The organism is Leclercia sp. EC_58 (assembly GCF_019584355.1).
GTDB lineage: Bacteria > Pseudomonadota > Gammaproteobacteria > Enterobacterales > Enterobacteriaceae > Enterobacter.
The window spans coordinates 3,197,358-3,254,816 of the sequence record NZ_VDAM01000001.1; the positions used below are offsets into that span (position 1 = coordinate 3,197,358).

The 57,459-nt window shown below is 56.1% G+C and carries 51 protein-coding genes and 5 pseudogenes (2 of these 56 running past the window's edge); 19 read left to right on the top strand and 37 right to left on the bottom strand.

Annotated features, from left to right (window positions below; all coding sequences use genetic code 11):
• Positions 1-645 carry the 5' portion of a mannose-6-phosphate isomerase gene (gene manA / locus FHC51_RS15755; protein WP_220435990.1) on the bottom strand. 531 nt of this gene lie to the left of the window's left edge, so the window shows 645 of its 1,176 coding nt (coding positions 1-645); its start codon is at positions 643-645; its stop codon lies beyond the left edge, outside the window.
• Between the two features lie 199 nt (positions 646-844).
• Between manA and fumA the strand changes: the two genes are divergently transcribed.
• Both fumA and fumC read left to right on the top strand, forming a co-directional pair.
• Positions 845-2,491: a class I fumarate hydratase FumA gene (fumA, locus tag FHC51_RS15760; RefSeq protein ID WP_103824540.1), complete on the top strand. Its 1,647-nt coding sequence runs from the start codon at positions 845-847 to the stop codon at positions 2,489-2,491.
• Between the two features lie 193 nt (positions 2,492-2,684).
• A complete protein-coding gene (fumC, locus tag FHC51_RS15765; protein WP_220435991.1) occupies positions 2,685-4,079 on the top strand; it encodes a class II fumarate hydratase in 1,395 nt (464 codons plus the stop codon).
• Here fumC and tus read toward each other — a convergent pair whose 3' ends face one another.
• The 6 genes and pseudogenes from tus to rstA all read right to left on the bottom strand — a co-directional run bounded on the left by tus (position 4,080) and on the right by rstA (position 10,111).
• Positions 4,080-5,009 carry a DNA replication terminus site-binding protein gene (tus, locus tag FHC51_RS15770; RefSeq protein ID WP_220435992.1) on the bottom strand — a complete coding sequence of 310 codons (930 nt, stop codon included), beginning with the start codon at positions 5,007-5,009 and terminating at the stop codon, positions 4,080-4,082. It lies immediately after the preceding gene.
• Between the two features lie 73 nt (positions 5,010-5,082).
• Positions 5,083-6,381, bottom strand: coding sequence for a two-component system sensor histidine kinase RstB (rstB, locus tag FHC51_RS15775; protein WP_220435993.1), 1,299 nt, complete (start codon positions 6,379-6,381; stop codon positions 5,083-5,085).
• Positions 6,382-6,460: 79 nt separating this feature from the next.
• Complete coding sequence (locus FHC51_RS15780) at positions 6,461-7,231, bottom strand: ABC transporter ATP-binding protein (RefSeq protein WP_220435994.1); 771 nt, start codon at positions 7,229-7,231, stop codon at positions 6,461-6,463.
• Positions 7,146-8,279 carry an iron ABC transporter permease gene (locus FHC51_RS15785; RefSeq protein ID WP_255584889.1) on the bottom strand — a complete coding sequence of 378 codons (1,134 nt, stop codon included), beginning with the start codon at positions 8,277-8,279 and terminating at the stop codon, positions 7,146-7,148. Before FHC51_RS15785 ends, FHC51_RS15780 begins: the two co-directional genes overlap by 86 nt.
• Positions 8,276-9,306 (bottom strand): annotated as a pseudogene (locus FHC51_RS15790) (ABC transporter substrate-binding protein). Before FHC51_RS15790 ends, FHC51_RS15785 begins: the two are co-directional and overlap by 4 nt.
• Before the next feature lie 88 nt (positions 9,307-9,394).
• On the bottom strand, positions 9,395-10,111 hold the full coding sequence (rstA, locus tag FHC51_RS15795) for a two-component system response regulator RstA (RefSeq protein ID WP_220435996.1): 717 nt from the start codon (positions 10,109-10,111) through the stop codon (positions 9,395-9,397).
• Between the two features lie 128 nt (positions 10,112-10,239).
• Here rstA and FHC51_RS15800 point away from each other — a divergent pair, with 128 nt between their 5' ends.
• Positions 10,240-10,575, top strand: a complete 336-nt coding sequence (locus FHC51_RS15800) for a GlpM family protein (protein WP_103179408.1) — start codon at positions 10,240-10,242, stop codon at positions 10,573-10,575.
• Here the strand turns inward: FHC51_RS15800 and folM are convergent.
• The 3 genes from folM to ydgH all read right to left on the bottom strand — a co-directional run bounded on the left by folM (position 10,572) and on the right by ydgH (position 13,858).
• Entirely contained in the window at positions 10,572-11,294 is a 723-nt protein-coding gene (gene folM / locus FHC51_RS15805) for a dihydromonapterin reductase (protein WP_103179409.1), read from the bottom strand. The genes FHC51_RS15800 and folM overlap by 4 nt on opposite strands.
• A 39-nt stretch (positions 11,295-11,333) precedes the next feature.
• A complete protein-coding gene (locus FHC51_RS15810) occupies positions 11,334-12,716 on the bottom strand; it encodes an amino acid permease (RefSeq protein ID WP_114315151.1) in 1,383 nt (460 codons plus the stop codon).
• 188 nt (positions 12,717-12,904) lie between these two features.
• Positions 12,905-13,858 carry a DUF1471 family protein YdgH gene (gene ydgH / locus FHC51_RS15815; RefSeq protein ID WP_114315150.1) on the bottom strand — a complete coding sequence of 318 codons (954 nt, stop codon included), beginning with the start codon at positions 13,856-13,858 and terminating at the stop codon, positions 12,905-12,907.
• Between the two features lie 536 nt (positions 13,859-14,394).
• Between ydgH and pntA the strand changes: the two genes are divergently transcribed.
• The 3 genes from pntA (at position 14,395) to FHC51_RS15830 (ending at position 18,553) form a co-directional block, all read left to right on the top strand.
• The gene (gene pntA, locus FHC51_RS15820) at positions 14,395-15,924 is read left to right on the top strand and encodes a Re/Si-specific NAD(P)(+) transhydrogenase subunit alpha (RefSeq protein ID WP_220435997.1); all 1,530 of its coding nucleotides are present in this window, start codon (positions 14,395-14,397) and stop codon (positions 15,922-15,924) included.
• 10 nt (positions 15,925-15,934) lie between these two features.
• Positions 15,935-17,323, top strand: a complete 1,389-nt coding sequence (pntB, locus tag FHC51_RS15825; protein ID WP_114315149.1) for a Re/Si-specific NAD(P)(+) transhydrogenase subunit beta — start codon at positions 15,935-15,937, stop codon at positions 17,321-17,323.
• 114 nt (positions 17,324-17,437) lie between these two features.
• Positions 17,438-18,553 carry a mechanosensitive ion channel family protein gene (locus FHC51_RS15830; RefSeq protein WP_103824529.1) on the top strand — a complete coding sequence of 372 codons (1,116 nt, stop codon included), beginning with the start codon at positions 17,438-17,440 and terminating at the stop codon, positions 18,551-18,553.
• A 35-nt stretch (positions 18,554-18,588) separates the two neighbouring features.
• Here FHC51_RS15830 and uspE read toward each other — a convergent pair whose 3' ends face one another.
• The 6 genes from uspE to FHC51_RS15860 all read right to left on the bottom strand — a co-directional run bounded on the left by uspE (position 18,589) and on the right by FHC51_RS15860 (position 25,459).
• The gene (gene uspE, locus FHC51_RS15835) at positions 18,589-19,539 is read right to left on the bottom strand and encodes a universal stress protein UspE (RefSeq protein WP_103179416.1); all 951 of its coding nucleotides are present in this window, start codon (positions 19,537-19,539) and stop codon (positions 18,589-18,591) included.
• Positions 19,540-19,676: 137 nt separating this feature from the next.
• A complete protein-coding gene (gene fnr, locus FHC51_RS15840; RefSeq protein WP_032617879.1) occupies positions 19,677-20,429 on the bottom strand; it encodes a fumarate/nitrate reduction transcriptional regulator Fnr in 753 nt (250 codons plus the stop codon).
• 183 nt (positions 20,430-20,612) lie between these two features.
• Entirely contained in the window at positions 20,613-21,128 is a 516-nt protein-coding gene (gene ogt / locus FHC51_RS15845) for a methylated-DNA--[protein]-cysteine S-methyltransferase (RefSeq protein WP_103824528.1), read from the bottom strand.
• A 12-nt stretch (positions 21,129-21,140) separates the two neighbouring features.
• Positions 21,141-22,667, bottom strand: a complete 1,527-nt coding sequence (gene abgT, locus FHC51_RS15850; protein ID WP_220435998.1) for a p-aminobenzoyl-glutamate transporter — start codon at positions 22,665-22,667, stop codon at positions 21,141-21,143.
• Positions 22,668-22,703: 36 nt separating this feature from the next.
• Positions 22,704-24,149 carry a M20 family metallopeptidase gene (locus tag FHC51_RS15855; RefSeq protein WP_220435999.1) on the bottom strand — a complete coding sequence of 482 codons (1,446 nt, stop codon included), beginning with the start codon at positions 24,147-24,149 and terminating at the stop codon, positions 22,704-22,706.
• A complete protein-coding gene (locus FHC51_RS15860) occupies positions 24,149-25,459 on the bottom strand; it encodes a M20 family metallo-hydrolase (protein WP_220436000.1) in 1,311 nt (436 codons plus the stop codon). Before FHC51_RS15860 ends, FHC51_RS15855 begins: the two co-directional genes overlap by 1 nt.
• A gap of 174 nt (positions 25,460-25,633) precedes the next feature.
• Here FHC51_RS15860 and FHC51_RS15865 point away from each other — a divergent pair, with 174 nt between their 5' ends.
• The 3 genes from FHC51_RS15865 to FHC51_RS15875 all read left to right on the top strand — a co-directional run bounded on the left by FHC51_RS15865 (position 25,634) and on the right by FHC51_RS15875 (position 28,411).
• Complete coding sequence (locus FHC51_RS15865) at positions 25,634-26,542, top strand: LysR family transcriptional regulator (RefSeq protein WP_114315143.1); 909 nt, start codon at positions 25,634-25,636, stop codon at positions 26,540-26,542.
• Positions 26,543-26,899: 357 nt separating this feature from the next.
• Complete coding sequence (gene smrA / locus FHC51_RS15870) at positions 26,900-27,463, top strand: DNA endonuclease SmrA (RefSeq protein ID WP_114315142.1); 564 nt, start codon at positions 26,900-26,902, stop codon at positions 27,461-27,463.
• Between the two features lie 3 nt (positions 27,464-27,466).
• Complete coding sequence (locus FHC51_RS15875) at positions 27,467-28,411, top strand: zinc-dependent alcohol dehydrogenase family protein (RefSeq protein ID WP_220436001.1); 945 nt, start codon at positions 27,467-27,469, stop codon at positions 28,409-28,411.
• Positions 28,412-28,414: 3 nt separating this feature from the next.
• On the opposite strand, the gene FHC51_RS15880 is transcribed toward FHC51_RS15875, so the two are convergent.
• The gene (locus tag FHC51_RS15880) at positions 28,415-29,452 is read right to left on the bottom strand and encodes an AI-2E family transporter (protein ID WP_220436002.1); all 1,038 of its coding nucleotides are present in this window, start codon (positions 29,450-29,452) and stop codon (positions 28,415-28,417) included.
• Positions 29,453-29,871: 419 nt separating this feature from the next.
• Between FHC51_RS15880 and mdtJ the strand changes: the two genes are divergently transcribed.
• The 3 genes from mdtJ (at position 29,872) to FHC51_RS15895 (ending at position 32,799) form a co-directional block, all read left to right on the top strand.
• Positions 29,872-30,234, top strand: coding sequence for a multidrug/spermidine efflux SMR transporter subunit MdtJ (mdtJ, locus tag FHC51_RS15885; protein WP_220436003.1), 363 nt, complete (start codon positions 29,872-29,874; stop codon positions 30,232-30,234).
• Positions 30,221-30,550, top strand: coding sequence for a multidrug/spermidine efflux SMR transporter subunit MdtI (mdtI, locus tag FHC51_RS15890; protein ID WP_103824519.1), 330 nt, complete (start codon positions 30,221-30,223; stop codon positions 30,548-30,550). Before mdtJ ends, mdtI begins: the two co-directional genes overlap by 14 nt.
• An 86-nt stretch (positions 30,551-30,636) precedes the next feature.
• Positions 30,637-32,799 carry an EAL domain-containing protein gene (locus tag FHC51_RS15895; protein ID WP_220436004.1) on the top strand — a complete coding sequence of 721 codons (2,163 nt, stop codon included), beginning with the start codon at positions 30,637-30,639 and terminating at the stop codon, positions 32,797-32,799.
• 1 nt (position 32,800) lies between these two features.
• On the opposite strand, the gene FHC51_RS15900 is transcribed toward FHC51_RS15895, so the two are convergent.
• The 4 genes from FHC51_RS15900 to FHC51_RS15915 form a co-directional block, all read right to left on the bottom strand.
• Positions 32,801-33,622 carry a serine protease gene (locus FHC51_RS15900; protein WP_156238617.1) on the bottom strand — a complete coding sequence of 274 codons (822 nt, stop codon included), beginning with the start codon at positions 33,620-33,622 and terminating at the stop codon, positions 32,801-32,803.
• Between the two features lie 279 nt (positions 33,623-33,901).
• Complete coding sequence (asr, locus tag FHC51_RS15905) at positions 33,902-34,216, bottom strand: acid resistance repetitive basic protein Asr (RefSeq protein ID WP_103824516.1); 315 nt, start codon at positions 34,214-34,216, stop codon at positions 33,902-33,904.
• 150 nt (positions 34,217-34,366) lie between these two features.
• The gene (locus tag FHC51_RS15910; protein ID WP_220436005.1) at positions 34,367-35,851 is read right to left on the bottom strand and encodes a carboxypeptidase M32; all 1,485 of its coding nucleotides are present in this window, start codon (positions 35,849-35,851) and stop codon (positions 34,367-34,369) included.
• Between the two features lie 73 nt (positions 35,852-35,924).
• Positions 35,925-37,178, bottom strand: a complete 1,254-nt coding sequence (locus tag FHC51_RS15915; protein WP_220436006.1) for an MFS transporter — start codon at positions 37,176-37,178, stop codon at positions 35,925-35,927.
• Between the two features lie 122 nt (positions 37,179-37,300).
• Between FHC51_RS15915 and FHC51_RS15920 the strand changes: the two genes are divergently transcribed.
• The 3 genes from FHC51_RS15920 (at position 37,301) to bioD (ending at position 40,370) form a co-directional block, all read left to right on the top strand.
• Positions 37,301-38,200, top strand: coding sequence for a LysR family transcriptional regulator (locus tag FHC51_RS15920; protein ID WP_220436007.1), 900 nt, complete (start codon positions 37,301-37,303; stop codon positions 38,198-38,200).
• Between the two features lie 127 nt (positions 38,201-38,327).
• The gene (mlc, locus tag FHC51_RS15925; RefSeq protein ID WP_114317096.1) at positions 38,328-39,548 is read left to right on the top strand and encodes a sugar metabolism global transcriptional regulator Mlc; all 1,221 of its coding nucleotides are present in this window, start codon (positions 38,328-38,330) and stop codon (positions 39,546-39,548) included.
• A 126-nt stretch (positions 39,549-39,674) separates the two neighbouring features.
• Positions 39,675-40,370, top strand: a complete 696-nt coding sequence (gene bioD / locus FHC51_RS15930) for a dethiobiotin synthase (protein WP_114315131.1) — start codon at positions 39,675-39,677, stop codon at positions 40,368-40,370.
• Here the strand turns inward: bioD and clcB are convergent.
• From clcB to FHC51_RS15970, 8 genes are all read right to left on the bottom strand, one after another.
• The gene (gene clcB / locus FHC51_RS15935) at positions 40,305-41,615 is read right to left on the bottom strand and encodes a voltage-gated ClC-type chloride channel ClcB (RefSeq protein WP_220436008.1); all 1,311 of its coding nucleotides are present in this window, start codon (positions 41,613-41,615) and stop codon (positions 40,305-40,307) included. The two genes, bioD and clcB, sit on opposite strands and share 66 nt — an antisense overlap.
• 91 nt (positions 41,616-41,706) lie before the next feature.
• The gene (osmV, locus tag FHC51_RS15940) at positions 41,707-42,855 is read right to left on the bottom strand and encodes an osmoprotectant ABC transporter ATP-binding protein OsmV (protein ID WP_220436009.1); all 1,149 of its coding nucleotides are present in this window, start codon (positions 42,853-42,855) and stop codon (positions 41,707-41,709) included.
• Positions 42,855-43,502: an osmoprotectant ABC transporter permease OsmW gene (gene osmW / locus FHC51_RS15945; protein ID WP_220436010.1), complete on the bottom strand. Its 648-nt coding sequence runs from the start codon at positions 43,500-43,502 to the stop codon at positions 42,855-42,857. The genes osmV and osmW overlap by 1 nt, the downstream gene beginning before the upstream one ends.
• A gap of 9 nt (positions 43,503-43,511) precedes the next feature.
• Complete coding sequence (osmX, locus tag FHC51_RS15950) at positions 43,512-44,411, bottom strand: osmoprotectant ABC transporter substrate-binding protein OsmX (protein ID WP_103824509.1); 900 nt, start codon at positions 44,409-44,411, stop codon at positions 43,512-43,514.
• Between the two features lie 18 nt (positions 44,412-44,429).
• The gene (gene osmY / locus FHC51_RS15955) at positions 44,430-45,140 is read right to left on the bottom strand and encodes an osmoprotectant ABC transporter permease OsmY (RefSeq protein WP_220436011.1); all 711 of its coding nucleotides are present in this window, start codon (positions 45,138-45,140) and stop codon (positions 44,430-44,432) included.
• Between the two features lie 258 nt (positions 45,141-45,398).
• Positions 45,399-46,142 carry a YoaK family protein gene (locus FHC51_RS15960; RefSeq protein ID WP_220436012.1) on the bottom strand — a complete coding sequence of 248 codons (744 nt, stop codon included), beginning with the start codon at positions 46,140-46,142 and terminating at the stop codon, positions 45,399-45,401.
• A 168-nt stretch (positions 46,143-46,310) separates the two neighbouring features.
• Positions 46,311-46,934, bottom strand: coding sequence for a glutathione S-transferase family protein (locus FHC51_RS15965; RefSeq protein ID WP_220436013.1), 624 nt, complete (start codon positions 46,932-46,934; stop codon positions 46,311-46,313).
• Between the two features lie 44 nt (positions 46,935-46,978).
• Complete coding sequence (locus tag FHC51_RS15970) at positions 46,979-47,980, bottom strand: GlxA family transcriptional regulator (RefSeq protein WP_220436014.1); 1,002 nt, start codon at positions 47,978-47,980, stop codon at positions 46,979-46,981.
• A gap of 119 nt (positions 47,981-48,099) precedes the next feature.
• Between FHC51_RS15970 and FHC51_RS15975 the strand changes: the two genes are divergently transcribed.
• Positions 48,100-48,741, top strand: coding sequence for an HD domain-containing protein (locus FHC51_RS15975; protein ID WP_220436015.1), 642 nt, complete (start codon positions 48,100-48,102; stop codon positions 48,739-48,741).
• 266 nt (positions 48,742-49,007) lie between these two features.
• On the opposite strand, the gene FHC51_RS15980 is transcribed toward FHC51_RS15975, so the two are convergent.
• Both FHC51_RS15980 and FHC51_RS15985 read right to left on the bottom strand, forming a co-directional pair.
• The gene (locus tag FHC51_RS15980; protein ID WP_156238625.1) at positions 49,008-49,919 is read right to left on the bottom strand and encodes a LysR family transcriptional regulator; all 912 of its coding nucleotides are present in this window, start codon (positions 49,917-49,919) and stop codon (positions 49,008-49,010) included.
• A 31-nt stretch (positions 49,920-49,950) separates the two neighbouring features.
• Positions 49,951-50,853 carry a LysR family transcriptional regulator gene (locus FHC51_RS15985; RefSeq protein WP_220436016.1) on the bottom strand — a complete coding sequence of 301 codons (903 nt, stop codon included), beginning with the start codon at positions 50,851-50,853 and terminating at the stop codon, positions 49,951-49,953.
• 437 nt (positions 50,854-51,290) lie between these two features.
• On the opposite strand from FHC51_RS15985, the pseudogene FHC51_RS15990 reads away from it, so the two are divergent.
• Positions 51,291-52,097 (top strand): annotated as a pseudogene (locus FHC51_RS15990) (alpha/beta hydrolase); the annotation flags it as partial.
• Positions 52,098-52,124: 27 nt separating this feature from the next.
• On the opposite strand, the pseudogene FHC51_RS22975 reads toward FHC51_RS15990, so the two are convergent.
• Positions 52,125-52,220: pseudogene (locus FHC51_RS22975) on the bottom strand (IS1 family transposase); the annotation flags it as partial.
• Positions 52,221-52,277, bottom strand: a pseudogene (locus FHC51_RS23275) (IS1 family transposase); the annotation flags it as partial. It lies immediately after the preceding pseudogene.
• Between the two features lie 204 nt (positions 52,278-52,481).
• Between FHC51_RS23275 and FHC51_RS16000 the strand changes: the two are divergent.
• Positions 52,482-52,632, top strand: a pseudogene (locus FHC51_RS16000) (type II toxin-antitoxin system RelB/DinJ family antitoxin); the annotation flags it as partial.
• A gap of 1,182 nt (positions 52,633-53,814) precedes the next feature.
• Here the strand turns inward: FHC51_RS16000 and FHC51_RS16010 are convergent.
• From FHC51_RS16010 to FHC51_RS16025, 4 genes are all read right to left on the bottom strand, one after another.
• Positions 53,815-54,456 carry a DNA-binding protein gene (locus tag FHC51_RS16010; protein ID WP_220436019.1) on the bottom strand — a complete coding sequence of 214 codons (642 nt, stop codon included), beginning with the start codon at positions 54,454-54,456 and terminating at the stop codon, positions 53,815-53,817.
• Positions 54,457-54,735: 279 nt separating this feature from the next.
• Positions 54,736-55,161, bottom strand: coding sequence for a glutaredoxin-dependent arsenate reductase (gene arsC, locus FHC51_RS16015; RefSeq protein ID WP_023316432.1), 426 nt, complete (start codon positions 55,159-55,161; stop codon positions 54,736-54,738).
• A 12-nt stretch (positions 55,162-55,173) separates the two neighbouring features.
• The gene (locus FHC51_RS16020) at positions 55,174-56,463 is read right to left on the bottom strand and encodes an arsenic transporter (RefSeq protein ID WP_220436020.1); all 1,290 of its coding nucleotides are present in this window, start codon (positions 56,461-56,463) and stop codon (positions 55,174-55,176) included.
• 44 nt (positions 56,464-56,507) lie between these two features.
• On the bottom strand, positions 56,508-56,828 hold the full coding sequence (locus tag FHC51_RS16025; RefSeq protein ID WP_004206577.1) for a transcriptional regulator: 321 nt from the start codon (positions 56,826-56,828) through the stop codon (positions 56,508-56,510).
• Between the two features lie 85 nt (positions 56,829-56,913).
• Here FHC51_RS16025 and arsH point away from each other — a divergent pair, with 85 nt between their 5' ends.
• Positions 56,914-57,459: the 5' portion of an arsenical resistance protein ArsH gene (gene arsH / locus FHC51_RS16030; RefSeq protein WP_220436021.1), read on the top strand. Its footprint extends 153 nt past the window's final position; the window shows 546 of its 699 coding nt (coding positions 1-546); the start codon lies at positions 56,914-56,916; its stop codon lies off the right edge, out of view.

A 57,459-nucleotide genomic window follows, 5' to 3' on the forward strand; every position in this document is an offset into this window, starting at 1 on the left:
GGTCTGCCAGGGTGCGCCTTTCTGGCTGTTCAGGGCCGCTTTCAGTACCGCCAGCGCACGGGATTTTTCGTCCCCCTGCATATTAAGCAGGCTGGCGAAGAGGTGGCTCAGGCGATCGGCGTCCGGTTTTTCGAGGAAGTGGGCAATGGCGCTGTGCGCTCCGGCAACCGGCTGCAGCAGCGAAACGATCTCAGAAAACTCGCGGAAGGCGTTCATCGCCAGGAACGGCGTCAGGGCAAAGACCAGTTCCGGTTTGTGGTTCGGATCTTTATAGTTACGCTCGGCGGCGTCCAGCGGAATACCGGCTGCGTTCTCTTTAGCAAAACCTTCTTCGGAGGCCTGCTTGTTCGGGTGAACCTGAATAGAGAGCGGCTGATCGGCGCACAGCACCTTGAAGAGGAAAGGCAGTTCGCCAAAGCGTTCGGCGACCTTAGCGCCCAGCAGCGTGCTCTTATCCGCTTCGATGACCTCGCGCAGGGAACGCACCCCGCGGGCATCTTCAATTTTTGAGCTGCTCTTCGGGTGCGCCCCCATCCACAACTCTGCCATCGGCAGGTTGTCCGGGTTGGCGATACCGTAGAGATCCGTTAACGCAGTTTTACTTCCCCAGGCGTAGTGCTGCACTGAGTTGATGAGTTTTTGCATTATCAAGCCCTGTTTCATATGTGGAATTATCTGCCCGTATTAAAGCAATAAACCGTGCGGATGTAACCTGCGCGCGGAAAAAGTCGTACTAGTCTCAGTTTTTGTTAAAAAATTGTGTAGGATAGGCTGACTCGCTTTTAAGCAGGGCAGCGGAACATCTGCTCTAAATAAACAGACCGAAGCAGTAAGTGAGAGATCAATGTCGAATAAACCCTTCCATTACCAGGATCCTTTCCCGCTGGCCAAGGATCAGACCGAATATTACCTGTTAACCCGCGACCACGTTTCTGTCTCTGAATTTGAAGGACAGGAGATCCTGAAAGTTGACCCGCAGGCCCTGACCTTACTGGCGCAACAGGCGTTTCACGATGCCTCGTTCATGCTTCGCCCGGCGCATCAGCAGCAGGTGGCCGACATTCTCAGCGACCCGCAGGCCAGCGAAAACGACAAGTACGTCGCCCTGCAGTTCCTGCGTAACTCCGATATCGCGGCAAAAGGCATTCTGCCAACCTGTCAGGACACCGGTACCGCCATCATCATGGGTAAAAAAGGCCAGCGTGTCTGGACCGGTGGCGGTGACGAAGCGGCCCTGGCGCACGGCGTGTATAACACCTATATCGAAGACAACCTGCGCTATTCACAAAACGCCCCGCTGGATATGTATAAAGAGGTGAATACCGGCACCAACCTGCCAGCGCAAATTGACCTCTACAGCGTGGATGGCGACGAGTACAAATTCCTCTGCATCGCCAAAGGTGGCGGTTCAGCGAACAAAACGTATCTCTATCAGGAGACCAAAGCGCTGCTCACGCCGGGCAAGCTGAAAAACTACCTGGTGGAGAAGATGCGTACTCTCGGCACCGCGGCCTGTCCGCCGTACCACATCGCCTTTGTGATCGGTGGCACCTCGGCGGAAAGCACCCTCAAAACCGTCAAGCTGGCCTCGACCAAATACTACGACAATCTGCCGACCGAAGGTAACGAGCACGGCCAGGCGTTCCGCGACGTTCAGCTTGAGCAGGAACTGCTGGTGGAAGCCCAGAACCTCGGCCTCGGCGCCCAGTTTGGCGGCAAATATTTCGCCCACGATATCCGCGTGATCCGCCTGCCGCGCCACGGCGCATCCTGCCCGGTGGGCATGGGCGTCTCCTGCTCGGCGGACCGCAACATTAAAGCGAAGATTAACCGCGACGGGATCTGGATCGAGAAACTGGAGAACAACCCAGGTAAATACATTCCGGAAGCGCTGCGCAAAGCGGGCGAGGGCGAGGCGGTACGCGTCGACCTGAACCGTCCGATGAGTGAGATCCTGGCCCAGCTCTCTCAGTACCCGGTCTCCACCCGTCTGTCCCTGAACGGCACCATTATCGTGGGCCGCGATATCGCCCACGCGAAGCTGAAAGAGCGTCTGGATAATGGCGAAGGGCTGCCGCAGTACATTAAAGATCACCCGATCTATTACGCGGGCCCGGCAAAAACCCCGAACGGCTATGCCTCCGGCTCCTTAGGGCCAACCACCGCCGGGCGTATGGACTCCTACGTGGATCAGCTCCAGGCCAACGGCGGCAGCATGATCATGCTGGCGAAGGGCAACCGCAGCCAGCAGGTGACGGACGCCTGCCACAAGCACGGCGGCTTCTACCTCGGCAGCATCGGCGGCCCGGCCGCGGTGCTGGCGCAGGGCAGCATTAAGAGCCTCGAGTGCGTGGAGTATCCGGAGCTGGGGATGGAAGCGATCTGGAAAATCGAAGTGGAAGACTTCCCGGCGTTTATCCTCGTGGATGACAAAGGCAACGACTTCTTCAAACAGATCCAGTCCTCCCAGTGTTCGGCCTGTGTGAAGTAGTTTGAAAACCCTGCCGGGTGGCGGCTACGCCTTACCCGGCCTACCAAACATGTAGGCCGGGTAAGCGCAGCGCCACCCGGCACAGCCGGGCAACAAAAAGAGCGCACAAAGCGCCATACCCTTTTTCTTATCTCATCAATACTTGTTTCTTTGAGCTGTGAGCAATCCACTTCAGTGTTATCAAGGAGAAAGTATGACCACCTCACGCAGTGAGAAAGATTCGATGGGTGCCATCGACGTCCCGCAGGACAAACTCTGGGGCGCGCAAACCCAGCGTTCACTGGAACATTTCCGTATCTCCACTGAAAAGATGCCGGTCTCGTTGATCCAGGCCCTGGCGCTGACCAAACGCGCCGCGGCGAAGGTCAACCAGGATTTAGGCCTGCTCTCCGGGGAGAAAGCTAATGCGATCATCACCGCCGCCGATGAAGTGCTGGCGGGTAAACATTCTGATGAGTTCCCCCTCGCCATCTGGCAGACCGGCTCCGGTACCCAGAGCAATATGAACATGAATGAGGTGCTGGCGAACCGCGGCAGCGAGCTGCTCGGCGGCGTGCGCGGCATGGAGCGCAAGATCCACCCCAACGACGACGTCAACAAAAGCCAAAGCTCCAACGATGTCTTCCCCACGGCGATGCATGTGGCGGCGCTCATCGCCCTGCGCGAACAGCTTATCCCGCAGCTGAACGTTCTGAAGCAGACCCTCAATGACAAAGCCCAGGCTTTCGCCGATATCGTCAAAGTTGGCCGTACCCACCTGCAGGATGCCACGCCCCTGACCCTGGGCCAGGAGATCTCCGGCTGGGTGGCGATGCTCGATCACAATCTGCGCCATATCGACCACAGCCTGCCGCACCTGGCGGAGCTGGCGCTGGGCGGCACCGCAGTGGGCACTGGGCTCAATACCCATCCGGAATATGCGGTACGGGTGGCTGAAGAGCTGGCAAATATCACCGGGCAGCCGTTTGTCACGGCGCCGAACAAGTTCGAGGCGCTGGCGACCTGTGATGCGCTGGTGCATGCCCACGGGGCGCTGAAAGGGCTGGCGGCCTCGCTGATGAAAATCGCCAACGACGTGCGCTGGCTGGCTTCCGGGCCGCGCTGCGGCATCGGTGAAATCAGCATCCCGGAGAACGAGCCGGGCAGCTCCATCATGCCGGGTAAAGTCAACCCGACCCAGTGCGAAGCCATGACCATGCTCTGCTGTCAGGTGATGGGCAATGACGTGGCGGTGAACATGGGCGGGGCTTCGGGCAACTTTGAGCTGAACGTCTACCGTCCGATGGTGATCCACAACTTCCTCCAGTCGGTGCGTCTGCTGGCGGACGGGATGGAGAGCTTTAACGAGCACTGCGCGGTGGGCATCGAGCCGAATCGCGAGCGCATCAGCCAGCTGCTCAACGAGTCGTTAATGCTGGTGACGGCGCTCAATACCCATATCGGCTATGACAAGGCGGCGGAAATCGCCAAAAAAGCGCACAAGGAGGGGCTGACCCTGAAAGCCTCCGCCCTGGCGCTGGGGTATCTCACCGAGGCCGAGTTCGACAGCTGGGTCCGCCCGGAAGAGATGGTCGGCAGCCTGAAATAGTTACTCCGCCACGTAGAGGTGCAGCCGCGGGATAATCAAGCGCAGCGGCTGTGCCTGCGGCTTATAACGGTGCTGAACGTTGTCCGCATCGTAATTGAGCAGTTCACCAATATCGGGGATCACCGCCCCTTGATCGGCATCGTAAAGGGCGATCAGCGGCGTCGGGCAGGCGTATTGCACCTGCTTTTGCTGCCCGGCATACCAGACGCGGGCGATTGGCTGCACTTTTACTGGCCGCTTGATCTTCAGCCGCGCCTCCGCAGGCAGAGAGTGAATGGCCGTATATTCTGCCTCCAGCCGCTCCACCCACTGATCCCGTGACCAGGGCGCTACGGCGCGCGGCGACTTGAGGCTTTTCTCCAGCATCGCCAGCACCTCATCGCGGGTGAAATTTTTGATGATGTGCTTATTGGCCCAGCCGAAGCGCAGGGTGGCAGGATGGTTGATCACCGTTAACGTGCGATAGGCGTTGAGGGTGATCAAACCTGGCAGTTGGTGATGCACCCACTCAAAACGGGCGGCGGGGGCAAGACCTGACTCCTCGGTGACGATTTTTTCAAATTCCGCTTTTAAGGCATTAATAGTCGCAATGCGGGCGGTGAGTTGTTCCCGATGCGCGGCGTCGCTCTGCAGGCAGATCACCCCCGGCAGGCGCACGGCGGCCTTGCTACTGCGATTCTCGGATTGCTGCTGGATAAAGAGATGACGATAGTGTTGCAGCGCCATCGTCAGCGCCTCCTGGCCGAGGTGCTGCTTCACCGTAATGGCGTTGAGCGGATCGTGCTCGGCGCCTTTGGCGACGTCCGGCAGGGAGAAGACGCGTCCGGCTAGCAGGCGACAGGCCTGTAGCTCAGGGGTTAACTGCGCCAGCTCGTGCTCCATCTGGCGAAAGGTTGAGTTTAAGCGTTCGATAAGATCGTAAGTTGCCATAGCGCACCACATTAGTTACAACATACTTAGGTTATAGCACAGCACGCCGGGTCAGGCCAGCGTGCGGTTTAGGTCAGTCAGGGATGGGCAGGGCGATATGATGCCAGACGGGCCAGTTGAAGCAGAAACGGGCCCCGCCGAGGTCGCTGGCTTCGCAGCTGACGTCGCCCCCCAGCGCCTGGGCGATAGAGTGGACGATCGCCAGCCCCAGGCCGCAGCCGCCGGTGGCGCGGTCCCGGCTCGGGTCGAGTCGGACAAAAGGCTCAAACACTCGCTGGCGGGCCTCTGGCGCAATGCCCGGACCGTCGTCTTCCACCGACAAACTGGCGCGGCTGCCGTTCAGCGTCAATGCGATCCGCAGTTGGTTATCGCTGTAGCGCAGGGCGTTGTTCACCAGGTTATCCAGCACCCGCTCCATCAAACGCATATCCAGCGCGCCGTAATCGCCGTCCATGCTGCTGATCAGCAATGTGCGTTGCGGGTTGACGCTCTGCACATCCTCCACGTAGCTGCGCAGCCATGCAGGCAGATCCGGGGTGGTAAGCTTAAGTTCATTCTGCGGCCTGTCGAGGCGGGCGTAGGTCAGCAGCTCCTCAATCAGCGCCTCGAGCTGGCTGATATCGCGATTCAGCGCCTGCGACTCTGTTTCGGTCAGGTTTTCACTCATCTCCAGCCGGTAGCGCAACCGTACCAGGGGGGTGCGCAGCTCATGGGCGATACCGTCGATCAGCTGTTTTTTGCTGGCGATCAGGGCGTTGATATTGTCAGCCATCTGGTTAAAGGCCACCCCCAGCCGCTCAAAGCTCGAGCCGCTGTCGAAGTGGATCCGTTCGGTCAGATGCCCGTCGCCAAAACGCTGGGCGGCGGCCTCGAGGCGCAGCATGTCCTGCCAGTGGGGGCGCATCCAGATAAACACCGGGAAGGCCAGCGAAATGGCGATAAAGGCCAGCAGGGCGATATCCAGCAGGCGCATCTGATGCAGGAAGTAGAGATACGGCACCGGGCCGACGGCCAGGACGTAATGGCTGCGCGGAATACGCTGAATAAAGGTGTACTGATCGTCCAGCGCCACGATATCGCCTTCGCGCAGCCGCTGCATGGTCGGGGCATCCAGGGTGTATTTCTTCAGCGGCTCGATGCGCAGTTTGAATGACAGGTTCAGATCCAGCTCTTTGATGGTGCGCGCCCAGTCGTGAGGGGGGATCTCACGAAGTTCACTGCGCATCAGATAGAGCGAGCTTTTCATCAAATCATCCAGCGACTGTCTGCCCGCCCGTTCGGCGGTGAACTTATAGACCAGCCCAACCAGCATGGTCATCACCAGGAAGCAGACGAACAACAGAAGGTAAAACTGCACAAACAGTTTTTTCATGAAATATCATCCAGCTACAACGCGTTAAAGAGGCTGCCCGAACGTAAGATTGACTCGCTAAGAGCGGGCATCGCCTACTTTACGCAATGGGCTGCCGCATGGCATAGCGAATGTTGAAGGTTTTGCCTTGTTTCATGACGTCCGCTTGCACATGCCAGGCGTCTTCTATCAGAGCAGGGGTCAATACCGCATCAGGCGGGCCGCTGGCTATCACGCTGCCGGATTTCAGCAGGACCAGCCGGTGGCAGTAGTTGGCGGCGAGATTCAAATCGTGCAGGGCCACCACCACCGTAATGGGCAGCTGCGTAATCAGCGTCATCAGCTCCAGTTGATACTCGATATCCAGATGGTTGGTCGGCTCATCGAGGATCAGCAGCCGTGGCTGCTGGGCCAGGGCGCGGGCGATCTGGCAGCGCTGTCGCTCTCCGCCGGAAAGCTGCCGCCACAGCCGGTGACGCAGCCCGGCAAGTTTCATCAGGCGGATAGCGTGCTCAACCGCCTGGTCGTCCTTTTCACTCCAGCCAAAAAGCCCCCTGCGGTGCGGCGTGCGCCCCAGCCGGACAATCTGCTCCACGCAGAGATCGCCATCCACTCCGGCATGCTGGGGAACAAAGGCCAGCTGTTTGGCCCGATCTCTCACGGAGATTTTATTGAGCGGGGTGCCGTTCAGCTGAATATGGTGCGCATGACGCGGGAGTAACCCGGCCAGACAGCGCAGCAGCGTCGATTTTCCCGAGCCATTTGGCCCTAACAGGCCGACGATTTCACCCGCCTCCAGTTGCAGATTGATGTTGTTCAACACGTTGCGGGACTGGAAGGTGACCTGCAATCCGCTTAATGAAAGGTTCATACGTTTTCTCCCGGCTGCGATAGAGCAGAACCACAAAGGCAGGCGCGCCGACTAACGCGGTGACCACACCAATGGGCAGGACCTGATGGGTGATGAGCGTGCGGGAAACCACATCGGCGAGGATCATGAAATGACTCCCGATCAGGAAGGTCAGGGGAATTGAGCGGCGATGCCCGGGGCCGCACAGCATCCGGGTAACGAGCGGGATCACCAGCCCGATAAACCCCACCGCGCCAATGATACTGACCATTACCGCCGTCACCAGCGCGCAGGTGAGCAGCAGGATAATGCGCACCAGGGTGACCGGCACGCCGAGGGTGGTGGAGACTTCATCGCCAAAGGTGAAGGTATCCAGCGCTCGCGAAAAGGCGAAGATCACCATAAATCCGGCCAGCACGACCGCCAGAGCCAGAATAGCGTCCGGCCAGCGAACCCCGCTCAGGCTGCCCAGCAGCCAGAACATCACGCTGCGCGACTGCTCGGCATTGGCGGAGGTGCTGACAATGTAGGCGGTCAGGGCGTTAAAGAGCTGCGTCCCGGCGATGCCCGCCAGCAATATCCGTGGCGGGCTGTCGGTCATGCCGTGGGTGATAAGCATGATAAGCCCGAACGCGCAGCAGGCGCCGATAAAGGCACCACCGCTGATGCCCAGCGTGCTGCCGCCAATACCCAGCAACATCACACAGACGGCCCCCAGCGATGCGCCGGAGGAGATCCCCAGCAGATAGGGCTCCGCCAGCGGGTTACGCAGAATGGCCTGCATCACCAGGCCGCAAAGCGCCAGCCCCCCTCCGCTGCAGGCGGCCATCAGGGCCCGGCTCATGCGGTACTGCCAGACAATGCCCTCCTCAACCTGGGGCAGCACATAGCTACCCAGACCCAGACCATTGAGAATGGCTTTACCTGCGTTCGTATACGACACCGGCATATCCCCGACGGCGGCAGCGAAAACCAGCATCAACGGCAGCGTCACTATCCCGACGGCCATCAGGCTATGCTGCCGCCAGCGCGGCAGGGTAAAGGGGGCGCGGAGAATCATGATACTCATTGTTCAGCCTGGAACGTTGCCAGTTTTTCGCCGATCGCCTCAACGGCATCGACATTACGCAGGGAGGGGTTAAGTGACATTGCGGGTACCACCACGATTTGCCCCTTTTTCACGGCGGGGATGTTTCGGGTCACTGGATCGTCGTTTAAAAAGGCCTTTTTAACCGCCACATCATCCGCAGGGTAGAGACGACGGGACATCTCAGCGATGACGATCACGTCAGGCTGCGCCTGGGCGATATGCTCCCAGGTCACGGCAGGCCATTCGTCATGGGAATCAATGATATTTTTCAGCCCAAGCGTGTGGCTGATCCACCCCGGCGCACCGTAATCGCCGGCCACCCAGGGATCGCCTTTCAGACGGCTGCTGGAGAACCAGAACACCACTTTCAGGGGACGAGTCTGTTGCGCGGCAGCACGGGCCTGTGCCTGCTGAATACGCTGTTTCAGCGCCTCGTTAAGCGCATTACCCTGCGGCTGAACGTCGAAAATGGTTGCCAGTTCATCGATTTCGCGTTCGATTTCGGCGATGGAAAACGGTGTGCTCCGCGCCCCGTCACCATTTGAGCTGTCGGTGACGCTTTTGCCGATGCAGTCGGCAGGGGAGATCCACGTCGGGATCCCTAGTGCAGCGAACTGTTCCCGGGTGCCCGTTTCCCCCTGCGGCCCGATATGCCAGTGATACTGGGCCAGCACCAGATCAGGACGCTCCGCGGTGACTGCTTCAAAGGAAGGGGCGTTATCCGCCAGCTTTTTCAGTCCGTTACCCTGTTTTGCCAGCGCATCGGGCAGGGGGCCAAACCAGACTGAGGTTGCGCTGATCTTCTTTTCGAGCCCCAGCGCCAGCAGTAATTCCGTCTCGTGTTGCCCCACCGTCACCACCCGTTGCGGGGCTTGAGTAAAGGTCTCCTTAACGCCGCAGTTCTCTACCGTCAGCGGATAAACCGTCGCGGCGACTACCGGCTGCACGAACAAAGTAAGGACAAAAGCCAGCGCCCTGTTTTGATTAAACACGTTCCCACCCTCATAAATGTTATGTTATAACATAATACATATTATGCGGGCAGGCGCAAAAGGTTAATCATCAGGAGTAAAAATGGGCGGCTGTCGCCTCTGCTATACGTCCCAGGCGTGGGGCGCGAAAAGGTAGCCTTTGTTACGCACGGTTTTAATGCGGAACGGCTCGGTAGCGTTATCCAGCAGCTTCTTGCGCAGGCGGGAGATGGCGACGTCCACGCTGCGGTCCAGGCCATCGTAGCTGACGCCGCGCAAGTTTTTCAGTAGCGCGTCCCGATCCATAATCTGTCCGGCATGGGTTGCCAGCTCCCACAGCAGATCGAAATCTGCCGTCGACAGCGCCACCTGCTCGCCGGAAAGCAGCACCTGGCGATTAACCGGATCGATGGAGAGTGTGCCAAAACGCAGCGCCTTGTGCGGGGTGAGCTGCGGGGCCGGGGATTCGCTGGAGGCGGCAACGTGCTGGCGCAGATGCAGGCGCACGCGCGCCAGGAGTACAGCTGGAGGGGTGGTTTTGAGGATGTAGTCGTTAGCCCCCATCTCCAGGGACAAAATGTGGTTCATGTCGCTGTCGAGGGAAGTAAGCAGCACAATCGGCCCGTTCCAGCGGGCGCGCAGATCCCGGCACAGGGTCATGCCATCTTTACCGGGTAGCATAATATCCAGCAGCACCAGATCGGGTTTTTCCCGCGCCACCACCTCTTCTGCGTGGTCGCCGCGCGGTTCGACGATGACCTCAATATCATGTTTACCCAGATAAGCGGCGATCAACTGACCGACTTCGGGTTCATCCTCAACGTATACGATCTTGTTCATAGCAAGGCTGTGTCTGCGGAAAACGCAAACATACACCGCGCAACCTTAACCTTCCATTAATCATTCGCAAAATGTTGCCGTTCCGTTATGCTGCCCGACATTGTTATTGTCTTGTTAAGGGGAGAAGGATGGGACTGGTGATAAAAGCGGCGTTGGGTGCGCTGGTGGTGTTACTGATTGGGGTACTGGCGAAAAGCAAAAATTATTACATTGCCGGGTTGATTCCGCTGTTTCCCACCTTTGCCCTCATTGCCCACTATATCGTCGCTTCGGAGCGCGGGATCGAGGCGCTGCGGGCGACCATCGTGTTTGGCATGTGGTCGATTATTCCCTATTTTCTCTATCTGCTTTCGCTCTGGTACTTCACCGGCATGATGCGTTTGCCCCTGGCGCTGGGCGGGGCGGTACTCTGCTGGAGCCTCAGCGCCTGGGTGTTAATTTTCTGCTGGAGCCGCTTTCACTAACGTAAAGGACGCCCGCCATCCACACCAAAGGATCGGCCCGTGACGTAGCAGCTGGTCAGAATATAGTCGATTAAATCAATCACCTCTTTTTCTCCCGGGGCGATTTTCATCAGGGACTTATTCAGCGCCTTCTGGCGATAGTCGGCATCGTCATGTTCATTAAACATGATCAGCGACGGCGCGATGGCGTTAACTTTCACCTCCGGGGCCAGCTTGCGGGCAAACGAGCGGGTCATGTTATCCAGCGCGGCTTTGCTGGCGGCGTAAGCAATGTGCTTATCGCTGCCGCGCTCAACCACGTAGTCGGTAAAGTGGATGATGTCGCTGGCTGCATGACCGTGGCCGCGCAACAGCCCCTGCAGGGCGTGGTTGAGCAGGTAAGGGGCATGGACGTGGATCTGCAACATACAGGAGAGCGTGTCGCTGAGCGAGTGCTCCGGGGATTCCGCCATCCATGCGCTGGCATTATGAATAATGGCGCGTAACCCGGTGGTTTCCGCTTTTACCTGGTCGGCAAAGGCCAGAATGCCCTCGTCAGAGGAAAAATCTGCCTGAATACAGGTTGCACCCGCCTCGCACAGGGTCTCAATCGCCGGGTATTTTGTGCGATAGCTGACAATGACAGGCTGGTGAAGATTCAAGAAATGGTGGGCAAGCGCGAGGCCGATACGACGACCTCCGCCAGTAATCAGGATCGGGAGCGGTTTTGCCTGTCCCATCGTGTTCTCCTTATCCGTTCGACGATGGGACGCGGTTGCTTATCCCATCAACATCCACGTTGCCGGTAGTGCGGCAACCAGTAATAAGCCAATCAGCACGATTTCACGGCGCTTCAGCGCGTGCTGGAGCTGGTGCGTGCGACGGGCATAAATAAACACCAGCAGTCCCGGCGCATAGAGCACGACGGAGAGCAGCAGATGCATCGGTCCGGAGGCATACAGCAGCCATAAGCCGTAAATACAGGCGCCCATCCCCACGACGGTATGCATCGGTCGGGTAGCTATTTTTAACAAATATGCGCCCACCAGGAAATAGGGTACCAGAATCATCTCGGAGGCGATGGTTAACAACGTGTTATAGTCTGAACCTGTTAGCCAGATCAGCACCAGACAGATCTGCACGCTGATGTTGGTCAACCACAGCGACGCGGACGGCGCATTGTTTTTGTTCTGTTGCGCGAACAGACGCGGGAAGGCTTTATGGGTTGCGGCCAGGAACGGCACCTCTGCCGCCATAATGGTCCAGCTCAGATAGGCGCCGCATACGGAGACGATCAGACCGGCGGCAATCACCACCTCGCCCCAGGAACCCATCATTTTCACCATCAGGCCCGCCATCGAGGGGTTACGCATCTCCGCCAGCTCCGGACGCGCCACCACGCCCAGGGAGAGCAGGGTGACCAGCAGATAGACCCCTAATGCGGCCAGTACGGCCAGCAGCGTGGCGCGACCAACATCGTGCTTATTGCGCGCCCTGGCCGAGACAACCACCGCGCCTTCCACCCCGATAAAGACCCACAGGGTGATCAGCATGGTGTTTTTCACCTGCTCCCAGACCGGGACACCCAGCGCCACGCCGGAAAAGTCCATGCTGAAGAGATCGAGACGAAACGCAATAAACGCCAGCACGATAAAGAGCCCCAGCGGCACCAGCTTCGCAAGCGTTGCGACCAGGTTGATACTGGCCGCGGTCTGGACGCCGCGCAGTACCAGGAAATGCACGACCCACAGCAGCACCGAGGAGCCGACAATGGATTGCCAGGTATTGCCATCGCCAAACAGGCGCAGTTCAGGGGAGTCGGTAAAGAAACTGAGCGCAGAGAAGACGATCACCAGATAAGAGACGTTGGCGATCACCGCGCACAGCCAATAGCCCCAGGCGGAACAGAAACCCACCAGCTCACCAAAGCCTTCACGGGCGTAGGTAAAAATACCGCCGTCGAGGTCGGGACGAATGCGCGTCAGCAGCAGCATGGCAAAGGCCAGCAGCAGGATCCCGATGCCGGTGATCCCCCAGCCGATAAGCAGCGCAGACGGGCTGGCGACGGCCGCCATATTCTGCGGCAGACTGAATACACCTGCACCGAGCATGGAGCTTAAAACAAGCGCAGTCAAAGCGCTCAGGCCAAGTTTCTTTTCCATTGGCATCCTGTTTAAAAAGGGGTCGGTTCCAGAATAATTATTTCGTCGAAGCGCATAAAAATGGTGAATAACGCTAAGGCGCGGGATTTTACGGAGTGTTACGAGCGCATGCAATGAGGAAGGGCTGAATTGTGGCGGTAAAGCGAAAAAAAAAGGCGGCATAACGCCGCCTGAGTGAACCCGGGTACTTATTTGTACAGGTCAGCGCTGATGGTCATGTTATTACCGCGCTCCTGCCACTGGCGGGTGATGTGGTAATACTTGGCCCCTTTCTTCGCCGCACGCTTCGCCACCTGGTAAGAAATTTCGGTCATGTTGCCGTAGTTACCGGTGAACTTGATGCTGTCGAACGGAATCATTTGCGCGGCAGTGGCGTTGTTCAGCTCTTCAATTTTGGTGCCGTCATTGAGCGTAACGCTGTAGCGACCACCTTTGGTGGTCTGGGTTTCGAAGAAACGGCCCACACCGGCAACGGAAGCGCCTGGTGCAGCGCTGGTTGCCACGCCCGGGATTTCCACTTTCTTCGCTTCTTCGCCGCCTTTGGCAATGGCTGCGCGGCCAGCATCAGAGTCAGCCGGGATGGCATCCGGACTCTGCAGGACACGTTTTTTCGCGTCTTTTTTATAGATGTAAGCAGTGATGCGCTGGTTGCCGCCCTGGTTAGCATCGATCTGGCGAACGATGTAGTAGGCGTCAGCCCCTTTCGCTTTTGCGGCTTTGGTGATGGCGTCGTTCACTTCCGGCTGGCTGCGGTAGAAGCCCTGAATGGTGACAGTATCATAAGGCTCAAGCAGAACGGCCTGATCTTTCGGCAGCTCCATCACGCCGTTAATCACACGGTTTTTCACCTCATCCGCTTTCGGGGCATCGGCTTTATAGAGTGCAACGGTGACGCGCTGGTTGCCGCTGCTGCCGTATTCGGAGTTATCCACGACGTAGAATGCGGCGGCGCCCTCTTTATCGGCACGTTTGGAGGCGGCATTAACTGCATCGCCAATTGCGTTAAAACGACCTACGATCGTAACGTGATCGTAAGGTTTCGTTGCAGCCGCTTGCTCCGGCGTTAACTCTGTCGCGGCATTGGCAGACAGAGCGGTCGCAGCAAGGAGTGCGGACGCCAGGAGAGTGTTCTTAAGCTTCATAAAAATAATCCTTCGCCTTACGCAAACCAGGTACTGGTGTAGTTGTTAATTTGAAAACGTTGACGATTATTGCATTTAACACCCTCTGCTGTCTGCGCCATTTTTTACAGCGCGCAGCAGGGGGGCGATCAATTTCCATAACCTTTAGAGATATGTTGAAAAAATACCCGTTTGACCACTAAAACTAATAAAGCATATAACTTTCACAAGTTGATTTAATGTTAATAAGTTGTTTCTAGCTGGCGCTATATCGTGTTTTTACCGCTTCGACTGAGCTAAACATCGGCCCTGGCGACGAAATAAAGGTAGATATGCCTGTCAGAGATGCAGATCACTTATTTTTGACAGTTAAAGGCATAAAAAGTGTTTTCTTGCTGTGGATCACAGGCGGTATTTTCAGTAGGTTATAGAAAGTTTGTTACTGTTTTATTTTCTGCGGATAGTCGTGAGCGGCAGGTTAACGCCTGTTGCTGTCGTTATATATCCGTGATGAATATTCGACAAACCATCATCAAAAACCGATGGAAGGGATTACTATGCGTATTGGGGTACCAAGAGAACGGTTTGCCAATGAAACCCGTGTAGCAGCGACACCAAAAACGGTGGAACAGCTCCTAAAACTGGGTTTTACCGTCGCGGTTGAAAGCGGCGCAGGCAAGCTGGCAAGTTTCGATGACGAGGCGTTTGTTCAGGCGGGCGCAGAGATTGTAGACGGCGCTAACGTCTGGCATTCGGATGTCATTCTGAAGGTCAATGCACCAGAAGAGGATGAAATCGCGCTGCTCAATCCGGGCACCACGCTGGTGAGCTTCGTCTGGCCGGCACAAAACCCGGAGCTGATGGAGAAACTGGCGGCGCGCGGCGTTACCGCGATGGCGATGGACTCCGTGCCGCGTATCTCGCGTGCGCAGTCGCTGGATGCCCTGAGCTCAATGGCGAATATCGCCGGTTATCGCGCCATCGTCGAAGCCGCGCACGAATTTGGTCGCTTCTTTACCGGGCAGATCACTGCTGCGGGTAAAGTCCCACCCGCGAAGGTCATGGTGATTGGCGCAGGCGTTGCCGGTCTGGCCGCCATTGGCGCGGCGAACAGTCTCGGCGCGATCGTCCGTGCTTTTGATACCCGTCCGGAAGTAAAAGAACAGGTGCAGAGTATGGGCGCCGAGTTCCTGGAGCTGGACTTCAAAGAAGAGGCGGGCAGCGGCGACGGCTACGCCAAAGTGATGTCCGAAGCCTTTATTAAAGCCGAGATGGCGCTGTTCGCCGCCCAGGCGAAAGAGGTGGACATTATCGTCACCACCGCGCTCATTCCGGGCAAACCGGCACCGAAGCTGATCACCCGCGAAATGGTCGACTCCATGAAGGCCGGCAGCGTGATCGTCGATCTGGCGTCGCAAAACGGTGGCAACTGCGAATACACCGTCCCGGGCGAGATCACGACTACCGCTAACGGCGTGAAGGTGATCGGCTATACCGATCTGCCGGGCCGCCTGCCAACCCAGTCCTCCCAGCTCTACGGCACCAACCTGGTGAACCTGCTGAAGCTGCTCTGCAAAGAGAAAGACGGCACGATCACCGTTGATTTCGAGGACGTTGTCGTGCGTGGCGTCACCGTGGTCCGTGAGGGTGAAATCACCTGGCCAGCACCGCCGATTCAGGTTTCCGCGCAGCCGCAGACCGCCGCCAAAGCCGCTCCTGCACCAAAAGAGCCTGAAAAACCCGCTTCGCCGTGGCGTAAGTACGCCTTGATGGCGCTGGCCATTATCCTCTTTGGCTGGCTGGCAGACGTGGCACCGAAAGAGTTCCTCGGCCACTTCACCGTCTTTGCGCTCTCCTGCGTGGTGGGTTACTACGTGGTGTGGAACGTTTCCCATGCGCTGCATACGCCGCTGATGTCGGTTACCAACGCTATCTCCGGGATCATCGTGGTCGGAGCATTATTGCAGATTGGTCACGGCGGCTGGGTCAGTTTCCTGAGCTTTATCGCGGTACTGATCGCCAGTATCAATATTTTCGGTGGTTTCACCGTGACTCAGCGCATGCTGAAAATGTTTCGTAAGGGATAAGGGGTAACCTATGTCTGGAGGATTAGTTACCGCTGCATACATTGTTGCCGCGGTCCTGTTTATTTTCAGCCTCGCGGGGCTTTCAAAACATGAAACGTCGCAGCAGGGTAACAACTTTGGTATCGCCGGGATGGCGATTGCGCTGATTGCCACGATTTTTGGACCGGACACCGGCAACGTCGCGTGGATCCTGGTGGCGATGATCATCGGCGGTGCGATTGGTATTCGTCTTGCCAAACGCGTGGAAATGACCGAGATGCCGGAGCTGGTGGCGATCCTGCACAGTTTCGTCGGTCTGGCGGCGGTACTGGTTGGCTTTAACAGCTACCTCTATCACGAGCCGGGGATGGATCCGATTCTGGTCAATATCCACCTGACCGAAGTGTTCCTTGGCATCTTCATCGGGGCGGTGACCTTTACCGGTTCTATCGTGGCGTTCGGTAAGCTGCGCGGCAAAATCTCCTCTAAACCGCTGATGCTGCCAAACCGTCATAAGCTGAACCTCGCCGCGCTGGTAGTGTCGTTTCTGCTGATGGTAGTCTTCGTGCGCACCGACAGCGTGGGCTTGCAGGTACTGGCGCTGCTGGTGATGACCATCATCGCGCTGGCATTCGGCTGGCACCTGGTGGCCTCTATCGGGGGTGCCGATATGCCGGTGGTGGTTTCCATGCTGAACTCCTACTCCGGTTGGGCGGCAGCGGCGGCGGGCTTTATGCTGAGCAACGACCTGCTGATCGTCACCGGTGCGCTGGTGGGTTCAAGCGGTGCGATCCTCTCCTACATCATGTGTAAAGCGATGAACCGCTCGTTTATCAGCGTGATCGCCGGGGGCTTTGGTACCGACGGACAAACTTCCGGCGGTGACGAAGAGGTGGGTGAGCATCGTGAAATCAGCGCGGAAGAGACTGCTGACATGCTGAAAAACTCGCACACGGTCATCATCACCCCAGGCTACGGCATGGCGGTAGCGCAGGCGCAGTATCCGGTTGCGGAAATCACCGAACGTCTGCGTGCTCGCGGCATTAAGGTGCGCTTCGGTATTCACCCGGTTGCCGGCCGTCTGCCAGGCCACATGAACGTGCTGCTGGCTGAGGCGAAAGTGCCTTACGATATCGTGCTGGAGATGGATGAGATCAACGACGACTTCTCCGACACCGATACCGTGCTGGTTATCGGCGCCAACGACACCGTCAACCCGGCGGCGCAGGACGATCCGAAGAGCCCGATCGCCGGTATGCCGGTTCTGGAAGTGTGGAAGGCGCAGAACGTTATCGTCTTCAAACGCTCCATGAACACCGGTTACGCAGGCGTTCAGAACCCGCTGTTCTTTAAAGAGAACACCCACATGCTGTTTGGCGATGCCAAGGCCAGCGTGGATGCGATCTTAAAAGCGCTCTAAGCCTCTATTATATCCACATTGAACAAACCGCCCACCAGGGCGGTTTTCTTATTTCTGCCGCCAATGTATTCCATCTGTCTATACTTTTAACTTTGTGTAAAGGGAGGAGAGATAATGCGGTTTTTGTCCCACTTCGATTTTTTGGCGCTCATGATGACCCCCACGTTCTGGATTGGCTTTGGTACCGTGGTGGTGGTGACGCTTCTGGTTTACTGGCTGTTAAAGCGCATCATCACCTTTGTACACAAGGGGATCACCAACTGGGGCGATAAGCATCCCACCACACGCCGGATGCAGCTGATCCTCACCGAGATGCTGAACAGAACCAGCCGGGTCATGCTCTTTGTGGTCGCTTTTCTTATCAGCCTGCGCTTCGTGGAACTTCCCGACCGCCTCTCCGGCACCCTCAGCCACGCCTGGTTCCTGGTGCTGGCGATTCAGGTGGCGCTGTGGATGGATCAGGGAGTGGTCTCCTGGCTACGGCACGTGATGCTGGCGCCGGGAAGCCATAAAAACCCCGTGACGCTGGTGATCACCGGCCTGATCCTGCGGGCGGTTGTCTGGTCAGTGATGCTGCTCTCTATTCTTGCCAACGCGGGCGTTAATATCACGGCGCTGGTTGCCAGCCTGGGGGTGGGGGGTATCGCCATTGCGCTGGCGGTACAAACTATCCTGAGCGACGTCTTCGCTTCACTCTCAATAGGGTTCGATAAACCTTTTGAAATTGGCGATTTCGTGGTGTTTAACGACGTGGCCGGGACGGTGGAGCATATCGGTCTTAAAACGACGCGTATTCGCAGCCTGAGCGGGGAGCAGATTGTCTGCGGTAATGCGATCCTGCTTCAGCAAACGCTGCACAACTATAAGCGTATGCAGACGCGCCGTATCGTCTTTACCTTCGGCGTTGCCAGCGACACGCCGCCTGAAAAGCTGCGCATAATTGGCGATAACGTGAAAAAAATCATCACCGATATCGGCGAAACGCGTTTCGACCGTGCCCATCTGCTCGGTTTTGACAAAGACCGTCTCACCTTTGAGGTGGTGCATATCGTCAACACCGCGGATTACAACAAATACATGGATATCCAGCAGGAGATTAACATCCGTATCCTGGAGAGCCTGAATGAGGAGGGGGTAAAACTGGCCCTACCGAGCATGGTGCTGCATGCGCCGTGGATGAAAGAGGGCGACAGCGCACAGCCTTCGACACAGCCCGCCACCGAGAGCTAGAAAAAAAGCCCGCCAATTGGCGGGCTTTTTTACGTTTAGTCGTCTTCGTCGTCGTCGAGCTCAACCGGGGTCTGGTACTGATCGGGCTTGATGACCAGCAGATCACAGCGCAGATGGTCGATCACCTGTTCGGCGGTGTTGCCGAGGAAGGCGGCTGAAATACCGGTGCGGCCAATAGTACCTAACACCACGATACCAGCCTGCAGATGCTCGGACAGGTCGGGGATCACCTCTTCAGGCAGCCCTTTTTCGACATGAGTCAGTTTTTCATCGATACCAAATTTTTGCCGCAGCGATTTCATCGCCAGCAGATGCTGGCCGCGGATGGCGTCGTTATAAACGGTCGGGTCAAATTCCGGGAGTTCAATGGCGATATTGATGGGCGTAACCGGGTAGGCGCCCACAAGGTGGACTTCGGTATGGTTGACCTTCTCGGCGAGATAGAGCGTCTCTTTGATCAGCTTCTCGTTGAGGGCGTTGTGGTAGTTCTCTTCGCTGGCAAGATTGACCGCCACCACCGCTTTGCCGCCTTCCGGCCACGGCTGGTCTTTGACCATCCACACCGGGCACGGACATTTGCGCAGCAGGTGCCAGTCAGTCGGCGTGAAAATCACCGCTTCCAGCTTGTCGTGCTGGTGGGCCATTTTCAGGAGCAGATCGTGTTCGCCGCTCACCACTTCCTGGATGATGGCTTCAAACGGACGGTTATGCCACACCACCTTAATCTCAATGGGTACACCGGCATCAAGATAGAATTTTGCCTGTTCGCGGATCCAGGCCGTACGCTGGCTGATCACGCCCTGACGCATGGCGGTGCGTTCGTCAGGCGACAGAAGGGTGGTCATTTCGTAAGAAAAGTCATATATCGGCAGAAACGCTTTGATTCTGCCACCAATCCGTTGATGTAAATAGACAGCTCGTCGTAACGCCGGTTGATCGTCCTGATTAGGATCGATGGCCACCAGCATGTTTTGATACTTTGCCATACAGGTCTCCTTACTACTGTCACCACAGTCTGTAAGTAAAAGAGTAACCTATATATATAAAATGAAACAGAGGGGAAGTTTTGCCAGATCAATAAATCAGTAAAATTACCGATCTGGCATACAGCAGTCAGATGAATTTATGCGACGTTACGCGAGTGGCCCGCCAGCACCGCCAGCGCTTCACCATTCTCAATGGTGATGTATTTACCTTTTACCGCCAGCATGCCGCTTTTCTGGAAACGACCCAGCAGACGGCTGATGGTCTCAACGGTCAGGCCCAGGTAGTTACCGATATCGCCACGGGTCATGGTCAGACGGAACTCACGAGGAGAGAAACCGCGCTCGGCGAAACGACGGGAGAGGTTGTAGATAAACGCGGCCAGGCGTTCTTCTGCATTCTTTTTGGAAAGCAGCAGAATCATATCCTGATCGCCTTTGATCTCACCGCTCATCAGACGCATCATCTGCTGACGCAGGTTAGGCATTTTGCCTGACAGATCGTCCAGCGTTTCAAACGGGATTTCGCAAACCATTGAGGTTTCCAGCGCCTGGGCGAAGCTCGGATGGTTACCGGTGCCGATAGCGTCAAAGCCGACCAGGTCGCCCGCCAGGTGGAATCCGGTGATCTGCTCGTCGCCCTGTTCGGTGATGGTATAACTCTTAATGGTGCCAGAGCGGATAGCGTACAGCGACTTCAGTTCGTCTCCCGCTTTAAACAGCGTCTGCCCTTTCTGAATCGGCTTTTTACGCTCGATAATATTATCAAGCTGATCAAGCTCGTGCTCATTCAGGGTAAACGGGATACAGAGCTGGCTGATGCTGCAGTCCTGACAATGGATAGCACAACCGCCAGACTGAATGCGTCGAATAATTCGCTTTTCCGGGATCATAGGTATGCTCAAGCCTTAATTGATATTGGTCAATTTTAACATCTTTTTTGACCCTGCGTAAGCCTGTGGAAACCATCAATAAGGACAAGAAGCGTGAATGTGTTAGCATCTTCTTGAAATTCCACAACTTGGTTGCGGATATTTCGGCTAACTTAAGGAATATTAAGCACTAAAAGCCTGGAACTACAGCAGTAAATAGCCTTCATGACGCAGTAACCACTCTTTGCGCTGCACCCCGCCAGCATAGCCGGTGAGGGTGCCGTTACGTCCGATAACGCGATGGCAGGGCACCACAATACTAACCGGATTGGAGCCGTTTGCCGCCCCGACGGCACGCGCCGCGCCCGGGCGACCAAGCTGTGCGGCCAGCTGCCCATAATGCATCACCTGGCCGCAGGGGATGGAACGCAATGCCTGCCACACCTCACGCTGAAAAGGGGTGCCCGCGGTGGCGGTTGGCAGGGTGTCGATAATGCTGAGATCGCCCTCGAACCAGGCGGTGAGCTTTTCGCTCAGCCCGCCCGGATTGCTGGCGCTGATGCGCTCGTAGCCCTGCGCCCGGTAGTGGATATTCAGCAGCTCCACCATCCGGTTGCTGTGCTCCTCCCACTCAACGGCGCGCAGGTTGAATTGCTCATCGGCAATGACCCATAGCGGCCCGAGGGGCGTTGCAATTTTGTCTTCGAGTAATCTCAGCATCTGGCACATTCCTTAGTTCAGTCGCGGGTAGACCCCTGGCCCGATAGGCAGGCCGACAAGATACCACGCCACCAGCATCAGCAACCATACCCCTAAAAAGATAAGCGGATACGGCAGGACCAGCGAATAGTAGGTACCCAGTTTCGCCTCGGGCTTATAGCGCTGCAGGAAGCCTAAAAACAGCGGTACAAAGGGGGACACCGGCGCCAGCGGGATCACCGATGAATCCGCCACGCGAAACAGTATCTGCGCAAAGGCGGGGTGGAACCCCAGCAGCATGAACATCGGCACGAAAATAGGGGCCAGAATCGACCAGATGGCCGAACCGCTGGCGATAAACATGCACAGCAGGGACGACAGCAGCGCCAGGCCCACAAACGCCGGCACGCCGCTCAGCCCGGCACTCTCCAGAATATCGGTCAGCCCCACCGCCATAAATTTGCCCATGTTGCTCCAGTTAAACATGGCGACAAACTGCGCCAGCGGGAACACCATCACAATAAACCCGGCCATCTCCTTCATCGGCTCAATCATCAGCTGCGGCAGATCGCCCTGACGACGCACCTTGCCCGTGGCGATGCCGTAGGCGAGTGAGACGACAAAGAAGAAGAGGATGATCAGCGGCACAATGCCTTTAATAAACGGTGAGGGCAGAACGGTATGTTTCACCGGATCGCGCAGGATGCCGCTCTCCGGCACCACCATCAGCGCAATGGCGGCGATAAAGAGCAGCGACACCACCCCGGCCACCCGCAGCCCCCGGCGCTGCTCTGGCGTTAACGCTTCCAGTTTTTCTTCGCTGCTGCCCTGCCATTTGCCCAGGCGCGGCTCCACGATCTTATCGGTGATCAGCCCTCCGACAATCGTCAGCACAATCACCGAGCTAGCCATAAAGTACCAGTTGTCGATCACGCTGACGTGCATCGCAGCATCGATGGATTTTGCCGCTTCGGTGCTAATGCCCGAGAGCAGCACGTCGGTGGTGACAATCAGCAGATTGGCGGTAAAGCCACAGCCGACCCCGGCGATGGCCGCCAGCAGACCCGCCACCGGATGCCTTCCCACCGCAAGGAAGATCAGCGCTCCCATCGGGGGCATGATCACCAGCGCGGCATCCGATGAGATATGGCTGAAGAAAGCGATAAACAGCACCATATAGCTGGCGTAACGCGCGCTGACGTGGGAGGCCATCTTGACCATCAGCGCAGGCAGCAGGCCGGAACGTTCAGCCAGACCCGCCCCCAGCACCAGCGCCAGGATGGCCCCCAACGGTGCGAAGCCGCTGAAGTTTTTGACCACGTTCGGTAAAAACCAGTGCAGACCTTCAACGCTGAGCAGGTTCTTTACCGCCACCATGCTGCCGTCAGCCGGATTACGGGCGCTGACGTTAAAAGCTGACAAAACGGCGGTTGCGACCATCAAAATCACTATCAAATAGACAAATAGCAGGAAAGGATGGGGCACTTTATTGCCGATCCTTTCAACCCAACCATAGAGCTTGCCGGATGGGGAATGCGAAGGTATGGATGACATACTCATGGGCGTTCCTCGGGAGTGTTGTGTTGTTGTGTTTTATTATTTTAAAGGTGACGGTGTCACGTTTTCAGGGATCGGGCAAACGTACGGTTTTTCATTTATCTGTTGAGTAAACTCCTCGCGGCAGGCGGCCAGCAGCGCCGGATCCTGAAGAAGCGTCAGGGCGGTTGCGCCCATCACTTTACCCGCCAGCAGCATCCCTTTGTGGGCGATGGAGGTGCGGCCCTGGGCAACCAGCTGCCAGGTATGCAGCGGCGTACCGACGGTAAAGCAGGGGCTGAAGCACTGGGCAACCGGCATTTTCCAGCTCACATCCCCCACGTCGGTAGAGCCCGCCAGCACGTTATCGGTGATGGCATAGGGAGCAACTTCATCCACCAGCAGGGTCTGCTGATGACGACGGGCAAACTGCTTACCCTCTTCACCCCCGGTCGCGGCGATATTTTTCAGGCTGTTCTGCAGATCGTTGTCGCTCAGCGTGGCGCGGATCTCCGCCGCGAAGGCGCGCTCCTCGTCGCTCCACTCTGGCGTAGCGTAATGCTGAACGGCGCGGTACATGGCCGCCTCCAGCGTGCGGTTCGGCAGGTAGCTGGAGCAGGCCTTTTCAAAGCGTCGCTCCACGGTGGTTTCGGTCATCAGCGCTGCGCCCTGGGCAATCTTTTCGATACGCTCATAGATCTGCTGCGCGTCGGCCATCTCCGGGGCTCGGATCAGATAGAGCACTTCCGCCTGGGCCTGCACCACGTTCGGGGAGATACCGCCGGTATCGGTGATGGCGTAGTGAACGCGGGCTTTCTCAATAATGTGTTCATTAAGGAAGTTGGTGCCGGTGGTCATCAGGGTGACGGCATCCAGCGCGCTGCGTCCCAGATGCGGAGAGTTGGCCGCATGGGCCGCGGTGCCGTGAAAACGCCATGCCACCTGGATGTTGGCCAGGGTGCTGACGTTAAACATGCCTGCGAACGCTTCGGGGTGCCAGGTAACGGCGGCATCCACATCGTCGAACAACCCCTCGCGCACCATAAAGGTTTTTCCCGATCCGCCTTCCTCGCCGGGGCAGCCGTAAAAGCGCACGGTACCGCTGCCGTCATGCTGCTCCAGCCAGCTTTTTACCGCCGCCGCGGCCGCCAGCCCGGCGGTGCCGAGCAGGTTATGTCCGCAGCCGTGGCCGTTGGCCCCCGGGGTGTCGCTTTGCGGGGTGGCGCAGTGCGCCTGCTGGCTTAATCCTGCCAGGGCGTCATACTCACCGAGAATGGCAATCACCGGTTTCCCCTTGCCGTAGCTGGCAATAAAGGCGTTCGGTATGCCACCAGCTTCACGGGTCAGGCTAAAGCCAGCCTCTTCCAGGGCGCTGGCCAGCCGTTCGGCGGACCAGAACTCTTCAAAACGGGTTTCCGGGTGATCCCAGATCGCATCGGCAATGGCGGTAAACTGCTGCGCGCGGGTGTCGATGGCGTCCTCAACAAAACGGTAAATGCGCTCCATTACACACCTCGCGTCCACGGGAAGTTCAGCGCGGTACGCGCCAGGGTTTCGATGGCAATCAACATCACCGTCTCATCGAAGTCGAATTTTTCGTTGTGGTGTCCGGCGCTGAGGGTGGTGCCAAATACCATATAGGAGGCAAGCCCGCCGTTTTGCTGGACCCGGGCCATCATCAGGGTGGCATCTTCCGAGCCGGCAGGGGCTTTCACCTTGTCGATGGCCTGCTCAACGCCCGCGACCTGTTGCGCCTGCTCGCGTAAGTAGTTCACCCACGCCGGGGACGGCGTGCTGGAGGTGGCCGCACCCATCAGCTGCAACTCGCTGCTGACGCCATGCATCGCCGCCGCACCGTCAATCACCGCTTTGGCGCGCGCAAAGACGTAGTTGTTAATCGCTTCGCTCTCGCCGCGGGTCTCCACTTTCAGCAGGGCGCTGGCGGGCACGACGTTACGGCCGCTGCCCGCCTGCATCACGCCGACGTTAACCCGCGACGCACCTTCGCTGTGCGGGGCGATGCTGTGCAGGCCAATCGCCGCCTGGGCAGCGGCCAGCAGGGCGTTGCGTCCCTCTTCAGGCTTGCCGCCCGCATGCGCCGCTACGCCGGTAAAGCGCACGTCGAATTTGGTGGTGGCCATGAAGTTATCGCTGCCGCAGATGACGGTGCCTGCAGGCACGCCAGTACCAATGTGGATGGCGGTGAAATAGTCCACGCCGTCGAGCGCGCCGGCTGCCACCATCGCCCGTGCGCCGCGGGTACCCTCTTCGGCAGGCTGGAAAATCAATTTGATGGTGCCGTTGAGCTGCTCGCGGTATTGCATCAGCAGATGCGCCAGTCCAAGGCCAATGGTGGTGTGACCATCGTGGGCGCAGGCGTGCATCATGCCGCCGTTACAGGAGGCAAAACCTTCCCGGAAAGGTAGATGGTCGTTGTCGCGGGCTTCATCGAGATCCAGCGCGTCCATGTCCACGCGAAACGCCAGCGTCGGCCCGGGGCGGCCCGTTTGCAGCGTGGCGACAATACCGGTAAAACCGCCTTCGAAGGCGCCAAGCCATTCTTCAGGCGCGCCTTGCTGACGGGCGCGGGCAAAGGCTTCTGCCAAAGTGGCATCGTCAGGCAGGCCCATCCGGGTGTCGGCATCGACCACATCCCGGCCCATCGCCAGGTCATAGCCCAGCTGATCCAGTCTCTCTGCGACCTTTGCCGCGGTGCGGAACTCCACCCATCCGGATTCAGCAAAATGGTGAAAATCGCGTCGCCACGCGATGAGTTGGGGGAAGAGGGCCTTCAGGTCCTGCGCCAGTGTATGCATATCGTTTCCTGTATCATAAGAATATGTGAACTGCTTCACACTGTGATAGTTTTTACTTATCACTAACCGTTTTTTCACAGATTTAACCGTTCGTGGCTTACCCTGGCACAATCAATTCCATTACAGTAGATGACAGTTTCTTTTCTCTGATAAACAACGGTTATCGGTGCCGACATGACATTTCAGGTTAAATTTCACCAGTTGCGGGCGTTCGTGGAAGTGGCAAAACAGGGAAGCATCCGGGGAGCCAGCCGGGTACTGAACCTGTCGCAACCGGCGTTGACCAAATCGATTAAAGAGCTGGAGGAGGGCATCGCGGCGCAGTTGTTCATCCGCCGCAGTAAAGGGGTGACCCTCACCGAGTGCGGAGAGAGTTTTTATCAGCATGCCAGTTTGATCCTCGAAGAGTTGCGCAGCGCCCAGGATGATATTCGTCAGCGACAGGGCCAGCAGGCGGGGCAGATTAATATTGGCATGGGCGCCAGTATTGCTCGTTTGCTAATGCCCGCAGTTATCACCCGCTTCCATCAGCAGCACCCCCAGGTCAAAGTGCGAATTATGGAGGGACAATTAGTTTCGATGATTAATGAATTACGTCAGGGCGAACTCGATTTCACCATAAATACCTATTATCAGGGGCCTTATGATCATGAATTTACGTTTGAAAAATTGTTTGAGAAACCGTTTGCGATATTTTGTCGCGAAGGTCATCCGGCGACTGGCGCTAAATCAATTAATGAGTTACTGAAATACAGCTGGACAATGCCAACACCCCGCGGCAGTTATTATAAGCAGCTGGAAGAGATGTTTTCTCACCGCGAACAGATCCCGCATATAGGCGTGGTATGTGAAACCTTTTCGTCAAGTATCAGCCTGGTGGCGCACAGTGATTTTCTTAGCATTTTGCCGCAGGAGTTAGGCTGCGACCCGCTGCTGGCGCAGCGTCTGGTCATGATCCCGGTTAAAGAACCCCTACCAAAAGCCACCTATTACCTCATTCAAAGAAGGGATTCACGACAAACGCCGTTGACTGCATCTTTAATCACACAATTCAGACGTCACGCCCGGCAGGTTATTTCTTAACCACATTAAGGTTAAAAAAATGGAGCCTGTCGACATCCAACAGACCCCACAGTACACACAGCATTGCTCCACATGCGACTCTGCTTATTGTTTCCATAGTGCAGATACCTTTGTATATATCATTTCCTGACAATAATACAGATAAGAAAGCGCCTGGTTTTTAAAAGTTTTACCTAAGTCATAAACTTTACCATTAATAAAAATAAACTTCAGGCAGGTTTAATTACCAATTAAAATAACTGTATTTATTATTATTTTCTTATCGGTTGTCCTTTGGCCGTGCAGACAGGGCAACGCCGCATTGAGCCAGGATAAGGGGGCAGGTATAGTAGCCTGTCAGCTAAGCAGGAGGATGCCATGAACCCAGAAGATAAATCGCTTTTTCTCGATGCGATGGAGGATGTCCAGCCCCTCAAGCGCTGTGCTGAGGTCCACTGGCAGCCAGCGCGGACCACGCGCACCCGCCAGCCTGTGGATACTACCCAGCTTGATAACTTTCTGACCACCGGCTTTCTGGATGTGATCCCTCTGGCCGAGCAGCTGGCTTTCCATCGTGAAGGGGTACAACAGGGGGTTATCGACAAGCTGCGCTCGGGTAAATATCCGCGTCAGGCGAGCTTGACCTTGCTGCGCCAGCCCGTTGAGCAGTGCCGCCAGCAGCTTTACACCTTTATCCGTCAGGCGGAGCGTGACGGTCTGCGCAACCTGATTATCATTCATGGTAAAGGGCGCGACGACAACTCTCACGCCAACATCGTGCGCAGTTATCTGGCGCGCTGGTTAACGGAGTTTGAAGCGGTGCAGGCCTTTTGCGTCGCCCAGCCGCACCACGGCGGCAGCGGCGCCTGTTACGTCGCGCTGCGTAAATCAGGTGAAGCGAAGCAGGAAAACTTTGAGCGTCACGCCAAACGCAGCCGTTAGCGTATGGAAAACACCGCTTTATGCTATCGCCAGTTTGGTGAGCCTGAGACTGTTCTGCGGCGGGAAACGGCGATAAAAGCGCCGCTGCAGCCGGGATATCTTCGGGTGCAGATGCTGATGGCGCCGGTCAACGCGTCGGATCTGATCCCCATTACGGGCGCTTACCGCCATCGCATTACCCTGCCTGCCGTCGCCGGATACGAAGGCGTAGGGCGAGTGATTGCCGCGCCGGACAGCGCGGCGGCGCTTATCGGCAAGCGGGTTTTGCCCCTGCGCGGGGAAGGCACCTGGCAGCAGTATGTGGATTGCCCGGCGACGCTTGCGATCCCGGTTCCGGATACCATTCCTGACTCGCTGGCGGCGCGGGCGTTCATCAATCCGCTGGCGGCCTGGCTGATGCTCAGCCTCTATCCCCCACAGGGGAAACGGGTGCTGTTGACGGCCGCCGGTTCGGACTGCGCCATTTTGCTGGGGCAGTGGGCGCTGCGGCAGGGCGCAACCGAGGTCTACGGCGTTCACCGCTCGGCGGTACACACAGATCGGCTGCGGGCGATGGGGATTATCCCGGTTGCCCAGCACGAGCTGGACAGCGTGCGTGCCCTCGCTGCGGCCAGCGATATCGTCTATGACGCCACCGGCGGCGAGCTGGCGCTGGCGATCCTGGGGGCGATGGACAAAAGCGCCGCCTTTATCTGCTACGGTTTGCTCTCCGGTCAGCCCTTTGCATTACAACGTCATTTTCCGTCGGTGCACTGGTTTCATATCCGCAACTATCTGGATGCGCTCGCACCTGAGGCGTGGCAGGCCACATTTCGCGATATCTGGTCATGGCTTGTCGCCAGCCATTACAGTGACACGACGCTACTGCCTTTTACCGACTGGCAGTCGGCGCTTGCCCATTACCGCCAGGCGGGACGAACCCGCAAGCCGGTGCTGGAGTTTGGCTAACCGTCACGTTTCCCGGCTCATATCGCTGAGCAGCAGGGCAATGCTTTTGCCGCCCTGCGTCTGCTCCAGCGCAATCTTCGCAATAATGGTCAAGGGCACCGACAGCAGCATGCCAACCGGACCCAACAGCCAGCCCCAGAAGATCAGCGACAAAAAGACCACCAGGGTGGAGAGACCCAGCCCGCGGCCCATTACGCGGGGCTCGAGGATATTGCCGAAGATCAGGTTCACCAGCAGATAGCCTGCCAGCAGCACCAGCGCAGCGTAAAAACCGCTGAAGACCAGCACCTGGGCAATAGGGGGAATAGCGGCCAGCACCGAACCGATGTTGGGGATATAGTTCAGCGCAAAGGCCAGCAGCGCCCAGACGAAGGCAAACCGTACCTCCAGCAGCGTCAGCATTCCCCACACTACCAGCCCGGTCACCAGACTGATGGCGGTCTTCAGCACCAGATAGTGCGACACGCTATCAAGGGCGCGCTGGATGGCAGCCATGTCTTCCACCGGGCGGGTCATCAGCGGCTGGAGTTTCGCCGGCAGCTGCGGCACCTCCAGCAGCATAAAGACCACGGTCAGCAGCAAAAGAAAAATGGAGGTCATGGCGCTGGAGAGCTGGGCCAGCAGGGCGGTTACCAGCGTCATGGCAGCATTGGGGTCGATATATTTCAGCAGCTCTTCCATCGACACTTCAATTCCGGCCCGCTGTAGCCAGGGCTCAAGATGCAGCAGCGGAACGGCCAGCGAGGTGCGATAGTGCGGCAGGGTGCGGGCCAGTTCATTCAGCGAGGTGCCAAGATAAGCCACCAGCAAAGCCATCAGCACCACGATAAGCAGGATCGGCAGGGTGATAGCCAGCACGCGTGGCAGACGAAGCCGCACCAGTCTTCGCACAACAGGCTGAAGCACCACGGCGATAAACAGCGCCAGGATAAAGGGCACGATAATATCCGCCGCGAAACGGATCCCGGTCAGTACAATCACCAGCATGCCAAGCATGATGACTATTTTTAATCCGTTGAGGGTAATAATGGGTTTCGCCATGCTGGCTCCTGATAATGTCCTTTAGATTTATTCTAACGGTGCAGCACGTTTAATAAATTAACCAAACGCAAACGATGAGGGTAAAGAAATGAAAAAACTTTGAGTAAAATCCTGGCTTATGGTAGAAATCAGCTGTGTTTAACTACCGGAGACAATTTTCATCTGCACTGACGAGAAGCAACACCGCAGATAATTGTAATTTTATGGACAATCTGTTCAGCACCGTTTTATCAAACATCAATACCGCTCTGTTCTCCTCTTTTTGCCTGATATCTGGCGAGCAACACTGGCGCAACGCGCTGTAGACCCTCTCTCTGCCTGAGCTGGCGCATTGCGTCCGGCTAATCTGTTACGTTTTTTTATCCGGCTGCCGTTACTGGCGAGCCGCGAAGGATTATATTCTCAAGCAGGAGAAAAAGATGTTTTACTGGATCCTCTTAGGTCTTGCTATTGTTGCTGAAATAACCGGCACCCTCTCCATGAAATGGGCCAGCGTCACCGGCAGTCACAGCGGCTATATTTTAATGCTGTCGATGATTGCGCTGTCCTTTATTTTCCTCAGTTTTGCGGTTAAAAAAATCGCCCTGGGCGTGGCCTATGCGTTATGGGAAGGTATTGGTATTTTATTAATTACGCTCTTCAGCGTGATGCTGTTTGATGAGTCGCTTTCCCTGATGAAAATGGCCGGTCTGACGACACTGGTGGCGGGCATCATATTAATTAAATCCGGCACCCGGAAACCGGCAAAACCGCGTGCGGAGGTGACCCATGCAGCAGTTTGAGTGGATCCATGCCGCCTGGTTAGCCCTGGCTATCGTGCTCGAAATTATTGCCAACGTTCTGCTCAAATTCTCAGACGGTTTTCGCCGCAAAACCTACGGCCTGCTGTCGATTGCCGCGGTACTGGGCGCCTTCAGCGCGCTGTCACAGGCGGTGAAGGGGATTGATCTGTCGGTTGCGTATGCCCTGTGGGGCGGGTTTGGTATTGCGGCGACGCTTGCCGCAGGCTGGATCCTCTTCGGACAGCGGTTGAATCAAAAAGGGTGGATTGGCCTGGTGCTGCTCCTCGCCGGAATGATCATGATAAAACTGGCCTGATAACGTCGCTGCCTGTCATTACGGGCAGCGAAATTTATCTCCTGTATTACGCTTAGACGGAGGGCATAAAAAAGGACGGTGACTGAATGCGTAACCCTTTAAGCTGGCATAAAATTCCTTCTGCCAGGACCTTGTTTGCCATGATCTTCATGGCAGGGGTCGGCTTAATTTTCTCTGTGGTCGCCTTGCTCTACCTCTCCCTCAACCTTATCAGCAGTAAAGCCAACGAAATCGACGAGCAGCGCACCGCGCTCTCGGTTGAGGGCGCGATTCAGACATCGGTGAACCGGGTCTGGTCGCTGGTGATTGATAATGCGGTCTGGGACGATGCCGTGCGGGAGGCCTATCGCCCGGCGCTCGACATCGACTGGCTCTACAACACCTGGGGCGCGGGCTATAAGGTGAATAATCTCTATGACGGCACCTTTGTACTCGACGAACGGTTTCGGGTGCTGTGGGGATCGTTCCAGGGCCATCCTTTCGCTGAAAAAAACCTCGACTTCTTTGGCGACGGTTTAAAATCGCTGATCCTGATGCATACCAACGCCCTGCGCTCAGATAAAAATATCTACGCCGGGATTACCCGTACCCGGGCGGGGATTGCTTTTGTTGGCGTCGGGCTGATCCGTCCGACGATTGGCAGCCTGCGGGTGGGGGATAATACGCGTCGTTTTCTGGTGATCACCCGCCACATTAACCCGCAAATCCTGCGCGATCTCGGGAATACGTTTCAGATCGACAACCTGACCTTTACGCCGGAGCGGGTGAGCGACGTCAGCGTGCCGCTAAAAAGCTCGTCCGGCGAAGTGCTGGGCTATCTCTCGTGGCAGCCGCGCCTGCCGGGGGCCGCAGCGGCGAAAGCGGCCTCCCTCGATATCACGCAGATCGTCTTGCTCACCGCGGCGCTGATTTTGCTGTTTATCCTCTTCAGCTGCGTGGGGCTGTATAAACTGGCGCGAGGGGAGACGCTGGCGCGATCGGTGGCGCGCACCGACTGGCTGAGTCATCTACCCAACCGCCGGGCGCTGATTGAAGAGCTGGAGCGGGTGAGCCAGCGCGGCGATACCGACCGTAAAAGCGTGGTGTTTATCGATCTCGACGGCTTTAAGGACGTCAATGATATCTATGGCCATGAGGTGGGTGATGCGCTGATCGTCATCATCGCGGGCGCGCTGCGCGACAATGTGCCTAAAGATGGCATGCTGGCCCGGATGGGCGGCGATGAGTTTGCCATGACTATCGGGGGCGACAACGCCGAAGCGCTCGCCTCGGCGTTTGCCGGCTTTGTGCTTGATTATCTCCACTCGCCCATCATTGTCGGTGAGCGTTCCATCCACATTGGTGCCAGTATCGGCATCGCCAGCGGCACGCTGGTGGAGTGCACCAGCACCGAACTGTTCCGTCGCGCCGATATTGCTATGTACCACTCAAAAATTACCGGCAAGGGGCGGGTGACGCACTATGATGCCGAGCTGAACAACGTGCGCGAGCGTCGGCTGGCGATTGAGGGGCAGATCCGTCATGGTCTGGAACATAATGAGTTTGACGTCTGGTACCAGCCGATCATCGATGCCCGCAGCCAGAAAATGGTCGGCGTGGAAGCGCTGGTGCGCTGGCCGCGGCGTCCCCAGGGGCCGCTGGCGCCGGATGAGTTTATTACTGTCGCCGAAACCAGCGGTCTGATCTACGGCCTGGGGCAGTTTGTCCTCAGCCGGGCCTGTCAGGACCTGGAGCCGTACACGGATTTGAAGCTGTCGGTCAACATCTCCCCGGCGCAGTTTCGTGATCCCGAATTTGAAGCCAAAGTGGAAGGTGCGCTGGCCCTCAGCCGCTTTCCCCCTACGCGCCTGCAGCTGGAAGTAACCGAAACCTACGTGCTGGAAAATCCCGAGCGGGCACGCTCAGCCATCAATAATCTTAAGGCGCAGGGTATCGCGGTGGCACTGGACGATTTCGGTACCGGCTACTCCAGTATCGGCTATCTGCGCCGCTTTAACTTCAATACCATCAAGATTGATAAATCGCTGGCCGGGCTGGTGGATCATGACGAACAGGCCTCGGCGCTGGTGAGCGGTACGGTGCGCATTGCCACCGCGCTAGGGATGACGGTGGTCGCAGAAGGGGTGGAAAACGAAAAACAGATGAAGCTGCTGCGTCTGGCGGGCTGCGATCAGCTTCAGGGCTACTGGTACAGTCAGCCGATGCCGATAGAGGCGATTATGGCGCTACGCCAGCAGCGCCAGTGTTAAGTCACTCCTGGGCCAGCTCTGCCAGTTTGTCGCGAAAACCGGTGATCGACAGGGCGCGGTTATCGGCCCGCCAGCGATCTTTCGCCGCCGGGGCCGAACTCTGAACGCCGATAAGCTGCCAGCCTGCGGCGGTATTCAGCATCAGCGGCGATCCGCTGTCGCCGGGCAGGGTATCACACTGATGGGACAGGACGCTGTTTTGCGCCCAGCCGGTGACGATACAGTCCTGATGGGTGTACAGCACATCCAGATGATCTTCCGGATAACCCGCCTGGCTCACCTTGCGATCGGCCTCTTTCAGGGCGGCGGTCAGCTCCGCTTTATCCCCGGCAAACAGCGGTAGCGGGGTGATCCCCGACGGCGGGTTGCGCAACACCACCAGACCAAAATCCCACGAGGCGGCAGAGGGCGGCACAATCCAGCCATCGCCGTCGGCTTTCAGCCGTCTGCCTAACGAGGCATCGACGCGGCCTTCAATGCCGTGGATCTCATAACGCCAGCTCCCCTTTTGCGAGATGAAGCGCAGGGCAACGGCCTTATCCGGTTTACCTTTCGGCGGCACCAGCAGACAGTGTCCGGCGGTCAGCGCCAGTCGGGGGGTGATGAGGGTGGCGGTACAGAGGTTTCCGCTGGCTGTCTCCAGCTGGCCAATGGCCTCCCACGGCGCTCGGGACGGATCGGCGACACGCGTGCGATCGTCATGACCAAAAAACAGCGTTTGAATCTCTTTGGCGTTCGCGGCCTCGTTGTCGCCATCGTCCGCATGACTTAATCCAGAAAAGAGAAAAAATGTACCCAGCACAATCGCAACAGATTTACGCATATCACACTCTAAAGGGATTAATTATGATTATTAAATATGAACCCTAGTAATTAACTATAGACGGGACAGCGCGAAAGTGGGAGTAAAATCAGCGTACTACAGTCAGGAAATATAAAACACACCCGCGACAAGTGCGCATAAAATAAGCGTGACAAGAATTAACTCAAACCGATAGCGCTGCAACATAACGCCCTCCGGATAAAAAAACGGCGCTGCCACCTTGCCGGTACAGCGCCGATGACCAACGTGTCCGTCGCGGACACGTTAAGCTAAGCGGGCTTATGCAGCCGGTTTTGCAGTTGGAGCAGCAGCTTCGTGTTTCACTGCTTTTTTATGGTGTTTTTTCGCTGCCTGCGCTTTCTGGGCTACAGGTGCGGCCTCTTCTTTCTTCACCGCTTTTTTGTGGTGCTTTTTAGCCGCCTGCGCTTTTTGTACAGCGGCTTTTTTGTGTTTTTTATGGTGCACGGTTTTCGCAGCCGGTGCCGCGGTAGAGGTGGCAGCCGGAGCCGCGGTGTTGGCAACAGCGTCAGCGGCGAATGCAGCAGAAGAGAGACCCATAGCAGCGGCAACAACCAGAGCTAATACCTTTTTCATCATCTTACCCTCGAATTGGTTTTTTCATTTAACCCCACTGCGGGGCCGTTGAAAGAACTATATCCCTGAAATTTCGGGGCTTCCGTGAGTGATTGGTATCGGCGTGTAACGGTATGTACAACGCCGGGTCGATGACCCGGCGTGGGGGGATTACAGATAGCGGGAGGTAAGATGTTCGCGGAAGTAACGGCTGTTGAGATCTTCTCCGGTCGCCTGCTCAATCAGCTGGGCGGTGGTGAAGCGGCTGCCGTGCTGCCAGATGTTCTGGCGCAGCCAGTCGAACAGGGCGCTGAAATCCCCGGCGGCGATGGATGCGTCCAGCCCCGGTAGCGCGGTTTTGGCCGCACTGAACAGCTGCGCGGCGTACATGGCGCCTAAGGTGTATGACGGGAAGTAACCAAAACCGCCGTCGGTCCAGTGGATATCCTGCATACAGCCGTTGCGGTAGTTATCTTTTGTTGATAAGCCCAGCCAGGCCTGCATCTTCTCATCCCACAGCGCCGGGATGTCTTCCACCTCGATTTCGCCGTTAATCAGCGCCCGCTCAATTTCATAGCGCAGCACGACGTGTGCCGGATAGCTCACTTCATCGGCATCCACGCGGATATAGCCAGGCTTCACCCGCTGGTTCCAGGCGACAAAATTCTCAGGTGTAAAGGCCGCCTGGGTGCCGAAACGCTCATGAACGGCCGGGAGCAGGTGGTTGAGGAACGCCTTGCTGCGTCCGAGCTGCATTTCAAAGAACAGGCTCTGGGATTCGTGGATAGCGGTAGAACGCGCCAGGGCGATAGGCTGACCAAGCCAGTTGCGCGGCAGGTTCTGTTCATAGCGCGCATGGCCGGTTTCGTGGATCACGCCAAACAGGGCGCTCAGCAGTTCCTCTTCGTTGTAGCGGGTGGTGATGCGCACGTCTTCCGGCACGCCGCCACAGAATGGGTGAGCGCTGACGTCCAGACGGCCCGCGTTAAAGTCGAACCCGAGGCTCTTCATCGCCTCCAGCCCCAGCTCACGCTGAATAGCGGTCGGGAACGGGCCCTGCGGCGGCACGAAGGCGTGGTGCGCCTGCTTCTCGACCACCTGCGCCAGCAGATCCGGCAGCCAGGTTTTGAGATCGCCAAACAGCTCGTCCAGCCGGGCGCTGGTCATGTCCGGCTCGAAGATATCCAGCAGCGCGTCGTAAGGGGTGCAGCCTTTGGCCTCGGCGCGCAGGCGGGCCTCTTCCCGGCTCAGTTTCACCACCTCTTTCAGGTTGACGGCAAAACCCTGCCAGTCGTTCGCGGGACGTTGGGTGCGCCAGGCATGCTCACATTTACTGCCCGTCAGCGATTTGGCTTCAACCAGCGATTCCGGCAGCAGCGCAGCCTGCTGATAGTGGCGTTTCATCTCCCGCAGGTTCGCCTGTTCAACGTCGTTAAGATCTTCGCTTTCGGCGTTACGCAGCCAGTCAGCCACGTTTTTAGCGGTCAGGATTTGATGCTGCAGGACGCTCAGCTCTGCCAGCGCTTCACCCCGCGCGGCGCTGCCGCCTGCAGGCATCATAGTAAGCATGTCCCAGCCGGCGATGGCGGAGAGATGGGAGAAGCGGGAGAGACGCTGGAAGGTGCGGGTGAGTTGCTGATAGTTATTCTTTTCCATTAAGACCTCGTGTCTGCATCAACTGATAGCTAAAAGTACCATCAGGTTGGGCGAAACACGAGGTCACGTCACATTAATGCAATCGTTTGTGCAGATTAGCCCCCACAACCAGCGCCCCACACAACATCAACGCAATAAACCCACCTACGCCGTTCCAGCCATACTGGTGCCAGAACACGCCGCCGAGCGTCCCGGCGATGCTGGAGCCGAGATAGTAACTGAACAGATACAGCGACGAGGCCTGGCCCTTGGCGCGACGGGCGCGCGGGCCGATCCAGCTGCTGGCGACCGAGTGAGCGGCGAAGAAACCAGCGGAGAAGAGCAGCATCCCGGCGAAAATCACCCACAGGTTAGCGAGCTGCGTCAGCAGAACCCCGGCCAGCATCACGCCGGTGGAAACCAGCATCACCGGCCCACGCCCGAAGCGGGTGGTCATCGCTCCGGCTTTTGGGGAGCTCCATGTACCGGTGAGATAGGCCACCGACAGCAGGCCCACCAGCGCTTGGCTCAGATGCCACGGCGAGAGCATCAGCCTGTAGCCGATGTAGTTAAAGAGGGTGACAAACGAGCCCATCAGCAGAAAACCGGTGAGAAACAGCAGGGGCAGCCCCCGATCCCGCCAGTGCAGGCGGAAGTTAATCAGCAGCGTTTTGGGCCGCAGCGCGGTGGGGCGAAAATGGCGCGACTCCGGCAGGATCTTCCAGAACATCAACGCGGAGGCCAGGGCAAAGCAGCCGATTGCCGCCAGCGCTATTCGCCAGCTAAAGAAATCGGTAAAGACGCCGCTCAGCAACCGCCCGCTCATGCCGCCGATGGAATTACCGCTGATGTAGAGCCCCATCGAGAAAGCGACAAAGCTGGGGTGGATCTCCTCGCTGAGGTAGGTCATGCCCACCGCGGCCACGCCGCTGAGGGAAAGCCCGATCAGCGCGCGCATGATTAAAATCCCGTGCCAGCTGGTCATCATCGTCGACAGCAAGGTACAGACCGAGGCCAGCAGCAGTGCGGTGACCATCACAGGCTTACGTCCGATAGCGTCCGAGAGCGGCCCGGTAAAGAGCAGGCCGACCGCCAGCATCCCGGTCGAGATTGAGAGGGAAATACTGCTGCTGGCCGGGGAGACGCCAAACTCCTGGGATAGCACCGGCAGGATCGGCTGCACGCAGTAGAGCAGGGCAAAGGTGGCAAGCCCTGCGGAGAAAAGAGCCAGCGTGACGCGCATAAACTGCGGGGTGCCGCGTTTAATAAACCGAACCGGTTGCGCGTTGTTGGGTAAGAGATCGATATCATTGATTGGGGCGATATCAGCCGTTGTTGTACGACTCACGTAAGTTCCTTGCTTCAACATCCCCGTGATTTCTGGTGACGGGTATGACCACAGGGATCAGGGTAGGAAATTGTAAATATTCTGTCTAATATATTAATAATCTCAAATGATACTTTTAAAATATGAATATCGAACTGCGTCATCTGCGCTACTTTGTCGCCGTCGCGGAGGAGCTGCATTTTGGGCGCGCGGCGGCGCGGCTCAATATCTCCCAACCGCCGCTGAGTCAGCAAATCCAGGTTCTTGAGCAGCAGGTGGGCGCTCGCCTGCTGGCGCGCACCAACCGCAGCGTCGGGCTGACCCCCGCAGGGCGACAATTTCTGGCGGACAGCCGCCAGATCCTGAGCATGGTGGAAGAGGCAGCTGCCCGGGCAGAGCGCCTGCACCATGGCGAAACCGGCGAGCTACGCATCGGATTTACCTCCTCCGCGCCCTTTATCAGCGCCATCTCCCAGACCCTGTCGTCGTTTCGCCGCCTGTCGCCGGATGTGCATATTCAGACCCGGGAGATCAATACCCGGGAGCAGATTGTCCCCCTCAGCGAAGGCTCGCTCGATCTGGGCCTGATGCGTAACACTCAGTTGCCGGATACCCTGGCCTGGCAGCGTGTGCTGCGCGAACCGCTGCTGGCGATGATCCACCGGGATCATCCCCTGGCGGCAAGAGCTGAAATCTCGGTGACGGAGCTGTCGCAGGAGCCGTTTGTCTTTTTTGACCCGCACGTTGGCACCGGTCTGTACGACGACATCCTGGGGTTACTGCGGCGCTATGGAGTAAACCCGGTGATTACCCAGGAGGTAGGCGAGGCGATGACCATTATCGGACTGGTGGCGGCGGGGCTGGGGGTATCGATCCTGCCGGCCTCGTTCAGACGGCTGCAGCTCCATGAGATGCGCTGGGTGGCGCTCACCGAACCGGACGCGGTTTCAGAGATGTGGCTGGTATGGTCAAAACACCATGAACTCAGCGCGGCGGCACAGCGGTTCAAAGATCTGCTTATCAACGCGGCAATGGGTCGCTGACCGGCAAAAAAAGCGGGTAAAAATGTGCTGTAAATCACAAGGCTAAGTAAAAATTTGACGATTACTGTAGAAGTGCTTCACCATAGCCCACAGTTTATTTCGAAGCGCGAAAATAAGGGAGTACGTGGTGGTTGCTGATAGTCAGCCAGGGCATATCGATCAGATTAAGCAGACCAATGCAGGTGCAGTATATCGCCTGATTGATCAGCTTGGGCCGGTCTCGCGCATCGATCTTTCTCGGCTTGCGCAACTGGCGCCTGCCAGTATCACCAAGATTGTGCGTGAGATGCTCGAAGCTCACTTGGTGCAGGAAACAGAAATTCAGGAGCCGGGCAGTCGTGGCCGTCCGGCCGTTGGGCTGGTGGTGGAAACCGAAGCCTGGCACTACCTCTCATTGCGCATCAGCCGCGGTGAAATTTACCTTGCGCTGCGCGATCTCAGCAGCAAGCTGGTGGTGGAAGATCGGCTGCCGCTGGAACTGCAAGCTGTCCAGCCGCTGGAAGTGCGGATCACCGCCCTGATCGACCAATTCTTCATTCATCATCAGCAGAAGCTGGAACGCCTCACCGCCATTGCCATCACCATGCCCGGTATCATTGATACGGAAAATGGAATTGTCCACCGGATGCCGTTCTACGACGACGTCAAAGAGATGCCGCTGGGTGAGGTGTTGAAAAATCACACCGGCGTGCCGGTCTATATTCAGCATGATATCAGCGCCTGGACGATGGCCGAGGCGCTGTTCGGCGCCTCTCGCGGCGCCCGGGACGTGATTCAGGTGGTGATCGACCACAACGTGGGGGCCGGGGTGATCACCGATGGCCGCCTGCTGCACGCGGGCAGCAGCAGCCTGGTGGAGATTGGTCACACCCAGGTCGATCCCTATGGCAAGCGCTGTTACTGCGGTAACCACGGCTGTCTGGAAACCATTGCCAGCGTTGACAGCGTGCTGGAGCTGGCCCAACTCCGGCTCGGCCAGTCGATGAGCTCTGCGCTCCACGGCCAGCCCCTGACGGTCGAGTCGCTCTGCGCCGCTGCGCAGCAGGGCGATCTACTGGCAAAAGATATTATCACCGGCGTCGGCACCAACGTCGGGCGGATTATTGCCATTATGGTTAACCTGTTTAATCCACAGAAGATCCTCATTGGCTCGCCCCTGAGCCAGGCATCGGATGTGCTCTTCCCGGCAATCGCCGACTCCATCCGCCAGCAGTCCTTGCCGGCCTACAGCAAGCACATCATGGTGGAAAGTACTCAGTTCACCAATCAGGGCACGATGGCCGGCGCGGCGCTGGTGAAGGATGCGATGTATAACGGCTCACTATTGATTCGTCTGTTGCAGGGTTAACTGTTTTTTTACAGTCTTACCAAAAATTGCGCTATCTCAAACCGGGCAGATAGCGCATGCCTTAGACTTCCTCCACTGAATTATTTCCTTCATTTATATTTTCAGAGCATAACGGTGGAGTAAGTGATGCTTAAGCGTTTCTTTGTAACGGGTACTGATACCTCCGTCGGCAAGACGGTGGTGTCCCGCGCCTTGCTGCAAGCCATGATGGCCAGCGGAAAGCGTGTTGCAGGGTACAAACCGGTAGCCAAAGGGAGTAAAGAGACGCCAGAGGGATTGCGCAATAAAGATGCGCTGGTGCTGCAAAGCGTCTCCTCTTTAGAACTTCCTTATCATGCCATTAACCCCATCGCGCTTAGCGAAGATGAGAGCAGCGTGGCGCACAGCGGGCTGGTGAATTACACCCTGTTATCGAACGGGCTTGCCAGCCTGAGCGAAAAAGTGGACCACGTGGTGGTCGAAGGGACCGGCGGCTGGCGCAGCCTGATGAACGATCTGCGCCCGCTGTCAGAATGGGTGGTGCAGGAGCAACTGCCGGTGCTGATGGTGGTCGGTATTCAGGAGGGCTGTATCAACCACGCTCTGCTGACCGCCCAAGCCATCGCCAACGACGGCCTGCCGCTGGTGGGATGGGTAGCGAACCGCATCAATCCGGGCCTGGCGCACTATGCCGAAATTATTGATGTGTTAAGCAAAAAGCTGCCTGCACCGCTGGTGGGTGAACTGCCGTACCTGCCGCGTGCCGAACAGCGTGAGCTAGCGCAGTATATCGACCTCTCTGCTTTCGGCCGGGTGCTGACCGTAGATCGAATCATGGCGTAACGTTCGCGACAGCACGGACGCCACCACACAGGCAATCAGCAAACCGGGCAGCAGAACGTACTGCCCGGTCATTTCACAGACCATCAGCGCCGACATGATTGGCGCGTGCGTCGTGGCGGCGAGCAGCGTCGCCATCCCTGCCAGCCCCAGCAAAATCGCGGTGTCAGAGCCGGGCAACCACAGCATAAAGAGCTGGGCAAACAGCATGCCGGTCGCCATGCCGACAAACAGCGTTGGCGTAAAAACCCCACCCGGTGCGCCAGAGCCGCTGCTGGCCAGAACCGCCAGCAACTTGCAGATAAATACTCCCGCAATGACCGACAGCAACGGCGGCGCCAGCAGGAACCCCTGTACCACGCTGTAGCCATTCCCCCAGACCTTAGGGGTCAGCAGCGACAGCAGGCCAACGATGAGGCCACCCAGCGCAAGCTGCCACGGCGGAGAGAGCTTCAGGCGCAGAAACAGGGAATGGCTGAAGGCCATGAGCCACATCAGCGCCGGGCCGCAGATGCCCGCCAGCAGGCCCATTCCCACAATCAATGAATAATCCACCCCGGTCAGCGTGTCGCTGAGGTGTACCTCATACAGCGTATTCGCGCCGGGGCTGAGCAGACGGGTGGTGAGCAGGGCGACCACGGCGGCAATTACTACCGGGCCGAGCGAGGCCAGCATCAGGGTGCCAAACAGGATCTCAGCAATAAACAGGCTCCCGGCTAACGGGGCATGGTAGGCGCTGGCCATCCCGGCGGCGGCACCGCAGGCAATCCACAGTTTCCATTCCGTTTTGGGGGTAAAGCGCTGGGCGAAAAAGGAGGCGGCGAGGGCGGCTAGCAGGATCATCGCCCCTTCCCGGCCAATGGCGCTGCCGCTGGCGACGACCAGCAGCGACGCCAGGGATTTAACCAGGCTGGCGGCGTAGTCAAACTGTCCGTCACCCGTTTCCAGCGCCTCCATATAGTCGGTGGGCGCATGGGGCCGCTGGGCGGTCATTTTCTGCCATCCCCACAGCAGCAACCCGGCAGCCAGCCCGCCGAGAGCAGGCGTCAGGACGCGTCGCCAGGGGGACAGGGCGCTGGCGGCATTCACCAGACTGCCGCTTTCGTTACTCAGAAACAGCCACTCCAGTAAATAGAGAGCATGGCGGAACAGGGCCACGGCCAGTGCCGCCAGCACGCCGGTGACGCTGGCAATCAGCAACCGGCGAAACATCGCGCGGATGTCAGGGTAAGCATGGAGTCGATGCATGGGTTACGCGTAAATGGGGAAGATACAATATTTTGACGGGAAAACGCGGGGTTAGCAATGTGAAGAGCCGGGCAATGCCCGGCTTACAATATTAAATGTCGCTGTGAATATTCAGCGCCCGGCGCGTGCGTCCGGAGCTTAAGTATTCCGCAATATAGTCCTGAGAAATTTCGCCGTTATAGCGCCCCTCTTCATCGACAATCGGCATCCAGCTGGTGTTGCTCTCATACAGACGCGACAGCACCACGCGCAGGTTGTCCTCCGCTTTGCCGGTCATGCGGAACGGGTGGAGCAGATCGGCGCAGGTGCCGGTGGCATTGCGCGCTTCCCGGCGCTTCACAAAGCCCAGCGGTTTGCCATTTTCATCCACCACGGTGACGGCGCGAATGTCGTTGTCGTCCATGATGGCGAAGGCTTCCGGCAGCGGCGTGGCTGGTCGCACGGTCAGGGTTGGTTGTTGATCCGTCACATCGCCCGCGGAGACCAGCAGCAGACGCTTCAGGGTGCGGTCCTGGCCAACGAACGAGCCGACAAATTCATTGGCCGGTTTCGCCAGCAGTTCGTCCGGGCTGGCGCACTGGACAATGCGCCCCTGGCGGAAGACGGCGATACGATCCCCCAGCTTCAGCGCCTCGTCGATGTCGTGGCTCACCAGCATCACCGTTTTTTTCAGCTTGCGCTGCATCTCAAGGAACTGGTTCTGGATCACCTCGCGGTTAATCGGGTCCACCGCGCCGAAAGGTTCATCCATCAACAGTACCGGAGGATCCGCCGCCAGGGCGCGGATCACGCCGATACGCTGCTGCTGACCACCGGACATTTCGCGCGGATAGCGGTTGAGGAACTTATGCGGATCCATCGCCACCATATCCATCAACTCTTCGGCGCGGGTCTTACAGCGGGCTTTGTCCCAGCCCAGCATGCGTGGCACCACGGTGATGTTCTCTTCGATGGTCATGTTCGGGAACAGGCCAATCTGCTGGATCACGTAGCCGATGTTGCGGCGCAGGGTCACGGTGTCCATCTCGCTGGTGTCCTGGCCATTAATCTGGATGGTGCCGCTGCTCGGGGTAATCAGCCGGTTAATCATCTTCAGGGTGGTGGTTTTGCCGCAGCCGGACGGGCCGAGCAGGACGCACATCTCCCCTTCGGGCACGTTCAGGTTGACGTTATCTACGGCCTTAAACGTCTGGCCGTGCTTCTGTGAAAATTGTTTGGTGAGGTTTTCCAGTTTTATCATTATCGAATCCCCTTTGGAGTCAGAACGATCTGTAGACGGTGCAGTAACCAGTCGAGCACAATCGCTAAAAGACAAATCATCAGCGCGCCGGCAATCAGCATACGAATATCACTCCCGCCGATGCCGTTTAGCAGCAGCAGGCCTAGCCCGCCCGCGCCGATGACGGCGGCAATGGCCATCACGCCGATATTCATTACGACCGCGGTACGGATGCCGCCAAAAATCACCGGCAGCGCCATGGGAATTTCTACCCAGCGCAGACGCTGCCAGAAGGTCATGCCGATGCCGCGACCCGCTTCGCGCAGGCCCGGCGGCAGGCTGTCGAGCGCGGTGTGAGTGTTACGCACAATCGGCAGCAGCGAGTAGAGAAACACGGCGGTAATCGCGGGCAGGGCGCCAATACCCTGACCGATCATGGAAAAGAGTGGGATCATCAGGCCGAACAGAGCAATGGACGGGATGGTCAGCACGATGGTGGCAATCCCCAGCACCGGCGTCGCCAGCCATTTGTGGCGCACGATCAGAATGCCCAGCGGCACGCCGATAATAATGGCTAAGCCCACCGCAAGCGCCACCAGCCACAGGTGCTGGAAGGTCAGGGTCAGAATGTAACCCCAGTTATCAAAAATGTAGTGAATGGTATCCATAGCGCCTCCTTACAGCAGCTGCTTGCTACGCAGGAAATCACGGGCGACCTGCTGCGGTGACTGATGATCGATATCCACCTTCTTGTTCAGCTCGGTGATGACGTCGTTGTTAAGCTGGGCAGAGAGGGTATTCAGCGCCTCTTCCAGCCCCGGGTTGGCTTCCAGCGTATCCTTGCGCACCACCGGGGTCACCGCGTAGCTCGGGAAGAAACCTTTGTCATCTTCCAGCACCTTCAGATCGAAGCCTTTAACGCGCCCATCAGTGGTGTAAACCAGCCCGGCATCGACAAAGCCGTCGCGCACCGCGTTATAGACCAGGCCTGGGTCCATCTGGCGAATTTGCGGGCGATCGAGCTCCATGTTGTAGGCCGCCTGCAGCGGCTTCATGCCATCGCTGCGACCGGAGAACTCCAGATCCAGACCCAGCATCCAGTTGTTATCCGGGTCGGTTTTGCGCACCTGCTCAATCTTCGCCACCAGCTCTGACATGGTGTTGATATTTTCAGCCTCGGCGCGCTTACGCTGCATGGCAAAGGCGTAGGTGTTGTTCATATCAGCAGGTTTGAGCCACACCAGACCGTGCTTCGCATCCAGACGTTTCACCGTCTCGTAAGACTCCTCTGGCGACATGCGTTTGTTGATGTGGTTAAAGATGATCAGCGAGGTGCCGGTATACTCCCAGGTCATATCGATCTGCTTGTTGATCATCGCATTACGGGAAATGACGGTGGCAATGTTGGTCTGAGGCTTAACCTCAAACCCTTTCTTTTGCAGATACTGCACGGTCATCGCCGAGAGAATATGCTGTTCGGTAAAGCTCTTGGTCGCCAGGATCAGGGGCGCTGCGAGCGCCTGGCTGGTAAAGAGCGCGGCGGTACAGAGCGCCGCCAGGCCGGTAAACAGTCTCATAGAAGCTCCTTATTATTGTTATCGTGCGAGATGCGGGCTCATCAGACGGCCCAGCGCCGCCAGCAACGTATCCAGAATCAGGGCGAACAGGGCGGTGGCCGCCGCACCCAGGATCAGCGTCGGGAAGTTGTTCAGGTAAATACCCGGGAAAATCAGCTCCCCGTAGCTGCTGGCGCCAATCAGGAAGGCCAGCGGTGCGGTACCGACGTTAATGGCGGTGGCGATACGAATACCAGAGAGCATCACCGGCCAGGCGTTAGGCAGCTCCACCTGGCGCAGACGCTGCCATTTGGTCATCCCGATGCCGTTTGCCGCTTCCAGTAACGATGCCGGAACCGAGCACAGTCCGGCGTAGGTGTTACGCACAATTGGCAGCAGCGAGGCGAGGAACAGGGCGATAATGGCAGGCGTATCGCCGATGCCAATTACCACCATTGCCAGGGCCAGAACCGCCAGCGGCGGCAGGGTGTTGCCGACGTTAAAAATCTGCATGACGTATTCGGCGATACCGCGCGCGGCCGGACGGCTCAGCAAGATACCGCTGGGGATACCGACCAGCAGGGCGAAGAACATGGATGAGAAGACTAAAATCAGATGCTGTTGCCCGAGATAGACCAGGTCAACCTGGCGCGCTTTGATCGTCTCCAGCCCAATTCCCCAGACGAGGAGGGCGACGACCACAATAATCGCGCCGACAAAAAGCAGCGAGCGTTTGAGTAATGGATGCATTGCAGTGTGTCTCCCTGTGCGCATGCGTTATAGCAACCACCGGTTGCCTGTTGTTATGCCATGTTTTGGCAGGGGTACTGGAGCTATAGCAAGGGTTTGGGAAGGGTTCCAGCGAAGCGGTAAAATCTTTAACCTTATGAAAACAGGGGTTATAATGGGTTAAGCCTTACGGTATAAGGGCTGGATAGGGGCAGGCGGAATAGTCTTAAAGATAATTTCGTTAAGTGACAACGTCACTTAACGAGTGGAAGGCATCTGTTATTTACTCAGCGTAGCGCGGACTTTTCGCACGCGTAGAGAGGTCGTTATGATGGAGAAGGCGGCCACGAAAACCAGCATGATTCCCAGCGCCAGCATCGCATTAAAGCCAAACCCTCTGAATAGTATTAGCCCGGCAATCCCTCCCGTAATGAACGAGAAAAGGGTGGTGAGGTGGGTTGTAAGTTGGCTGCGTTGTGCCGCCGTATCTTTGGAGTAATCCCGGCGTAGCATCGCCACCACCACGGAGGCCAGCGAAATGCCTGCGTCGGTTAAGGTGCCGGTAATATGGGTGGAGCGTACCCGCCCGCCGGAAAGTTGGGTGGAGGTGGAATTATGAATCCCCATCAGCCCGCAGAGAAAAACAATAATTTCCCGATTAGTCGTGAAGGTATGAAAATAGATTTCATGCAGGGAGACGCCGGCCAGTAATAACCCTTCAATAAACAAAACCTGACAAAAAATGAGCCGCACATTGTGCATGATGCCCCATAAGACAATAATCCGCGCAATAATTGCCCCGGTTACAAACGACAAAATAATGGTGGCGAAGAAAATAATATCGTTCAGATCCGTTGAGGAAACTTCGCTGGAAAATTGTGAGGTATTGCCTGTCATATGGGAAGGAAAGAAGCCGAAAGCCCCCAGCGCAATGGCATTCAGCAATCCTGCGGAGGTCGCCAGCCACAGGGCAAGACGACGATCCTCCTGATGGGTTCGTTCTTTCTTAAGTTTAATCAGCAAAGAATACCTCCGGTTTGAGCTTTGCCTGAATAATCAGGCTAGCAAAGCCTGGTCATGGATTGTCCAGGATAGTACTTAATTATTAAGGCACCGGAGGTGGGCGAGAATTAAGTAATTAAATAAAATAACCTTGATAACAAAGTGCTTATTTACTAGGCAGCATTATGCTCAAAGCATGCCATTATTTCCGTGGCGTAAAAACGCCGGGCGCTGATTTAAACGTTCAAACCAGGCCTCGATAGCGGGCACCGGTGGATGCTCAAAAGGGGTCATCTTCCATCGGTTCACCGACAGCCCCAGCACCACATCGGCCAGGGTAAAAGTGTCGCCCGCCACCCATGCCCCGGTGCGTTGCAGCTGCTGCTCAAGGATCGCGATATGGTGGTTCCACTCCTTAATTCCTGCGGCAATTCGCGCCGGATCGTTAAAGTCCGGGTTTTTACGCCCCAGGGCCGGAAAGACATACCGCCAGGCGTTGTTAAATTCCGAAGCCTGCCAGTCCATCCAGCGTTCGACGTTGGCGCAGGCTTGCGGATCTGTCGGGAGAAGGTCATCGCGCCCGGCCTTACGCGCCAGATAGCGGCAAATGGCATTGGATTCCCAGAGCACGAAATCATTGTCGATCAACACCGGCACCATCGCATTCGGGTTCAGCGCGCGGAAGGGGTCGGTTTCTGTAGAGGCAAAGCCGCTGCCGTAATCTTCCTGCAGATAGTCCAGACCCACTTCTTCACAGGTCCAGAGCACTTTGCGCACGTTAATGGAGGTGGTTTTGCCGAGGATTTTTAGCATGATGCAGGTGTCCTTTATCGGGTGAGTTAACAACAACAGAGCCGTTATTCAGTGAGTTTAGGGCAAACTTTGGTGGGGAAGTATTCCTGTTGGCTTACCATCTTCCGATAGGCGGCAGGCGTCATGCCTGTGAGTCGACTGAACACACGCCGCATGACATCCGGACCTGAGAAACCACATTCTGCGGCTATTTTTTTCGCGGGCAGCTTCTCTTTTTCAATCAGCAACCGCGCTTTTGATATGCGCTCGCGCTCCAGCCATTGAGCCGGGGTCAAACCGATCTCCTGGCGAAAAATACGCGTAAGATGCCTCTCACTAAGGTTGATGTGTTGCGCCAACATGGAAACAGAGCCAATCTCTTTAATATTCTGAATTGCCCAACGCTGAAGATCCTGGAGTGCTGAGCGTCCGTTCAGGGAAAGTTGGCTTCGTCTGACAAAGTGAGACTGATTAACAGGCCGGCGAAAGAACATCACTAACTGATCCGCAACCTCGGCCGCAATTTCCCGACCCAGATCTTCTTCTACCAGCCTCAGTGCCAGATCGAGGCCGGATGTCACACCGGCGGCAGTACGCACCCTACCATCGGCGATAAACAGCGCATCGCTTTCCACAACTATTTCAGGATGTCTGATAGAAAGCAGTTCCGCACAATTCCAGTGGGTGGTGACCTGCTTACCGTTGAGTTTTCCGGTAAGCGCCAGCAGCAGCGCGCCAGTACATACGGATCCAAACCGCTCACTTTTTTCGCATAAGGCGGTAATACCCGCCAGGACATTGCTCTCTGGCATATAACCAGACATACCTGGTGCGCCCGCAATGAGAAACGTATCAGGAACGAGTTCTGAAATATCCGCGAGTGAAAAATCTGCCGCAAGCCTGACGCCGGACGAGGCCTGCACAGCAGAGCCACTGACGCAAACGACATACAGACGATAAAATTGACGTCCCAGGATTCTGTTAGCCTCAGCAAAAACATCTATAGGCCCGCCTACATCAAGCAGCTGCACGCCCGGCACCGCCAGTATGGCTATGGTATGACTCATTTTCTTCTCCCGGCGTCTGAATAAATCCAGATGTCCCTATTCGTCGTAAAAGTACGGTAGCAGACATGAATGATAAACCCTAATTTAGAGGCACACCATAGCCATCTAAGGAGTTATTCATGAGTTCTGCAATTAAAGGTATCAGCGTCCCGGACAGCCGTATGGCCAGAGAAGCCACGGAATTTATCAGGGACACCGAAACAGAGCTGCTGTTTAATCATTCAAGCCGGGTTTATTACTGGGCGGCCCTGGCCGGCCAGGAAAGGGGCCTGAAAGTAGACAGTGAGCTGCTGTACATTGGCTGTATGTTCCATGACATTGGACTCACCCATGAGCATTGCAGCTGTGACAAACGTTTTGAAGTAGACGGCGCCAATGCGGCACGTACCTTTCTGGAGGGATATGGTATCGCGCCTGCCGACATTGATAAGGTATGGACAGCCATTGCACTCCATACCACACCCGGCATACCTGAGTTCATGGCACCAGAAATAGCCCTGGTTACCGCAGGCGTGGAAATGGATGTGCTGGGAATCGATTATGAAAAATTCTCAGAAGCAGATATTAAAGCGGTTACGCAGCAGTATCCCCGTACGCCAACATTTAAAGAGGATATTATTCAGGCATTCTATGACGGTATAAAACACAAGCCGCAGACGACATTCGGTAACGTAAAGGCTGACGTTATTAAGGATAAAGAACCCGGTTTCGCACCTTTTAACTTCTGCAACATTATCCGGCAGTCACGCTGGCAAGGCTGAGCCGCCGCAACGCAATAATCGAATGAGGGCAGCAGTTAAATATCAGGGATGATCTTGAGCATAAAATATGGATGATGCCTTCACAGGCGGCGCATGGCGTTTAGCTGAAGACGTCATGCGCCTTTTTGCGGCAGTTATCGGTTGACGCATAGATAGATTGAGCCAGACCAATGCTGCTGTTTTTAGCGGGGGCAGATCTATCCGCTGCTCTGCCATGAACCCTGCCAGAGATAATTCCCGGGTCCATCAGTCATTGAACGGTGGGACTATGTAACATCCTGGACCGCTGGCTCATATCGTAACGTCTCAATAATCATCGAGAGTGCTGGCAGGAGCTGGCGCTCGCTGGAGTAGAAAATGTGGAACCCCTGGCGCAGCGGGCACCACGTCTCAAGCACTGATCGAAGACGGCCCTGCTCCAGCCAGGGGCGGGCGAGGTTTTCCGGTACAAAAGCCAGACCATATCCCGCCAGAGCTGCATCGAGCGCCGCATATACCGAGTTAAAGATCAAAGGGCCATCGACACGACAAGCCTCCAGAGTGTCACCCTTTTTGAGTTCCCAGGGGCTGATACCCTCTTTCATGGAGTAGCGGGTATTGATGCAGGCGTGTCGGGCCAAATCCTCCGGCGTGAGCGGCAACTGTCTTGCGGAAAGATAATCAGGGGAGGCCACAATGACGTTTCGCCAGTCGGGTGAAATCCGCACGGAAGCCATATTTTTGCCGATCCTGTCGCCTGGCCTGATACCGGCGTCAAAGCGATCGGCAACAATATCGGTCAGGGCCGGATCGTTCGATACCTCCAGCTTGACGTCAGGATAGTGCAGCAAAGCAGCGGAAAGGCGCGGCCAGACAAAGGTGTTCCAGGCGAAATCCGACGCCGTGATGCGGACCGTCCCGGCGATCTTGCTGCCCAGCTCGCTCAGGGAGGCCAGTTCCCCGGCAATGACATCGAAGCGGGGAGATACCCGCTCAAGCAAGCGCTGCCCGGCCTCGGTGGGTGAGACGCTGCGCGTGGTGCGGATCAGCAGTCGTAGCCCCAACCGCGCCTCAAGATTACGGATGGTATGGCTTAACGCCGACTGGGAAACGCCCAGTTCGGCAGCAGCCCGGGTAAAACTGCGTTCCCGGGCAATAGTAATAAACGCCACAATATCCCTGAAGATTTCGCCTGACATATTCCGCCTCGGTTATGCGTGAAACACGCCGTTATGCCTGATTCTCATGGAAACGCAACGCTTCAACCATTAGCGTCATGGCCCGGGAATGCTGGCGCCGGTTAGGGTAATAGAGATGCAAGCCCGGCCAGAGTGGGCACCATGCTTCGAGTACCGACATCAGCTCGCCTGAATCCAGCCAGGGCTGAACCATATCCTGCGGCAGGTAGGCGAGCCCCAATCCTGCTTTTGCAGCTTCGAGAATGTCGTAAGCGTTATTACAGATGACGGGGCCGCCGATCCTGACGGAGAACTCACGCTGACCCTCGGTAAATTCCCAGTCATAAAGGCCGCCATAAGTAGAGGTGCGCAGCCGAATGCATCTGTGCTGGTCGAGTGCCTCAGGCCGCGTGGGGACTGGAAATCGCGTAAAATAGTCCGCCGATCCGACCACCGTATTCTTCACATCCGGACTGATACGCACGGAGATCATGTCCTGCGCCAGCTCCATGCCGAATCTGACACCGGCGTCATAGCCTCTGGCGGCAATATCGACGCTGGCATACTCGCTGATCAGCTCAACGGTGATATCGGGATACTGCTGCAAAAAGGGGGAGAGTTTAGGCCACAAAACCTGGCGAATGGCATAGTCAATGGCGGTGATGCGCAGGGTGCCGGTCGGCTTGTCTCGCAGATCGTTCAGCGATTCAAGCTCTTTCTCGATGTAGGCAAATTCGGGCACGATCCTGTCCACCAGATGTTGCCCCGCCATGGTCAGGGATACCCGACGCGTGCTACGCAGCAACACGCGTACGCCGAGCCGCTCCTCCAGACCGCGGATGCTGGCGCTCAGGGCCGGCTGGGTTACTCCCAGTTGCGCCGCAGCCCGGGTAAAACTCCCGGTTTGCGCCACCGCAATAAGCGCTAATAGATCGCTGAAACCCTCACGAGCCATTTCTTCCTCACACGGACGCGACACAGGAGTTAAGTCAGGTTTAAAAACATTAATGAATTCTGCTTATAAATGCAAGAAACAGGCCGCACTGGTCTGGGTTGACTACGTCAGGTATATTTATTCGCAAGCAAACAAGAGTGGGCGGAAATAATTTCCGTCAGGCGTAATCAAGAAATAATTGAAAAGAGATTGAACGGCGCGGGTGGATATTTTTCATCACGCTGAAGGTTCACGAAATTACCATTAAAACAGATCAATCATGCTGATAGAAATATCGGTCAGGAGGCGTTATGTCATTATCTAAAGTTTCATTATTGCTGGCATCATTATTTGTTGCCAGCGCTGCATATTCTGAACAACCCCAGCCAACTACCGTTGCCGAAGGTATTAATGCCATGAACGCACAGAAAGTGTCGTTTCAGAATGGTGATGTCAAAATGGCGGCCAATCTCTACCTGCCGCCTGATTACGATAGCGCGAAAAAATACCCCGCCATCGTCGTTTCTCATCCCTGGGGCGGCGTAAAAGAACAGACCTCGGGTCTTTACGCCCAACAGCTGGCAAAGCGCGGATTTATTACTCTGGCCTATGATGCTTCTCACTACGGCGAAAGCGGCGGTTTGCCGCGTGACCTGGAAAACCCGGCAGACCGGGTACAGGATATTCGCAGTGCGATTGGCTACCTGAGCAGCCTGCCGCAGGTTGATGCCGCACGCATCGGGGCGTTGGGCATCTGTGCTGGTGGCGGTTATACCCTCCACGAAGCGCAAACCGATCTGCGGGTGAAAGCGGTCGCCGGGGTCGTGACCTACGACATCGGAGATGCGACCCGGAACGGTATTGAGGGGGCGCCGGTCTCGGCTGCCGACAGGCTGAAATTACTGCAAAGCGTCGATGCGCAGTTAAATAAAGAGGCCGCCGGTGCCCCGCTGAAGGTTGAACAGCTCCTCCCGGCGCGGGATAGCGTCGATGCCAGTACGCCGAATTTTGTGCGGGAAGCGACGGAATATTATCTCACCCCGCGGGGCGCGCATCCGAATGCCCGAAACCGCTATGTCGTGACCAGCCCGGGGCTGCATATGGCCTATTACCCGCTGGAGCATATGGAGAATATTTCTCCCCGGCCGGTATTATTAATTGCGGGCGAAAAAGCAGAAACCCGTAAATTTAGCCAGCAGGCTTTTGATAATGCAAAACAGCCGAAGGAATTAACGATTATTCCTGGCGCATCGCATTTTGATTTATATGACAAGCCGGGTAATGACTCCAACTTACTGATAGTGTTTTATGTTCAGATAATGCCCGATGACCTTGTCATGCAGCTCCACCGATTTTGAGAACGACAGTGACTTCCGTCCCAGCCTTGCCCGCACCACGCCTTCAGTAGCGGAGCAGGAAGGACATCTGATGGAAATGGAAGCCACGCAAGCACCTTAAAATCACCATCATACACTAAATCAGTAAGTTGGCAGCATTACCGAAAATCATGTATATAGCAATCACTGAATAACTTTTGCTGTCAGGTTGTAATGCTGAAGGAAAGTAAAAAGGAATAGATGGTACGTTTGGTAGAAGAGCTTATGGGTGAGAAAACGGTAGAGGTGAAATTTAAGACCTAATGGTATTGAGCGCTTCTTCTCATGCTTGAATATATCGCTGACAATAAACGCTTGCCGTTTAAAAAACGCTTTCGAGTGATGAAGGTGCTGAGTTCGTGAGATAGTGAAAGAGCGTCTTCGCAATCCTAAGCCTGTGCGTTTAATTCTGGATGAACTCTGATGGCGTATTTTTTGATTACGATGAGAGGGCACTAAAGCAATGGCGAAGCTAGGCTCAACAGGACGTGAACAGTTAAAAAAAATACTGGCTAACTGCTTGAATCACCCCGAGTTTGAGCGAAGTAACTTCGTGGCGTACCTGACTGTTACAAGATAAAGTTCAGGTTTTCAGGTTATCATTTTGCCTATCAGAGATGATTGTCTGCCTGGTTTCCGTTGGTAAAAGAGAACGCCCAGAACTTTATAGTTAGGAGGTAAAACGGATACTCTAAGACAAAGCAGTAGAACTCTTTTTTGCAGTAAATGTGTCACTTCTGCTTTGATTTTATAAAAAAGACATTTTTAAAGAGCCGGTTTGCCACAATTATTTGGATGTTTACCATAGCGTCAAAAAACTCCATCGGTTAAATGATGTAAAGTGGTTCTCCATAAATATTACTGTCGTAAATTCGTGAAGTTCCTTTACGGTTTATAACATTATCAAATATGGATTGTGGGTCGTAATTAATTAGCAGGAAATTATCAAATATGGATTGTGAACCGTGGTTGATGAGTAGGAAAGCCACCAAAGATGGACTGTGAACCGTGGTTGATGAGTAGGAAAGCCACCAAAGATGGACTGTGAACCGTAATTGATGAGTAGAAAGCCATCAAAGATGGACTGTGGGCCGTAATTGATGAGTAGAAAGCCATCAAAGATGGACTGTGGACCGTGATTAATGAGTAGAAATCCATCAAAGACGGACTGTGGACCGTGATTAATGAGTAGAAATCCATTATATATGGACTATGAACCGTGATTAATGAACGGAAAACTATCAAAGATGGACTGTGGACCGTAATTTATGGATGGAAAGCCATTAGTGAATGGGTACTAGAGCATAATCTGAACTTCCTTCTGCATATCATTATCTGCCTCATTGCTCATCATTATGAACGCCCTTGTTAACTTGAGACACATGCTAAGTATCAGTTCAATAATTACAAATTACAGTTCATCTACTGCTGTTTCCCCTCATAGAAGGCAGCTTGTAAAATCGCATCGTATTCTTGTTGTTTCCGGGCAGGCTGTTACTGATATTCGGCGAGGATACATGCAGTGTTAAAGGTATACTTCAAAGGTATTCTGACTATCATTCACTGAGAATGCTCTAATATTTTGAGCATTCCCCCACATTACAGGTTAGTTGGCAGTATGGTTGCCGCACAATCTCGCAGAACGTATTGCGAGCTCCAGTTCGCCGGGCTTTGCGCCATCCTGCATGATCTGAATCGGCGTTTTTGTCACATCTTCACTGAGTTGAATCGGCGCTTTCAGCACACCGAGACGCAGCATTGGATGCGTGTCTTCATCAAACGCGCTCATGACTTCTTTAAACCCGGGCACCAGGCCTTTATCGGTGAACTGGAAGGCTGGGAAGATATAATCGGCGTTTTGTTTAAACGCAATGAGCTGATTCTTTTTTACTCGGACATTTACTGACTGGCGGGTGATGCCCAGCTTATCGGCCACGTCGTTAACCTTAAGGGTGCCGCCAAGCTCCTGGAGGCTCTTGTAAAAAGCCTCCAGATTTTCGCGGCGAAGGCGTACTTTACGCATCTCCTGTTCTGAAGCACGCGTCTTTTGTTCCATCTGAATGGAGCAGAGCAGTTGCATCAGTGAACCATCATCCAGCGTGATTGCGTCCAATGCTTTGTTTTTATCTTCAAACTCAGGCATCAGTGAGACCGCGATGTTATTAATCCTTTTCAGAAGACTTAGTTGAAAATCAGCCAGCGTCACTTTTGCGCTCAGCTCTAGTTCTGTTTTGGTATGTCTGTTCATAAGTTACCTCAGTTTGACATTTATTCTATTTTGCGTTTTTGTAATGGTCAAACTTCTGGTGATAAACCCGCAGACTCATTTAGATTTAGAATCAATTACGTAATAAATGCTAGGGGTCACTTTCTGCGGCGGTTTTGAATTGCTCTATAAGGGGTCCGCTTGGAAAACGGAAAATATCCTACGTTAAGCCTGTTTCTTTAGCTGGCATTACAAAAAGCGAGCGTCTGCATGGTACAGACAGACACCCGAATACGATAAAAATGAGACGAAAAAAACAGGTTACTTAACCCGCTTCCCCGTTTCGTCAATGACCTTTTCGCCGTCCTCTTTGGTAAACGCTCCTTTCTGACCTTCAGGTAGAATATCCAGCACTATTTCTGAAGGGCGGCAAAGACGAGTGCCAAGCGGCGTAACGACTACCGGCCGATTAATCAGGATCGGATGTTGAAGCATAAAATCAATCAACTGCTCATCACTGAATTTCTCTTCATCAAGGCCCAGGTGTTCATAAGGCTCAACATTCTTACGCAGCAATGCACGCACCGTAATTCCCATATCTGAAATAAGTTTAATCAGCTCATCACGGGTCGGTGGCGTATCGAGATAATAAATAATGGTCGGTTCGTTACCGCTGTTACGGATCATCTCCAGCGTGTTGCGTGAAGTGCCGCAGGCCGGGTTGTGATAGATGGTAATGTTGCTCATATCTTTATCTCATTACAAAGTGATGGAAAGCCGCAACGCCAGCGCGACCAGAGTGACAAACAGCACGGGCAGAGTCATGATAATGCCGGTGCGGAAGTAATAACCCCAGGTGATCGTTATATTTTTCCGGGCAAGCACATGCAGCCAAAGCAGGGTTGCCAGACTGCCAATCGGGGTGATTTTCGGGCCTAAATCGCAGCCAACCACGTTGGCATAAATCATTGCCTCTTTGACGACGCCAGTCGCCGTACTCCCGTCAATCGACAGCGCGCCAATCAGCACCGTCGGCATATTGTTCATCACCGACGACAGGAACGCGGTCAGGAAGCCGGTGCCGAACGTTGCTGCCCATAACCCCTTTTCTGCCAGCAGGTTCAGTACACCAGACAGATACTCCGTGAGCCCGGCATTGCGCAGGCCATAGACCACCAGGTACATGCCCAGCGAAAAAATCACGATCTGCCATGGCGCACTGCGCAGGACTTTCCCTGTGTTGATGCCATGACCTCTTTTCGCCACGATAAACAGTACTGCTGCGCCAGCAGCTGCTATCGCGCTGACAGGGATCCCCAGCGGCTCCAGAACGAAGAAACCGACAAGCAGCAATAACAGGACAATCCAGCCCGCCCTGAACGTTGCCGCATCCTTTATCACACTGGCAGGCGTCTTCAGCAGCGAAACGTCATACGTTGCCGGAATATCCCTGCGGAAGAAGAGATGCAGCATGATCAGCGTGGCCGCAATCGCTGCCGCATCCACGGGGATCATAACGGAGGCGTACTGCGTAAAGCCCAGATCGAAGAAGTCCGCCGAGACGATATTCACCAGGTTAGAAACAATGAGTGGCAGGCTGGCCGTATCTGCAATAAATCCTGCAGCCATGACAAAGGCCAGTGTCGTGCCCTGGCTGAACCCCAGTGCGAGCAGCATCGCAATCACAATCGGCGTCAGGATCAGCGCGGCGCCATCATTGGCGAACAAAGCAGCAACAGCGGCACCGAGCAAGACTATCCAGGTGAACAGCAGGCGGCCACGTCCGTTACCCCAGCGGGAGACGTGCAGTGCGGCCCACTCAAAGAAGCCGGACTCATCGAGCAGCAGGCTGATGATGATGACCGCAATAAATGCCGCTGTCGCGTTCCAGACGATATTCCAGACAACGGGAATATCAGCGATATGGATGACACCGGTTCCCAGCGCCAGCACAGCCCCGATACTCGCGCTCCAGCCAATACTCAGGCCTCTGGGTTGCCAGATCACCAGTACCAGCGTCAGTAAAAATATACTCCCTGCCAAAAGCATCTCAGACCCCATCATATATGATTTTGTAAATATGTTTTCCTGCCTCAGCAGGAGGTGCAGGCTGATTTGTCCAGCCATTCACGTACATCCTCGCGCAGACACTGCCAGGTCGTCGTGATTGTCTCTGCTGCCCACGCCGGAATATGGGGTGACAGACGATAGTGGATCCATTTGCCTTCCCGACGGTCAAGAACCAGATCAGCCTCGCGAAGGATAGCCATATGTCGCGAAATTTTGGGCTGCGATTCGGAGGTGGCAACGCAGATATCGCAGACGCACAATTCTCCGGACTCCCGGAGAAGCATGACGATGGCTAGCCGTGTTTCATCCGACAGGATTTTGAAAAGCTGAACAGGTTGTAGCATTTTTCACTCCGTTCCCTTTAGAATACACATATGTTAGATCATATATATTAACTTTAAAATCACCTGTTCTCTCCGGAGGAGAAAAATGGAACAATTTCCAGCCCTGAATACTGACTGTTTTGATCAACATATTGCCGAACGTCTGCACCTGCAGGAGCCCCCACGGATTCTGATCCTGTATGGCTCAGTAAGGGAGCGCTCCTACAGTCGCTTTGCCGCGGAGGAAGCAGGTCGCCTGCTGACGGCGATGGGCGCGGAGGTGAAATTCTTTAACCCCTCCGGTTTACCCCTGCCGGATGATGCCCCGGATACGCACCCTAAAGTCTCCGAGCTACGCGGGCTGGTCAGATGGTGTGACGGGATGGTGTGGAGCTCGCCGGAACGGCACGGGGCTATGAGCGCGGTGATGAAGGCGCAGATCGACTGGATACCGTTGAGTGAAGGCGCGGTTCGTCCTTCGCAGGGCAAGACACTTGCAGTGATGCAGGTTTGCGGCGGTTCGCAGTCCTTAAATGCCGTGAACCAGATGCGCATTCTGGGCCGCTGGATGCGGATGTTCACAATTCCCAACCAGTCCTCGGTGGCGAAAGCCTGGCAGGAATTTGATGAGAACGGAAGGATGAAGCCGTCC

Coding starts and splice junctions, on each gene's coding strand:
- rstA (WP_220435996.1), bottom strand. CDS start 10,111: ATGAACAAGATCGTATACGTTGAGGATGAACCCGAAGTCGGTCAGTTG.
- osmV (WP_220436009.1), bottom strand. CDS start 42,855: ATGATAAAACTGGAAAACCTCACCAAACAATTTTCACAGAAGCACGGC.
- bioD (WP_114315131.1), top strand. CDS start 39,675: ATGCTTAAGCGTTTCTTTGTAACGGGTACTGATACCTCCGTCGGCAAG.
- smrA (WP_114315142.1), top strand. CDS start 26,900: ATGAACCCAGAAGATAAATCGCTTTTTCTCGATGCGATGGAGGATGTC.
- asr (WP_103824516.1), bottom strand. CDS start 34,216: ATGAAAAAGGTATTAGCTCTGGTTGTTGCCGCTGCTATGGGTCTCTCT.
- tus (WP_220435992.1), bottom strand. CDS start 5,009: ATGGCAACTTACGATCTTATCGAACGCTTAAACTCAACCTTTCGCCAG.
- FHC51_RS15810 (WP_114315151.1), bottom strand. CDS start 12,716: ATGGAAAAGAAACTTGGCCTGAGCGCTTTGACTGCGCTTGTTTTAAGC.
- fnr (WP_032617879.1), bottom strand. CDS start 20,429: ATGATCCCGGAAAAGCGAATTATTCGACGCATTCAGTCTGGCGGTTGT.
- ydgH (WP_114315150.1), bottom strand. CDS start 13,858: ATGAAGCTTAAGAACACTCTCCTGGCGTCCGCACTCCTTGCTGCGACC.
- FHC51_RS15970 (WP_220436014.1), bottom strand. CDS start 47,980: ATGAGTCATACCATAGCCATACTGGCGGTGCCGGGCGTGCAGCTGCTT.
- FHC51_RS15895 (WP_220436004.1), top strand. CDS start 30,637: ATGCGTAACCCTTTAAGCTGGCATAAAATTCCTTCTGCCAGGACCTTG.
- FHC51_RS15980 (WP_156238625.1), bottom strand. CDS start 49,919: ATGTCAGGCGAAATCTTCAGGGATATTGTGGCGTTTATTACTATTGCC.
- mdtI (WP_103824519.1), top strand. CDS start 30,221: ATGCAGCAGTTTGAGTGGATCCATGCCGCCTGGTTAGCCCTGGCTATC.
- FHC51_RS15860 (WP_220436000.1), bottom strand. CDS start 25,459: ATGCATACACTGGCGCAGGACCTGAAGGCCCTCTTCCCCCAACTCATC.
- mdtJ (WP_220436003.1), top strand. CDS start 29,872: ATGTTTTACTGGATCCTCTTAGGTCTTGCTATTGTTGCTGAAATAACC.
- FHC51_RS15800 (WP_103179408.1), top strand. CDS start 10,240: ATGGGACTGGTGATAAAAGCGGCGTTGGGTGCGCTGGTGGTGTTACTG.
- osmX (WP_103824509.1), bottom strand. CDS start 44,411: ATGAGACTGTTTACCGGCCTGGCGGCGCTCTGTACCGCCGCGCTCTTT.
- osmY (WP_220436011.1), bottom strand. CDS start 45,140: ATGCATCCATTACTCAAACGCTCGCTGCTTTTTGTCGGCGCGATTATT.
- FHC51_RS15830 (WP_103824529.1), top strand. CDS start 17,438: ATGCGGTTTTTGTCCCACTTCGATTTTTTGGCGCTCATGATGACCCCC.
- FHC51_RS15880 (WP_220436002.1), bottom strand. CDS start 29,452: ATGGCGAAACCCATTATTACCCTCAACGGATTAAAAATAGTCATCATG.
- FHC51_RS15785 (WP_255584889.1), bottom strand. CDS start 8,279: ATGAGTATCATGATTCTCCGCGCCCCCTTTACCCTGCCGCGCTGGCGG.
- abgT (WP_220435998.1), bottom strand. CDS start 22,667: ATGAGTATGTCATCCATACCTTCGCATTCCCCATCCGGCAAGCTCTAT.
- fumC (WP_220435991.1), top strand. CDS start 2,685: ATGACCACCTCACGCAGTGAGAAAGATTCGATGGGTGCCATCGACGTC.
- fumA (WP_103824540.1), top strand. CDS start 845: ATGTCGAATAAACCCTTCCATTACCAGGATCCTTTCCCGCTGGCCAAG.
- osmW (WP_220436010.1), bottom strand. CDS start 43,502: ATGGATACCATTCACTACATTTTTGATAACTGGGGTTACATTCTGACC.
- FHC51_RS16025 (WP_004206577.1), bottom strand. CDS start 56,828: ATGCTACAACCTGTTCAGCTTTTCAAAATCCTGTCGGATGAAACACGG.
- pntB (WP_114315149.1), top strand. CDS start 15,935: ATGTCTGGAGGATTAGTTACCGCTGCATACATTGTTGCCGCGGTCCTG.
- FHC51_RS15780 (WP_220435994.1), bottom strand. CDS start 7,231: ATGAACCTTTCATTAAGCGGATTGCAGGTCACCTTCCAGTCCCGCAAC.
- FHC51_RS16010 (WP_220436019.1), bottom strand. CDS start 54,456: ATGAACAGACATACCAAAACAGAACTAGAGCTGAGCGCAAAAGTGACG.
- arsC (WP_023316432.1), bottom strand. CDS start 55,161: ATGAGCAACATTACCATCTATCACAACCCGGCCTGCGGCACTTCACGC.
- folM (WP_103179409.1), bottom strand. CDS start 11,294: ATGGGACAGGCAAAACCGCTCCCGATCCTGATTACTGGCGGAGGTCGT.
- FHC51_RS15920 (WP_220436007.1), top strand. CDS start 37,301: ATGAATATCGAACTGCGTCATCTGCGCTACTTTGTCGCCGTCGCGGAG.
- FHC51_RS16020 (WP_220436020.1), bottom strand. CDS start 56,463: ATGCTTTTGGCAGGGAGTATATTTTTACTGACGCTGGTACTGGTGATC.
- FHC51_RS15985 (WP_220436016.1), bottom strand. CDS start 50,853: ATGGCTCGTGAGGGTTTCAGCGATCTATTAGCGCTTATTGCGGTGGCG.
- uspE (WP_103179416.1), bottom strand. CDS start 19,539: ATGGCAAAGTATCAAAACATGCTGGTGGCCATCGATCCTAATCAGGAC.
- FHC51_RS15975 (WP_220436015.1), top strand. CDS start 48,100: ATGAGTTCTGCAATTAAAGGTATCAGCGTCCCGGACAGCCGTATGGCC.
- rstB (WP_220435993.1), bottom strand. CDS start 6,381: ATGAAAAAACTGTTTGTGCAGTTTTACCTTCTGTTGTTCGTCTGCTTC.
- clcB (WP_220436008.1), bottom strand. CDS start 41,615: ATGCATCGACTCCATGCTTACCCTGACATCCGCGCGATGTTTCGCCGG.
- FHC51_RS15910 (WP_220436005.1), bottom strand. CDS start 35,851: ATGGAAAAGAATAACTATCAGCAACTCACCCGCACCTTCCAGCGTCTC.
- FHC51_RS15900 (WP_156238617.1), bottom strand. CDS start 33,622: ATGCGTAAATCTGTTGCGATTGTGCTGGGTACATTTTTTCTCTTTTCT.
- pntA (WP_220435997.1), top strand. CDS start 14,395: ATGCGTATTGGGGTACCAAGAGAACGGTTTGCCAATGAAACCCGTGTA.
- FHC51_RS15855 (WP_220435999.1), bottom strand. CDS start 24,149: ATGGAGCGCATTTACCGTTTTGTTGAGGACGCCATCGACACCCGCGCG.
- FHC51_RS15865 (WP_114315143.1), top strand. CDS start 25,634: ATGACATTTCAGGTTAAATTTCACCAGTTGCGGGCGTTCGTGGAAGTG.
- FHC51_RS15965 (WP_220436013.1), bottom strand. CDS start 46,934: ATGCTAAAAATCCTCGGCAAAACCACCTCCATTAACGTGCGCAAAGTG.
- ogt (WP_103824528.1), bottom strand. CDS start 21,128: ATGCTGAGATTACTCGAAGACAAAATTGCAACGCCCCTCGGGCCGCTA.
- FHC51_RS15875 (WP_220436001.1), top strand. CDS start 27,467: ATGGAAAACACCGCTTTATGCTATCGCCAGTTTGGTGAGCCTGAGACT.